Genomic DNA, 57671 nt, shown 5'->3' with positions numbered 1-57671 from the left:
ATGGCTTTAATTTACCATTGCTTATGAGTGCAATGGCTGTCGTGGGCGGTGTATTTATATATATTCAGCGTAAACATCTATTTAAGTTCCAAGCATCACTACCTCCATTAAATGCTAAAAAGACTTTTGAGCGATTTGTCTATACGATCATTAAGTGGAGTCAAGCAAAAATCAGCAGCACCGAAAATGGTTCTCTGCAACGTTACATTGTTGTGATGTTAGGGGTGGTATTACTGTGTGCTGGTTGGCCATTGTTTGAAATGAACGCTTTGGCGGGTACTGCACCGCGTACACCCATCGATTTTCATAATGCCATTGGTGCAGGTTTAATGATCATCGGTGCCATTAGTACTTTGATTTGGCATCGTTCAAGGATGGTATCGTTATTGATGATATCAATCGTAGGGTTAATGGTTTCAGTAGCATTTACACGCTTTTCAGCGCCCGATTTAGCGCTTACTCAGTTAACCGTAGAGGTAGTGACAGTTATTTTATTAATGCTGGCATTATTTTTCTTGCCGCAACGCACCCCTAAAGAGTCGAGTTCATTACGTATTTTACGTGATTTAGGGATTGCTTCAGCAGTGGGGGTGGTTATTGCCAGTATTTGTTATGCATTATTAACGCGCCCGCTTGAGTCAATTTCAGATTTCTTTATCGCCAATGCAAAAACTGGCGGAGGCGGCACCAATGTGGTAAACGTTATTTTGGTTGATTTCAGGGGCTTTGATACCCTAGGGGAAATCACGGTACTGGGTATTGCAGCGTTAGGTATTTATAAAGTATTAACTAACCTACCATTGTTTATGCCAGCCAGCGACAGTGAAGGTCGCCCTTGGGCGCGAGAACGTTATCCACTGTTATTAGCCAGTATTTCACAAAGTTTATTGCCATTAGCGTTATTAGTCTCTGCGTATATCTTCTTACGCGGTCATAACTTACCTGGTGGGGGGTTTATTGCTGGGTTAGTCACTGCAATTGCCTTTATTTTGCAATATATGGCTCATGGCTCAATTTGGATCTCTGAGCGCTTTGATGTGAACTATCGAAAGATTATTGCCTCGGGTATCGCCATTGCAATGTTAACAGGGCTAGGAAGTTGGGCATTTGGACGACCGTTTTTAACCACCTGGTTTGAATATTTTGATGTGCCATTTATCGGCAAAGTGGAATTGGCCAGTGCCATCGTATTTGATTTAGGTGTTTACATGACCGTAGTCGGCGCGACCTTAATGATACTCGCAAGCCTAGGTAAGTTAACCGCAGATACACCTAAAAAAGAGGTAAATATTTAATGGAACTGTTATACGCATCATGCGTTGGTGTATTAGTGACTTGTGGGGTGTACTTGATCCTAAGAGCACGGACTTTTCCGGTAGTATTAGGGTTAACGATGCTGTCATACGCAGTGAACTTATTTTTATTCTCTGCAGGGCGCTTAACTATTAATAAAGCCGTCGTGCTTGGTACTGGCACTGACTATGCAGATCCGCTACCGCAAGCTTTAGTTTTGACTGCTATTGTAATTGGTTTTGCAATGACTGCCTTTGTGGTGATTTTGGCCATTCGTGGTCGTGCTGATTTAGGCAATGATCATGTAGATGGTCACTTAGGTAAAGTTGAACACAAGGAGCACAAATGATCCAGCATCTAGCTTCTTGGCCAATTTTACTACCTATGCTTGCCGGCATTATTTTACTGCTACCCCCTTGTGGGAAAAGTATTCCTATTCGTCGTGTTGCCTCTGTAGTCATGGCATTATTAAGCACCTTAGTTAGTGCGCTATTATTATGGCAAGTTTTCCAGTCAGGCATTATTGTGTATGCCATCGGCGACTGGCAAGCGCCATTTGGGATCGTGTTGGTTGCTGATTTAGTGTCAGTTCTGCTGGTGTTATTAACGTCATTTTTAGGTTTGGCTGTTACTGTATACAGCTGTATGGGGGATGATGAAAAAGGGGGCTTTTTTCATCCATTAGTACACTTTTTGGTACTGGGCGTTAACGGTGCGTTTTTAACGGGGGATTTATTCAACCTGTTTGTATTTTTTGAAGTGCTGTTAATTGCTTCCTACTCATTACTAATGCATAACGGCGATAAACACAAAACACGATCAGCCATTCAATACGTGAGTTTAAACTTGATTGGTTCGAGTGTGTTTTTGATTGCACTGGGTATTTTATATGGTGTCTTAGGCACGTTGAATATTGCCGATATGGCACAAAAAGTGTCGCAGTTACAGGGCGATGACGTCTACCTTGCAAAAATTGGTGGGTTGTTACTGATGGTTGTTTTTGCGCTAAAAGGCGCATTGTTACCGCTGCACTTGTGGTTACCTAATACTTACGCGAGTGCAATGCCTGTGGTGGCGGCGTTATTCGCAATTATGACTAAAGTGGGTGTATACGCCATGCTGCGTGTCTATACCGTTATCTTTGGTGATGAAGCAGGGCAACTTGCACACATGGCACAACCTTGGTTGTGGGGCTTGGCCGTTGCAACTATTATAGTTGGCTCCATTGGTGTTGTTGCCGCGCAAGATTTACGCAAGCTTACTGCTAATTTAGTGATTGTATCGGTGGGGACGTTAGTGGCCTTAGTTGCATTACAAAACGTGAATGCCACAGCGGCGCTGTTGTATTACTTAGTGCATTCAACCTTAGTGTGCGCGGCTTTATTTTTAGTGGCCGACCTGATTGCTCATCAGCGTGGTAAGGTTGCAGATCGTTTAGCGTCAGGACGCGGCGTAGCGCAACCATATTTATTAGGCACGTGCTTTATTATTGCTGCTTTAGCTGTAGTCGGCATGCCCCCACTGTCAGGGTTTGTTGGTAAAGTATGGATTTTAAAAACCACCTTAGATAGCGAAAAAGCATTACTATTTTGGCCAGTTTACTTGCTTGCCAGCTTTGCATTATTGGTCGCATTATCTCGAGCAGGTACTACCTTATTTTGGGAACGAAAACACCAAGACAGTGAACCGACTGAAGGAGTAAAAGCACATCCATTGCAGGTCACAGCAATAATTGCTTTATTAGTTTGTTCGCCTTTGTTAGTGATCTTTGGCGGCGCAGTAAGTGAATATATGATTGCTGCTGCTACGCAATTGCATAATATTACCGGTGGTATTAATGCGGTACTTGGAGGGGGCTTATAATGCGTTTAGAATCACGTTTTCGTTGGTTAGCAACACCTTTTCGCAGTGCATTATTGTTTGTCGTATGGCTGCTACTTAATAACAGCGTATCGGTTGGTCATATAGTGTTGGCTGTGATATTCGCTATTTTAATTCCTTTAGTCAGTTTTCCATTTCGTGAACCGCAACCGCTTATTATTAAGCCCGGTTTAGCGCTAAAGCAGTTAATTATCGTGATGTACGATATTATTACCGCCAATATGCAAGTCGCATTGCTTATCTTAGGGCCAGTTAAAAAACTGCGTCCCGCATTTGTAAAAGTACCAATAGAGCTCAGTCATGCCATGCCTATCACTATTTTGGCAAGCACAGTGTCGCTTACACCGGGCACCGTAAGTGCTGAGGTATACCCGATACCTGAATCTCTCGCTGAAGGGGAGCAACCAACGCAGCGTTATTTGCTTATTCATGTATTAGATTTAGATGACGAGCAAGCGTTGATCGACACCATTAAACAACGTTACGAAGCACCACTTAAGGAGATATTTCAATGTTAGAAACAGTCTTTTTAATTGTTTTTGCCATGATTGGTTTATCGCTACTGCTGAACTTATGGCGTTTGGTGGTCGGCCCTTCGGTACCTGATCGCATTTTAGCGCTAGATACTATGTATATTAATACCATAGCGTTAATTATTTTATACGGCATGAGTATGGGCACAGGATTGTATTTTGAAGCTGCACTGTTAATCGCGATGCTTGGCTTTGTAAGTACAGTAGCGGTATGTAAGTACTTGTTACGTGGCGACATCATCGAATAAAGGGTAATAACATGATCAGTGAATGGATAGTTTCTATATTATTATTAATCGGTGGTGTATTTATATTAATAGGCTCGATAGGCCTTATCAAAATGCCGGACTTTTTTATGCGTCTGCATGGTCCTACAAAAGCAACAACCCTTGGCATGGCTGGAATGCTAATCGCCGCGATGGTATTTTTTAGTAACACGCAAGATGGCGTTAGTGTCAAAGAATTATTGATCTCAATTTTCTTATTGATCACCGCACCGATCAGCGGTTACATGCTAATAAAATCAGCAATACACCATAAACTAAAAGCTAAGGATGGCACCAAAGGTTTGGATAACATCGAAGACGATTAATTTTTTGAAGATTGAAGATTAATATCAGCCCGTTAAGTTACTTTAACGGGCTTTTTATTCACGATTTTTATTTGTACACTCAAACCTATCATCAAGCATGACGATCACAGTGGTAAAGGCGAACAAATTAAACCAATAGATATCAGTGGATTTGGCTGTAATGTGTTAAGTTTTAAACGGTAAGCTTTAAGTTGCTCTGAGCTAAATTTAATATCAGCATGATAAATTTATATTATTTGCGTTTGTAGGTTTACTGTACGAGGTTAATAAGCGAATGATTGTATTTTAGATACTAAAGGAAGCTTTTTATATGGCTAAAAAAGAGTTGATCGACCAAGATGGACAAGTCGACTTTGGTATTTTTCCAGATGGAGTAGATGACATCAATTACTTGGGTTTTGACCTGCGTAGTACTATGGGTAAATCCAGAAGTTCGCTTTTTAAAAAGTTAAGCTTTAATCAATTTCAATTTATTAGTTTGAGTTGTGAGCAGTTAATTATTGGTTTAGCGATTGTTGATTTAAAAATTGCGAGTCACTGTTTTGTATATGTATACGACCCACAAACGACAGAATTCGATGAAGTCAGTTTTATCAGCTTACTGGCTTTAAATACGTGTATTGATAGCACACCAAACACCGGGCAAGCGACTTTTCGAAAAGGGCGTAACAGCGTAACTATTAATACAACCGCTAAGCCGCAAATACGCTCGGTAGAGGTAAATTTAAAGTCCGGGCTGAAAATTAGTGCCTGTATTGATGAATCGATAAATTATAACCCGCTTGCGGTGTGTGTTCGTGCCGGTTTTACAGGCTTTCATTTTACCCAAAAAACTGCCGCATTACCCTGTACTGGAACACTTCAGTGGCGTGGTAACAAATATGTATTTGAAGAGCTTAAAGTACTGGCAAGTGTTGATTGGAGCGCGGGTTTCATGCGTCGCGAAACCTTTTGGAACTGGGGGAGTTTAGCCTGCACATTAGCCGATGGCCGCCGCTTAGGTTTAAATTTAAGTGCGGGGGTTATTGAAACAGGTTTTACCGAAAACGCCTTGTGGCTCGATGGCACGCTTTATAAAATTGATATGGTCGATTTTCAATTTGAGCGCTATGGTAATGCTAAAGCAACGAGTAAATGGCGGCTGCGTTCAAACGACGGTATCATCAATTTATACTTCGAACCCGCAGGTAAACGCCAAGATAAAACCAACTTAATTATTATCGCGACTAACTTCACTCAACACTTCGGCCGTTACTATGGTGAAATAACTCTTGCAGACGAAGTTATCACACTTAACGGCGAATGGGGATTTACCGAAGACCACTATGCGAAGTGGTAAAGAGTACTTAATACCAATCGACTTAAATATTTAACCATTCTAGCGAGCTAAATAAAGCGCTAACTGCGTTATAATTTTTTCAAGTAGAACAACTGCATGTCAAAATTTATGCCTTGTTATCACTCCATTTATCTGTGGCTATAAATGGTCAGTAACTTAACACGATTGGTATAACCTGACTATCGTTTAAAAATGAACTTAACATCTATCCCAAGATCAGCTCGTTGCCGCGTCACTAAATTCAATCGATTTGTTTAACGACTATAGTGCTTAATGCACTGCGTGATAATGTAACGACTAATGTACCAACGCCACAAGCAATCAAGACCAAACCTAGATTTTGAGCTGCACCGGCCAGTCCCAAACCATTGCCAATCAAAAGGTAATAAATAAGTCCAAATAGCGCTGCGGCACTCCCTACTTGGTGTTTGTAGTCACTTAAAGCCATACTGAGTACATTGGGGATCGCAATGGCGAAAGCCATCACGACGATCATCATTGGCGCGATAAACCAAATCGAATCTTGTATTAGGTAAACACCGACAGCACCCAACGTGAGTAAAGTCGCGGCAGCTTGCAACAGCAAATGCTGCGACACATGCTTCGCCAGCAAGCCGTTGTTAAGATAACTCCCCAGCAGTGAGCCAAGTCCCAAAAAAATCCCACTGTAACCAAATTGCTCAGGCGTGAACCCCAGCGCTGCGAAATTAAATCCGCCCAGTTGGTAATAAGAAAAAAGGGAAGTGTTGTAAAGTGTCACCAACAATTACCACTGACATTTTTTAACTAACTTAAACCAAGAACGAGTAAACTTTTTAGGGAGGATTTTCTTTGGTGGTACGATAGGGACTTCGAGCTTTTTAGCAAAGTAACGGTGTACAAAGGTTTTCATTTGATCGCTTTCTAATTGCTCGTAAGCTATTTGCAATTGTGCTATGTCTTTTCGGCTAACATAATTTCCTTTAAGTTTTTTAAAACGCATTTCCAGCCACAGTAATAAAGCTTGTTTAGCCTCATTGGGAAAGGCATGGGTTAAAGTAGATGTGGGTCCGTATAACCTTTCAAAGTTTATTGTTTGATCTTGAATCAAAAATACCATTAACAAATTTAATCCTGCAGAAATTTGCCCTGCACGTTTGTCAATAATTTGATAACGGCTTAAGGCACTACGAAAATAATGTTCAGCTTCTGGGATTTTATTCTCATCAAGTGCCAAATAGCCCAGGTTACTTTCTATCATGGCGACAACGTTAGGGAGGTTTAAACGCACCGTGAAATTATAGCTTTCGGCATATAGGTTACGCGCTTCGTCATTGTTATTTTGTGCCATAGCGACAAGTGCCATACTGTTGGTAAGCGTCAAGCGTTGACGATCATTTGCAGCGTATTTATAACCACATTGAAAACTTAGTTGCGCATCATCTAAATACTCCGCATAGCGGAGCCAAATACCTAATGCACTCATAATAGACGTTATTTTCTTTTTGAAATAAGGGGCTTGCTGCTGACTAAATATCGCATCTACAGACTGATGAAGACGGTAAAATTGGCTGGTCGGAACGGCTGCTCGGGCGTTAATAAGATGCCACCGAATAAATAACTCAGGTGAAACTTTATCGATATCGTCAAGATTTTCAAGAATAATAATAGATTGTGCTGGGTTGACCACAAGGTAGTCTTCAGCTTCGTTTAACTTATTTTCAAAAGTGCTTAGTTCAGTAGCAAAAGCTTGCTGAAAACCAAGTAACAGGAACCAAAATATAACGAAAAGCCGTAACAACTTGATCTCAATTACTTAATAATATGATTGATAATTATAGTTGTCGCAGTCAGACAAATCAAAGTTAATAATCCATATTAAGTTCTTTTAGTCATATTGTATCTAATGGTAATATTTATCTATAAAAGCGAAAATAACACAGCTCAAAAGCCCTAAATCTGTACAGGTTTAGGGCCTTCATTTATTTACTGTTAATGCAAATCAGCTTAAAAATTTACAGCTTTTTACTATTCGTCTATCGATCTCAATAAGGCATTAATTCCCACTTTTTCGCGGGTTTGTTGATCCACTTTTTTCACGATAATTGCTGCGTACAGACTGTGGCTACCATCTTTTGACGGTAATGCGCCAGGCACTACAACAGCACCAGCTGGTACGCGGCCGTAATGGATTTCGCCGGTTTCACGGTCATAGATACGCGTGCTTTGACTGATGTACACACCCATCGAAATAACGGCACCTTCTTCAACAATAACGCCTTCAACAATTTCTGAACGTGCGCCAATAAAGCAGTTGTCTTCGATGATAGTCGGATTCGCTTGTAACGGCTCTAAAACGCCACCTATGCCAACACCTCCTGATAAGTGTACGTTCTTACCAATTTGTGCACATGAGCCCACTGTTGCCCATGTATCAACCATAGTGCCATCATCAACGTAAGCACCAATGTTTACATAAGAAGGCATTAATACGACGTTTTTACCGACGAAGCTGCCTTTGCGGGCAACGGCGTTTGGTACTACGCGCATGCCACCTTGCTGAAATTGTTCCGGCGTATAGTCGCTAAATTTCAGCGGTACTTTGTCGTAAAATTGGTTTACGCCGTCGTTCATTGGTTGGTTATCGCGAATGCGAAATGATAATAAAACTGCTTTTTTAAGCCATTGGTGGACGACCCATTCACCACTGATTTTTTCAGCAACCCGGGCTGCACCACTATCAAGTAGCTCAAGTACATCGATGATGGCTTGTTTTACATCACTAGATACTGTGCTTGGGCTGATGTTATCGCGGTTATCCCAGGCGTTTTCAATGGTGGTTTTTAAATCTGACATAAGATCCTCTTATTCGGTTTCTGCGTTGAGTTTTTTACGCAATGCTTGATGAATTTTTGCTTGTTCTTCATCGGTAAGGGCTTGGTATTCGTTATTCGATACCACGAAGAAATCTTCTGCACGTTCACCTACAGTGGTGATCCGCGCGGCGTGTATATGTAATAAGTGGGCTTGAAACACTTCGGCTATTTTGGTTAATAAACCAGGGATATCTACCGCTTGAATTTCGATTAAGCTGCGATCTTTACGCGGGTGAGGGCGCAAGATGATTTTTGGCTTAATATTAAAATCTTTAAAGCGTTGTGAGCGATTCTTTTTAAAGCGAATTTTCTTTTTCGGATCGGCAAGTGCTTGATCAAGGCCGCGTTTGATTGACTGCGCTTGAGCGCTGGCAATCGGGTCACCACTGACTTCAAGTACTACAAAGCTAAACAGCACATAGCCGTCGCGAGTGGTGAGTACTTGGGCGTGTTGAATTTGCGCTTTTTTAGAGCCAATCACACTGACCAAACGGGCAAATAAAGCACCGGAGTAGGGGCTGTAGACAAATACTTGGGTACCGCCGTGCATGGCTGTATTTGATACCGCAACACTGGGTTGGCTTAAATCGTCACAGTTTAGTAAATGTTCGGTGTGCCATGATAGCTGTTGTTCACTAAAGGCAGTAAAGTAATTTGCTTTAAAGCGGCTCCAAATTAAATCAATTTGTTCTTCAATGTAACCATTGTTGATGAGGCGTTGTTTGGCTTGGTGCTTTTTATCGCGAATTTGGTCGCGCTGATCCATTGGGTTTTCAAGGCCGAGCCGTAAAGCACGCTGAGTATGTAGATACAACTCACGCAATAGGGTGTTCTTCCAATCATTCCACAAATTATCATTAGTAGCGCGAATGTCTGCCACCGTTAAGCAATATAGGTAATCAAGTTGTCGCTCGGTTTTAACTCGCGTAGCAAAGTCTTTTATCACATCTGGGTCGTTAATATCTTTACGCTGTGCAGTTACAGACATAAGTAAATGATTACTAACAAGCCAAGCAATTAATTTACCATCAGAAGTAGAAAAACGGTGTAATTTAGCAAATGCAATGGCGTCAACAGCCCCGAGTTCTGAGTGATCGCCACCACGGCCTTTGGCAATGTCATGGAAGATACCCGCTAAATACAGTAGCTCGGGCTTGTCCATGCGGGTGACTATTTCACAACAAATAGGAAACTCATTGACGTTTGTTTTATCAAAATATTGATAAATATTGTTGATCAACTTATGAGTATGTTCATCCACAGTATAAGCGTGAAATAAGTCAAACTGCATCTGGCCAAAAATATTACGCCACTGCGGTAAGTACGCAGCTAACATGCCGTGTTTGTGCATTAAAGTAAATGCACGACCCATGCCGTTAGGGTGTTTAATTAAGCGTAAAAAGGCTTCTCGACAAGCGGCATAATCTTGTAAATCTCCTAAAAGACGACGTCGCACTTGGCGAATGGTACGGATAGTACTTGGGTAAATATGGGTAATCTCAGGGTTATCAGCAATATGTTCAAATAATACAAACAGTTGTTCACGGCGAAAAAATACAGATGGATTTTTTACTTTAATTTGATGGCCAGCACGTTCAAAATTACGATCGAGTTCAACCACTGCTTGTTCGTTACTTTCCGGCAAAATGCTTTGTTCAAAATATGATAACAACATTTGATTTAGCTCACGAACACGGCTCATGATCCTAAATAAACGCTTCATCATTCGCTCAACAGAGGCTTTCCCATCGCTACCAAAACCAAGTAAATCAGCGGCCAGTGGTTGATGATCAAATAACAACCGGTTCTCTGAGCGTCCAGCGGCTAAATGCAGTGCAAAACGGATATTCCAGAGATTTTCTAAACACTCAAGTAGCTCTTGGTATTCCTCATGAGTGAGGTAGCCGTGGCTAATAAGCTCTTGTAAGGTTTCAGCCCGAAAATGCTTTTTAGCAACCCAAATGATGGTTTGTAGATCTCGCAGGCCACCGGGGTTTTCTTTGATATTAGGTTCGAGATTATATGCTGTGCCGTGACATTTTTTATGACGTAGTTGTTGCTCGTTTACTTTTGCTAAAAAGAATTCGTCAGAGTGCCATATTGGTGTGTCGAGAATATGCGCTTTGAGTTTTTCGTATTCGATATGGTTACCAAACAGCAAGCGGCTTTCGAGTAAGCTGGTGGCAAAAGTTACGTCTTCACGCTTTTGCTCAATCGCTTGCTCAATGGTACGAACACTATGACCAATCTCTAAATTGAGATCCCATAGCATAGTAACGAACTGGCCTATTTTTTCACAGATTGCCTCTGATGGTTGTTCGGTAACCAATAATAAAAAATCAATATCTGAATAGGGGTGCAGCTCACCGCGGCCATATCCACCCACGGCTATCAAGGCTAAATCAGGTTCATGGGCTAAATCATAAACATGAAACAGTTTGATCAGTAGACGGTCAATAAATTCAGCCCGGGCATTAATCAAGTTACCGACGGGTTGTTTTGAAAACTCGTTTTGTAACCACTTATAAAAATAATGAGAACAATCGCGATAATCAGTTAATTGCTCAGCATCGCTGAGCAATTTTTTAACTTTATTGGGTAATGCCACGTGGGCTGGCTCCTTAGCACACTAATTCACTCTAAGTTAGGTGAGTCAGTCTTTAATGTTCAATGATCCGGTCAATCGTATCATCTGATCGAAGCGTTAAAATTTCAACACCCTTTTCAGTGACTAATAAAGTGTGTTCCCACTGAGCAGACAGACTACGGTCTTTAGTAACCACAGTCCAGTCATCTTTTAGTAGTTTACACTGGCGTTTACCCGCGTTAACCATTGGTTCAATAGTTAAACACATACCGGCTTTTAGGGCTTCGCCAGTACCAGCGCGGCCATAATGCATAATTTGTGGCTCTTCGTGAAATTCTGCACCAATACCGTGGCCGCAATATTCACGAACGATAGAATAATTAAAGCCCTCAGCATATTTTTGTATCGCTTCACCAATATCACCTAAACGCACACCAGGTTTAACCATTTTTATTGCTAAATAAAGGCTTTCTTGCGTTACTTCAGCAAGGCGCTTTCCTTGGATGTTTGGCGTGCCAACATGAAACATTTTTGAGGTGTCGCCGTGGTAACCATCTTTGATAACCGTGATATCGATATTGACACTGTCGCCATCTTTTAATGCTTTGTCGTTAGGAATACCATGGCAAATTACATGGTTTACTGAGGTGCAAATTGATTTAGGAAAACCATGGTAGTTTAGTGGCGCAGGAATTGCCTTTTGCACATCGACAATATAATTATGACAAATTGTATTTAGTTCATCAGTGGTTACACCGGGAACTACATGTGACTCTATCATTTCCAGGACATCTGCCGCTAAGCGCCCGGCTACACGCATTTTCTCTATTTCTTCAGGGGTCTTGATCACAGCACTCATGGAGGCTCCATTGTCGAGTTTTACACATTTATCGCCGCACAAATTTTGCACGCGACGTTGAATATTTGTTTTTAATATGGTATAAAGCGCGCCGTCTTTTTACAAATAAATTCTTAATTGATTTTTTGTATTTAAGGCAAACACAATTTTATTTTAACACACACACGTATCGTCACATACACTTGGGTGCATTTCAGTTTCATTTAACTGCGGTGTTGGTGCTATGGGATATGTGGAGGCCTAACCCTAAACTAAACAGAGGAAATACAAAATGGCAAACGTTTCAATGCGCGACATGCTTCAAGCTGGTGTTCACTTCGGTCACCAAGCACGTTACTGGAATCCTAAGATGAAGCCTTTCATCTTCGGCGCACGTAACCGTGTTCATATCATCAACCTTGAGCAAACTGTTCCAATGTTCAACAACGCACTTAAGTTTTTAACTGGTGCTGCGTCAAACAAAGGTAAAGTTCTTTTCGTTGGTACTAAGCGCGCAGCAAGCGAGTCGGTTAAAGAAGCCGCTATCGCGAGCGATCAGTATTACGTAAATCACCGTTGGTTAGGTGGTATGTTGACTAACTGGAAAACAGTTCGTCAATCAATCAAGCGTCTTAAAGACCTTGAGATCCAAAGCCAAGACGGTACTTTCGAGAAGTTAACTAAGAAAGAAACGTTAATGCTTAACCGCGAAATGGAAAAGCTTGAAAAGAGCCTTGGCGGTATCAAAAACATGGGTGGTCTTCCTGACGCACTTTTCGTTATCGATGCAGACCACGAGCACATCGCTATCCGTGAAGCTAACAACCTAGGTATTCCAGTTGTTGCGATCGTTGATACTAACTCTAACCCAGACGGTGTTGATTTCATCGTACCTGGTAATGATGATGCTATCCGTGCAATTAACCTTTACACAGGCGCAGTTGCAGCAGCAATTACTGAAGGCCGTGAGAGCAATATCGTTGCTCAAGCTGAGAAAGACGACTTCGTAGAAGCTGAGTAATTAGCTGTCATCAAGTCTTCATCTAATTTTAGATGAAGACTTGCTATTCTTGTAGAGCGGGTAACCCGCTTATCTAAACCTGAATTCAGATTTGAGGATTTACTAATGGCTGTAACTACTGCCCTAGTTAAAGAATTACGCGAGCGTACCGGCGCTGGCATGATGGATTGTAAAAAAGCGTTAACTGAAACTGATGGCGACATCGAGTTAGCGATTGAAAATATGCGTAAAAGTGGCGCTGCAAAAGCGGCTAAAAAAGCAGGTAACATTGCTGCTGAAGGTACTATCATCATCAAGCAAAACGCAGGTGTTGCAGTACTAGTTGAAGTTAACTGTCAAACTGACTTCGTAGCAAAAGACGTAAGTTTCTTAGCATTTGCTAATAAAGTTGCTGATGCTGCTATTGCAGAAACGATTTCTATCGAAGACTTACAAGCTAAGTTCGAAGAAGATCGTGTTGAACTAGTAACTAAAATTGGTGAAAACATCAATGTACGTCGTCTACAGTACATCGCTGGCGAAACGCTAGTTGAGTACCGTCACGGTGAGCGTATTGGTGTTGTTGTTGCAGGTGTTGCTGATGAAGAAACACTTAAGCACATCGCAATGCACGTTGCTGCTTCAAACCCAGAGTACCTAGCACCTGAAGATGTACCTGCTGACGTTGTTGAAAAAGAAAAGCAAGTACAAATCGAAATCGCGATGAACGAAGGCAAGCCTGCTGAAATCGCTGAGAAGATGGTTGTTGGTCGCATGAAAAAATTCACTGGTGAGGTTTCTCTTACTGGTCAAGCTTTCATCATGGAACCTAAAAAATCTGTTGGTGAAATTCTTAAAGAGAAAAACGCAACAGTTACTGGCTTCGTACGTGTAGAAGTTGGTGAAGGTATCGAGAAGAAAACTGAAGATTTTGCTGCTGAAGTTGCTGCACAGATTGCTGCTGCTAAAGGTCAATAAAATCGATTTCCTTTGACGAAAAAGTGAGTTAGATGAAATTATTCTGTTATTTGCTTTTGCGTCATCGCTGAAAATTCTTTAAAATAACCGCGCTCTTTATGTGAAAATCATAAGCGCGGTTATTTTTTATCCTTTTTTTATAAAGTTGGCCCAAATACTATGACAATCAATCGTAAACCTATTTTTAGACGCGTTCTTCTCAAATTAAGCGGTGAAGCACTGATGGGAGACGAAGGCTTCGGCATCGACCCAAAAGTATTAGACCGTATGGCGCAAGAAATCAAAGAGCTTGTAGAACTCGACGTAGAAGTGGGTTTAGTTATCGGTGGCGGTAACTTTTTACGTGGCGGCTCACTTGCTGAGGCAGGTATGAATCGCGTAGTGGGCGATCATATGGGGATGCTAGCAACTGTTATGAATGGCCTTGCAATGCGTGATGCGTTGCACCGTGCATTTGTAAATTGCCGTTTAATGTCAGCTATCCCACTTAACGGTGTGTGTGATGCATACAACTGGGCTGAGGCAATTAGCTTATTAAAAACAGGGCGTGTAGTTATTTTTGCAGCCGGTACTGGTAACCCTTTCTTTACAACGGATTCGGCCGCGTGTTTACGCGGTATTGAAATTGAAGCCGATACCGTGATTAAAGCCACCAAGGTTGATGGTGTTTACAGTGATGATCCGGTGAAAAACCCTGACGCGACACTTTACCGTCACTTGAGCTACAATGAAATCATTGAAAAAGAATTAAAAGTAATGGATCTTGCGGCATTCACTCTTGCGCGTGATCACAAGATGCCATTGAGCGTATTTAACATGAACAAATCAGGCGCTTTAAAGCGTGTAATTATGGGCGAAGAAGAAGGCACTCTTATCTCTTCACAAGCTTCAGATGAAGTTATTAACTAGATTAGGATTGAACCGTGATAAACGATATTCAAAAAGATGCTGCAGAACGTATGCAGAAAAGTGTAACGGCACTTAGCAGTCAACTATCTAAAATCCGTACTGGCCGTGCTCATCCGGCAATATTAGATGGCATTATGGTGCCATATTACGGTGCACCAACGCCATTGAACCAAGTTGCCAATGTAACGATTGAAGATTCACGTACATTAGCACTTAGTGTATTTGATAAATCGCTTGCGCAAGCGGTAGAGAAAGCAATCATGGCATCTGACTTAGGCTTAAACCCAATGTCTGCGGGTTCTGTGATCCGTGTACCGCTTCCTCCGCTAACTGAAGAACGTCGTAAAAACTTAATTAAAATCGTTCGTGGTGAAGTTGAAAGTGGCCGCGTTGCAATCCGTAACATTCGTCGTGATGCTAACGGTGACGTTAAAAACTTATTGAAAGATAAAGATATTTCTGAAGATGAAGCACGTCAATCTGATGATGCAATTCAAAAGCTTACGGACAAATTCATTAAAGAAATGGACACTCAATTAGCGGCGAAAGAAGCCGAGCTGATGGAAATCTAAGCAGCTAAATAACCCAAATGCGGGTTAGTAAATTTATTAGTTTTGAAACGCCGTCTGGGGTATACTAGGCGGCGTTTTTTTATGGAATACTCAATATTTATGGTTCTTGACGCTGATAAAATTTCCCAGCAATGTTTACCCAAGCATGTCGCTATAATTATGGATGGCAATGGTCGTTGGGCACAAGCAAAGAATAGGCCGCGCGTGTACGGTCATAAAAAAGGCGTGGATGCGGTTCGTCACTCTGTGCAGTTTTGCACAAAATTAGGTGTAGAGTCACTGACTCTGTTCGCTTTTAGTAGTGAAAACTGGCATCGGCCTGAAGATGAGGTCAGTACCCTGATGGAGCTGTTTTTGTTTGTGTTGAGCAAGGAAGTTAAAAAGCTACACAAAAATAATGTTAAGTTAACTATTATTGGTGACTTATCTCGTTTTTCAGATACTTTGCGTAGCAAGGTTGATGCAGCACATGAATTAACGGCTAATAATACAGGGTTACAACTGAATGTAGCGGCAAATTATGGTGGTCGATGGGATATAACAAATGCTGCAAAGCAATTAGCTAAGCAGATTGCAGCAGGGACGTTAAACCCTGATGAGATTACAGAGCACGATTTAGCCACCCATATGAGCATGCACGATCAGGCTGAACCTGACTTGTTGATCCGTACAGGTGGCGATTTACGCATAAGCAATTTTTTATTGTGGCAAGCTGCTTATGCTGAACTTTATTTTACCGATACGCTTTGGCCTGATTTCAATGAAGCAGCTTTTGCTGATGCTATCGCTTGTTACGTTGCCAGAGAGCGACGGTTTGGTTGTACTGGCGAACAAATAAAACAATTACTCGCTGAAACCTAATTAAAAAGGGTAACACTTTGCTAAAACAACGAATTTTAACCTCTTTAGTGCTAGCGCCTTTAGCACTGGTGTTGGTTTTTTATACACCTCTTACATTGTTTAGTTACATTGCTGGCGCGATTGTTTTATTAGGCGCGTGGGAATGGTCGGCATTTATGGGGTTATGCGATAAAGTTAAACGTTTTTCGTTTGTGGCGTTTATTGGCTTACTACTGGTACTGCTTAATTGGCATTGGCCAATTGATGGACTGTGGGTTAACGGCCAGTTAGTGGGTGACGCAAATTATATATTCACCCTGTCATTTTCGTGGTGGATAGTAGCCACCTATCTAGTGTGGCGCTATCCAGCAATGGCGAAAGCATGGAACGAAGGAGTGGTTATGCGGGCTATTGCCGGCATTCTCACCTTAGTACCGCTGTGGCTTGCACTTAATACACTGCGCAGTGCTAACTATGAGCAATCAACACACTTTGGTTCGATGCTTATTTTAGTGGTACTGGGGATCGTATGGAGTGCTGATATTGGTGCGTACTTTACTGGCAAAAACTTTGGCAAGCATAAGTTAATGCCAAAAGTGAGCCCAAATAAAACCATTGAAGGTTTAGCTGGTGGCTTAGTTGCAGCGGTGGTTTTTGTTTTAGCGTTTTGTCATTTTACCAACGTAAACATGTCTGTTTGGCCAATTTACGCGATTATGACTGTATTCATCGCGTTATTTTCAGCTATTGGCGACTTACTCGAAAGTATGTTTAAACGCGAAGCTGGTCTTAAAGATAGTGGCTCTTGTTTGCCTGGCCATGGGGGGATTTTAGACCGCCTTGACAGCCTTACCGCTGCGGCCCCCATTTTTGTGTTGTGCTATGCATGGACACTTAGTTTATGAGTTGTAGACAACAACTTGTCATTCTTGGCGCAACAGGTTCTATTGGTTTAAGTACCTTAGATGTTGTTGCGCGTAACCAAGAACAGTTTGCTGTATTTGCACTTGCGGCAGGTCATAATAGTAAATTGATGGCGCAATTGTGTCTTGCTCATCAACCACGCTTTGCAGTGATGGCTGATGACAGCGCAGCGGCTAAGTTAAGCCAACACTTATCGGGTAGTGGCTGCAAAACAGTGATCCGCAGTGGCATTGCTGCCATGGGGGAGCTGGCCGCTCACCCAGACGTTGACGCGGTAATGTCGGCGATTGTTGGTGCAGCAGGGCTCATACCTACACTCAGTGCGGTAGAAGCAGGTAAAAAAGTATTACTGGCGAATAAAGAATCTTTAGTCATGTCAGGTCAGTTGTTTATTGATAAAGTAAAACAGCATAAAGCCACTTTACTACCGATTGACAGTGAACATAATGCCATATTCCAGTGCCTGCCAAGTGCACTGCAAGGCTCTAAAACCAATGCACAGTTACATGAGCATGGGGTAAGTAAAATTTTACTTACCGGTTCTGGTGGGCCTTTTTTAACCTGTGATATTGCCTCTTTAAAGGGCGTTACTGTAGCACAAGCCGTGGCGCATCCAAATTGGTCGATGGGGCAAAAAATTTCGGTTGACTCAGCCACTATGATGAATAAAGGCCTTGAGTTTATTGAGGCTAAATGGCTATTTAACTGCCAGGCAAACGATATTGAAGTGGTCATTCACCCGCAAAGTATTATTCATTCAATGGTGCAATACCAAGATGGCTCGGTGCTAGCGCAAATGGGGAATCCAGATATGCGTACACCGATTGCTCATGCTTTAGCATACCCACAGCGTATTGATGCCGGTGTTACACCGCTTGATTTCTCCGCCCTTGCTGATTTTACTTTTACGAAACCAGATTTTGCTCGCTATCCAAATTTACAATTAGCTATTACTGCGTGTAATGCTGGACAAGGTGCTACGACGACAGTTAATGCTGCCAATGAAATTGCTGTGCAGGCATTTTTACAAGGGCAGATAGGCTTTACTGATATATACCGCATTAATGCACAAACATTAGATACAACAGTGGATGTAAACGTACATACGCTGGATGAAATTCTTGAATGTGATCGTTTAGCTCGACTTCAAGCGACGCAACTCATTGCAAAGGTAGTACGCTAATATGTTCGATTTTCTGTGGAATTTAGGGTCTTTTATTTTAGCGCTGGGTATTTTAGTGACAGTGCATGAATATGGCCATTTTTGGGTTGCCCGCAAAGCGGGTGTCAAAGTGTTAAGGTTCTCTATTGGCTTTGGTAAACCGCTAATAAAATGGCACGATAAACACGACACTGAATATGTCATTGCAGCGATCCCTTTGGGTGGTTACGTGAAAATGCTTGATGAGCGCGTTGATGACGTGCCAGCTGAGCAACGCCATTTATCATTTAATGCCAAGTCAGTACAAGCGCGTATCGCGATTGTTGCTGCAGGGCCTATGGCAAACTTTATATTTGCTATCTTTGCTTTAGCTGCCATGTACATGGTTGGGGTTCAATCGGTGAAGCCGGTGGTCGGTTCGATCAAAGAAGGTAGCCGAGCTGAACAAGCTGGTATTATGTCGAGTCAGCAGATTGTCAAAATTGGCGATGATAATATCGCTACCTGGCAAGATGCTACGTTTGCATTAATGGCAAGTTTAGGTGATAAAAGCGTAGCAGTCACCGTGCGTGACGAGCAATTTCAAGAACAGGTTAAAACGCTTGATATTGATGGTTGGAAACTGGATCAACAAGATGTGCCGCCATTAGCTTCATTGGGCATTGTGCCGTTTCGTCCGCAGGCGACTTTAACCGTTGCTACAATTTCGCCAAACTCCGCTGCAGCAGACGCTAACTTACAAGCCGGTGATGAAATTATCGCAGTAAATGGTGAAACAATAACCAGTTGGATGCAGTTAGTTAATGTTATTCAGCAATCCGCTAACAAATCATTACAATTTAGTGTAAAAAGACAAGATAGTATCGAGTTGCTAAATGTTACGCCGAAAGGGCAACGTAATAATGATGGCGTGTTACAAGGCTTTTTAGGTGTAGCACCGATGGTTGAAAAATGGCCAGATGGTTACATTGAAACTAGACATTATGGCCCACTCGATAGTATGGTGCTGGGCGTAACTGAAACATGGCGCTTGATCAGCCTAAGCTTTGATATGATTGGTAACTTAATTACTGGTCAAGTATCAGTGAAAAATTTAAGTGGTCCAGTTGGTATTGCGGTAGGGGCGGGAACTAGCGTAAGCTATGGCTTAGTGGCATTTTTAAGCTTTTTAGCATTGATAAGTGTAAACTTGGGTGTATTTAATTTATTGCCGTTACCAGTGCTTGATGGTGGGCATTTAATGTATTACATAATTGAACTTTTTCGTAAAAAGCCGGTCTCTGAAAAGACACAAGAATTTGGTTTTAAAGTGGGTGCCTTGCTACTCATTTTTCTTACATGTTTCGCTTTGTTCAATGATGTATCGCGATTGTAAGCAATTGCGACAGTCTCGAATTAAAACACGATTGTAAAACACCGCTAAAGTATAATTTTAAGGTGTTGAGCGGTAATACCGTTGTAAAGGATAAAGATAATAAAATGGCTATAAAAAAACATTTGGCAGTAACAAGTTTATTAGGTGCTAGCTTTGCAGCCCTAGGCCAAAACTCCTTTATTGTTGACGATTTAAAAGTTGAAGGTTTGCAGCGCGTAGCGTTGGGAGCGGCATTAACACATATTCCTATTAACGTGGGTGATAGTGTTGATGACTATACAATTTCAAAAACGATTAAGTCTTTGTATAACTCTGGTCACTTCGACAATATCAAGGCACTACGTGATGGCAATAATGTTATTTTTAGAGTAACTGAGCGCCCAACAATTAGTGTTATTGAGTTTGATGGTAATAAAGACATTAAAGACGAGCAACTTACTCAGTCGCTTGATCAGCAAGATATTCGCCAAGGTGAACCACTGGATAAAACGGTGGTTGATAACATCGAGAAAGGCTTAATAGAGTTTTTCCACAGTATTGGTAAATACAACGCTAAAATTGATGTCAGTATCACTAAGTTACCGCGTAACCGCGTTAAGCTAAAACTTGAGTTTGATGAAGGCGACGCCGCATCTATTCGTCAGATCAACTTAGTTGGTAACGAATTATTTAGTGATGAAGACTTGTTGGCACTTGTTGAGTCACAACAAGATTTACCTTGGTGGCAGTTTATGGGCAGCGATCGCTACCAGAAACAAACCATCGAAGGCGACCTTGAGAAAATTCGTAGTTATTATCTAGACCGTGGTTACTTACGTTTTAATATTGACTCAACCCAAGTATCAGTGAGCCCAGAGCGTGAGTCTGTGTATGTAACAGCTAACATCACCGAAGGCGTTAAATACAAAGTGAAAGGCTTTGATTTCATCGGTGATTTACTTGGTCGCGAAGAGCTAATTAAAAGTGTTATACCACTTCGTGCTGGTGAACTTTATAACGGTTCAGTGGTTACTTCGTCTGAAGAGTTTATTAAAAGCTATTTAGCGCGTTTTGGTTATGCCAATGCGGAAGTACGTACAATCCCTGAAATTGATGACGAAACCAAAGAAGTGCAGTTAACGCTATCAGTAAAACCTGGGCAGCGTGTATATGTGCGTCGTATTATTGTTGGTGGCAACCAAAATACCGCAGATGAAGTATTACGTCGTGAAATGACCCAGCTTGAAGGTGCATGGTTATCAAATCAAAACCTTGAACGCTCAAAATTGCAAATTCAACGTCTACCATATATGGAAAAAGTTGATTTTAATGTTGTGCCAGTACCGGGCATTGATGACCAAGTTGATGTCGATTTTACCGTTAAAGAGCAATCAGCTGGTAGCTTTAACGCAGGCCTTGCTTATGGTTCTTACTTAGGTCTGCAATTTAATATCGGTGTGACTGAATCTAACTTCTTAGGCACGGGTAACCAAATTGGTTTTAATATCAATACCTCTCGCGGTTCAGAACGTGTTAGCGTATCGTATACTGACCCTTACTTTACCCCAGATGGTGTATCGCAAGGCAGTAGCATTTTTTACAGTAATTATGATGCAAGTAAGTTTAGCCTTATCGATTACAAATCGAAGAGTTATGGTATTGGTACAAATATAGGCTTTCCGATTGATGCGGTAAACCGTATCAACTTTGGCGTTAAGTGGATCCAAGAAGAGTTATCTGAGATTGCTGAATATGAGCAAACTCGTGTTATGCGTGAGACCTTCCTAGACGTGAATAACCCAGATAAAGGATTTGATTTTACTAAGTACGAACTCAGCGTTGGCTGGTCTCGTGTGACAGTAAACCGTGGTTTATTCCCAACGGCTGGTTCGCGTCAAACATTAAACTTAACTGGTACTACGCCAAACTCTGATTTAACTTACTTTAAGTTAAATTATGACTCGCGTTTTTATTGGCCAATCAGTGATAACCATCGGTGGGTATTCTCAACGCGTGCTGCATTTGGCTATGGTAATGGTTATGGCGATAAGAATGGTTACGACCAAACACTGCCATTTCAAGAGTATTTCCGTATAACCGAAATGGAATTACGAGGTTTTGACCGTAATACTATTTTGCCGCGTGCAATATCGCGTACACCACAACAAATTCCTGGCACACCATCGAAAGATGGCGGCGTTACAGGCAATATAGGCGGCTCGCCAGAGTTTGATGTGTTAACAACGCGAGGACGTATTGGTGGTAATGCTAAAGCGGTTGCAGGCATGGAGTTAATTGTGCCAACCCCATTTTTGGATGAAGAGAATACCAGCTCTGTACGTACCAGTTTCTTTGTTGATGCTGCAAATGTATGGGATACTGAATTTAACGTTGATCGTTATAAAAATTTAGGGCCGAATGAACGCGCTAAGCTTGAGGATTATTCAGATCCGCTGCGCTTTAGGGTATCAACCGGTTTATCATTGCAGTGGATCTCACCTATGGGTCCTATGCTGATCAGTTTTGCGTATCCATTGCAACAAGAAGAAGATGACGATACGAAGACCATCAGCTTTAATATTAGTAATACATTCTAAAGGAGTTTTTTGTGAAAAAATCATTTAAATCATCGGCAATTGCCATTTTAGCAACACTTATGATGGGTACTTCTGCAAGTGCTTTTGCACATAAAGTAGGCATTGTAGATATGCAAGAAATCTATAAGCAAATCCCACAAATGGCAAAAGTTGAGCAAACACTACAAGCTGAATTTGCTGAGCGTCGTCAAGAACTTGAAAAGCTCCAGGGCGATATCCGTTTTGAAGCAGAAAAATTCAAGCGTGAAAGCACTACAATGAGCCAAGCGCAAAAAGACGCGTTGCGTGAAAAAGTGGAAGGCATGCAAAAAAACCTTGCTGAAAAAGGTCGTCCTTTAGAGCAAGAAATTAAAACTCGTCAAAACCAAGAGCTAGCTAAAGTTCAAGGTATTATCATCAAAGCAATCGAAGAGATTGCCAAAGATGGAAAGTACGATGAAGTTAAAGTTAAAGATACAACTATCTACTTTAACCCTAAAACGGTAGTTGATTTATCAAGTAAAGTTGTTGATCAAGTAAGTAAGCAATAGAATTGATATATGCATAATTATACGCTTTCGCAGATTGCGGAACTTCTAGGCGCCGAGCTTGATGGTGACGGCGCTTTGGAAATCTCAAAAATTGCTACACTTGCAAATGCCCAATCTGGGCATATCGCATTTTTAGCGAATAAGAAATATCGCTCACAACTTAGTGATACTCAAGCGGGGGCAGTGATCCTATCTGCCGCAGACGTAGAGTACTATCAAGGGAATAAGCTCATTGTTGCAAACCCTTATGTTTGCTATGCAAAACTAGCCCAGTTACTCGATACTACGCCACGCTCAGCATCACAAAGTATTCACCCAAGTGCGGTGATCCATCCTGATGCCACAGTTGCAAGCACAGCTGCTATTGCAGCTAATGTGGTGATTGAAGCCGGAGCGGTGATTGCTGATAACGCGCAAATAGGTGCTAATTGCTTTATTGGTGAAAACACAAAAATAGGCAATAGCACAAAATTATGGGCGAACGTCAGTGTCTATCATGATGTAGAAATTGGCAGTGATTGCTTATTTCAATCAAGTAGCGTAATCGGCAGTGATGGCTTTGGTTATGCAAATGATAAAGGCCAATGGATAAAAATTCCTCAGCTTGGTCGTGTTATCATTGGTGACAAGGTTGAGATTGGCGCTGGTAGTACGATTGATCGTGGTGCAATTGATGACACGATTATTCACAGCAATGTGATTATTGATAACCAATGTCAAATTGCCCATAATGTTGAAATTGGCTCAGGCACTGCTGTTGCAGGATGTACTGTGTTAGCTGGCAGTGTTACTATCGGTAAAAATTGCCAAATCGGCGGTATGTCAGCAATTAACGGTCACATGTCTGTGTGCGATGGTGTTATAATAACGGGCATGAGTATGGTGACTAAGTCGATCACAGAGCCAGGTGTATATTCATCAGGCATACCACATACGACAAATAAAGAATGGCGAAAGTCTATTGCTCACTTGCGAAACCTTTCAGACATGAAAAACCGTCTTAAGGCGCTGGAAGCATTAAATAAGTCATGAACGTTGAACACAAATAAGGATGCTATTTTGGCAAACGAATTAAATAGCCTTGATATACAAGAAATTTTAAATTTACTTCCACATCGTTACCCGATGCTACTGGTTGACCGTGTACTTGATTTCACCCCTGGTGAATCGTTGCATGCGATAAAGAACGTAACCTTTAATGAACCTATTTTTACAGGTCACTTTCCAAACCAGCCAATTTTTCCTGGTGTATTAATTTTAGAAGCTATGGCACAGGCAACCGGTTTATTGGGTTTTAAAACTGTCGAAAATCGCAGTGACAATGAGCTATATTTATTTGCAGCGATAGATAATGCGCGCTTTAAACAACCAGTAACGCCTGGTGACACCATGCACTTACACGTTCAATTTTTAAAAGAGCGTCGTAATATTTGGAAGTTTGCAGCAGAAGCAAAAGTTGATGGTAAAATAGTATGTAGTGCCGAAATCATGTGTGCGAGAAGAGAGCTTTAATTGTGATCCATCCTACAGCGATAATCGAACCAGGTGCAAAGTTAGGTAATAATGTATCGGTTGGCCCGTATAGCTACATTGGCAACGATGTGGTTATTGGTGACAACAGCATTATCGAATCTCATGTTGTGGTCAAAGGCCCATCAACAATAGGTTCAGGCAATCATATATTTCAATTTGCGTCTGTAGGTGAAGCCTGCCAAGACAAAAAGTATAATAATGAGCCAACAACACTGATCATTGGCGATAACAATGTTATTCGTGAATGTGCCACCATCCATCGGGGTACTACCCAAGACCAAGGTGTGACTAAGATTGGTAGCAATAACTTGTTTATGGCTTACACTCACGTAGCGCATGATGCGGTGATTGGCGACAACGTTATTTTTGCTAATAATGCATCTGTTGCAGGCCATGTACATATTGGTGACTGGGTTATCTTAGCGGGCAATTCAGGAATTCATCAGTTTTGCAAAGTGGGTGCACATGCGTTTGTTGGTATGTATTCTGGCGTGAATAAAGACGTCCCACCATTTGTAACAACTATAGGCACACCAGCAGGCCCAGTTGCAATTAATACTGAAGGTATGAAACGTCGTGGTTTTGAAAGCGATGAAGTAATGGCAACACGCCGTGCTTATAAAACATTATACCGTAAGAGCTTAGGTGTTGAAGAGGCACTTGCAGCGCTTGCAGATGATGCCGCTAAGTACCCAGCAGTACAGTTAATGGTTGATTTTGTGAAAAATTCTGAACGCGGTATTATTCGTTAATTCGTTTATGCTGTGTATAAAAGCCACCAGTTATTAAGTTAATATGGTGGCTTTTTTGTATTCACTGTTTTGTATTTACTTTAATTCAGTTGCAGCTCAGTTGATACCTTTATCACTCTAAGGGAGCGTTGAATTTTGATTAAAAGCGTGTGATCAAGTTAACGTAATCATCGTGCTCTGTTAATAATTGTTGATGCGTTGCGATGGCTTTTACTTGTCCTTGCTCTAGCCAAATCACTTTATCCATATTGGCAAGTAAGGCAGGATCATGAGTTATGCTGATCACAGTACAATGCTGCATGCTGGTTAATATCGCATCCATAACCTGATGTTTAGATTGATTATCGAGTCCCTCAGTCGGCTCATCAAGTACTAAAATAGCTGGCGCACGAAGTAGTGCTTGCGCTAACGCTAACCGCCTTGATTGCCCCCGCGATAAGCTTCTACCACCTGTACCTAAACGAGTATTTAAGCCTTGTTTTAAATCATCCAACCAACCAGCAAGCTGCGCTTGTTGGCAAGCCGCAAGCATTTGCGTCTTGCTTGCTGTTGGGGCGGCATAACGCAAATTATCAGCAATGGTGCCATCAAAAATATGATGTTGCTGCGCGACTATATTAATCAGTTCGCAGCGATTTTGCTGACTAAGGGTATTAATTTCAATGGTTTTGTCTGTCGAGGTTAGGTTTATTGCTCCACCTTGCTGTGGCCATAAACCACTGAGTAAATTAACCAGGGTACTTTTCCCGCTGCCACTTTGGCCGACAATGGCCACTTTTTGCAGTGCTGAGATTGTTAGGTTGATATCATTTAACGCATAGGTATCCGGATGATAACAATAGCTTAGATGTTTTAACTCAAGCCCTAAAGGTTGTACTGCCACTAGCTCTTCAGTACAGTGAGTAATAGGGCGCAGTTGATCTTCTAAATCAAAAATACGTTTTGCAGCGCTCAATGCTACGGGTAATTGAATAAAAGCATTGGGGAGTGTTAGCACGGTTTCAAAACTAGCAAGTACAAACAAACTGAGCATGGCTAATTCAACATTCACCATAGTGGCGTTATAAACCAGTGGCGCAACTATCACAATCGCGCCCAGCATGCTTAATTGCACTATAAGCAGTGATAAACCACTACTGGTTGCTTCTGCATTGTGGCGTGTAAATAACTGCTGATTATAGCGCTCACTGGCTGTACGACACTGTTCAACTTGTTGCTCAGTGGCTTGATATATAGCCAGCTCTCTGAGTCCGCTTAAAGTGTCAGATAGCTCTGCGCGCAACGTTGCTGAATATTTTGTCTCGAGTTCAGCGGTTTGTTGTAGTTGCTTACTCAACATTAAAGGTAATAGAACGCCGACTAAAAGTAGCGTGATAAAGCACAGCAGTGCGACATCGGCGTTATATGCGCTCATAAATATCAGCACAATTGGCACGCTTATAAGCGCAATAATCATCGGTAGTAATACGTTTAAATAAAACTTATCGAGCGCTTCAACATCATTTTGCATACGGTTAAATAGATCCGCGCTGCGGCTCATCGCTAAATCAACATTACTCAGCTGGCTTAGTGTGTTAAAAACACTGACACGAATTTCACTTAACAGTAAAAAAGTGGCGTTGTGAGTTAGTAGTCGCTCGCCGTAACGAGACGCTGTTCTTACGATTGCTAAAAACCTAATTGTGCCCGCAGGCGTGAAGTAGTTCAGCTGTACGCCTGCTAAACCTGCTGCTGCCATTGAGGCTAAAAACCAACCAGAAATAGCCAGTAGGGCAACGTTAGCCAGTACGGTCAGTGTCGCCAAAAAAGCACCTAATAGCATAGCGCCTAGATGCGGCTTACATAATTTAAGCAAGCGCATAAAGTCAGTCATTTTGTGTGCTCCTTGCATTTACTAAATCAAACAGTACGCCATGCTGATTGAGCAAACCTTTAAAATCGCCTTGTTCAATTACGCTGCCATCTTTCATTACCAGTACCTGCTTAGCCTGCTCGATAGTATTTAAACGATGAGCGATCACTACAACCAGGTGGTCTTTCGCGTATTGATTAATTGCTGTTTGCACTAATTGCTCAGTTTGGCTATCAAGGTGCGCGGTGGGTTCATCAAGCACTAAAATAGGTGCTTGTTTTAAAAATGCCCGTGCTAAAGCGATGCGCTGTTTTTGCCCGCCAGAAAGCCCTTCTCCTTGCTCACCAATATGGGTATCAAAGCCCTGAGGTAATGCATTGATAAACTCAAGTGCACCAGCTTGCTTGGCTGCGGCTTCTAATTGCGCGGTTGTAGCATCTGGTTTTGCGAGCACTAAATTGGCCTTAATAGTGTTGAACAATAATGTTGGCTGTTGTGGGATCCAAGCAATATGTTGCTGCCATTGGCTAATATCCGATTGGCTTAGCTGCTGCTGATCAACCTTGATTGTTGTGACAACCTGTGGATGAAACCCTAACAAACAATCCAGTAAGGTGCTTTTACCAGCACCACTTTGACCAATAATTGCATACAAACCGGTGCCAGAAAAAGTGAGATTAATATTTTTAACGCCTTCATTACTGTCTGGATAATAAAAGTTTAAGTTATCGATCTGCAGTTGTTCGATACGCTCAAGGCTTAATTGGGAAAGCCCAGCGCGGGAGCTGTTATTGTCACCAGCAATGGGTTCATTCAATATTTTGAGCATATCTGCCGCTGCACTTATGCCTTCTAACTTGGCATGGTAATGACTGCCTAATTGACGCAACGGTAAATAAAATTCCGGGGCAAGTAATAACACCACAAAACCAGTCGCAAAGTCTAAGGTGCCAAAAAATAGCCGGAAACCGATGATCACAGCCACCAATGCCACGCTGATGGTGGCTAAAAACTCCAGCGCAAAGGACGACAAAAATGCAATTTTTAATACGCTTAAAGTTGCATGGCGAAAATCATCAGAAATTTTGGCTATCTGTTTTAATTCACGTTTTGTCGCATTAAATAACTTAAGTTGTGTAAGCCCTTGTACGCGATCAAAAAAGTAATTACCCAATACGGCCAGTTGCTGCCAACGTTGTTGGTTAAGTTGTTCAGCTTTGTGACCCACTAAAATCATAAAAAATGGAATTAGTGGTGCGGTAAATAAAAAGATCAAGCCCGCTTTCCAGTCGGTTGGGAAAATCACCATCAAGATAGCTAAAGGAATTAATGCGCTGTAAGCCACACTCGGTAAATAGTTAGCGTAATAATCGTGCAGTGCTTCTACACCGTTGTGTAAGGTATTTAAGGTTGCGCCATGGCCGTGTTGCTCAATATAGCTAGGCCCAAGCAATGTTAGCTTTTTAAGTAACGTGTGACGCATCGCTGTTTTGATTTTAAGCGCAGCCTTGGCGCTGATCCGTTGCGAAAATCCAAGCAACACAGCACGGGCTAAAATCAGTGCAGCTAATGACCAAAGTGACGGGGTTATGGTGGCTAAGTCTGCTTGTTGAAACATCACTAAATGGATCGAACTCGCTACTAAATAGGCGCTGGTAATCATTAGTAGTGCGTTAAATGTTCCTAATGCAATACTAATCTTTAGAAGGCTACCGGCGTGATTGGAGTGCGTTTTTAAAAACGCGCGCAGTGTAGTTTGCTGCACGCGTTTTGGTTGGGGGTTAGTCGTCATTTTGGCGATTAAGCCTATCGTGTAATTCTTGTTCGTCGTCAGCGATACTGTCTTTGTTTTGAGTAAATTCATACCACATTACGTTGATCACACCTAACGTACATGCTAATAAAACACCGAGTATCCAAGCAAAATACCACATAGGTTATACCTCCTTAGTAACTGTCATGGCTGTTATTTTCGATTTCTTCAACTGTCACTTTTCGCCACATCTGCACATAACACCATGTGGTGTATAGTAAAATAAGTGGAACAAAAATACTCACAGCAACAAACATGACATTTAATGTTCTATGACTGGAAACCGCATCCCATATTGTCAAACTAATATCAGGGTGATTACTTGATGGTAAAACAAATGGGAATAATGATATTCCAGCCGTCATGATCACACCGGCAAGCATTAAACTCGTTGCCATTAAGGCCAGTGCAGGTTTATTAATTTTTGAAAAGAACCACGCTGTTGCGGCCATTGTAAAGGCCCCCACAGGGAATAGCATAGTTAAAGGAGTTTGTTGGTAGTTGTTTAGCCATGCACCTGCTGCGGTGGTTACAGTCTTATCCATAGGGTTCGCAAAGCCTTGCTTATCACCCATCGATAGTATTTGGTAACCATCAAGATTAGCAACCCAAATACCAGCTAGAGCAAATAACACAACGAATACTAGCAACGCATAACGACCATATTGAGCCGCTCGACGTGCAATATCAGTGTCAGTGCGTAACTGTAGCCAAATTCCCCCATGGGCAAGTAGCATAGTGAGGCTAATTATACCCGATAGTAGTGCGAAGGGATTAAGTAGCGAAAAGAATGAACCTTGGTAGCTTGTTCTAAGGTATTCATCAATACTAAATGGTACACCTAAAAATAGATTGCCAAAGGCTACGCCAAATACGAGTGCAGGAATGGCGCTTCCAGCAAATAAGGCCCAATCCCAATTATTACGCCAACGCGGCGAGTCAATTTTGCTGCGATAGTCAAAGCCTAAAGGTCTAAAAAATAAAGCAAATAATATCAACATCATAGCAAAATAAAAACCAGAGAATGCAGCAGCATAAACCATAGGCCACGCTGCGAACAAGGCACCACCTGCGGTGATGAACCATACTTGATTACCATCCCAGTGTGCGCCAACAGTATTGATCACCACACGGCGTTCGCTGTCGGTTTTACCAACCAGTTTGATAAGCATAGCCACGCCCATGTCCATACCGTCGGTGATTGCAAAAGCTATCAATAGGATACCAATGATAAGCCACCAAAGTAACTTTAACGTTTCATAATCGAAAATCATGAGTTTACTCCTTGTTCGTCAGTTATTTGGCTATTACTTGTAGAGTCCTCTAAATGTTCAAAGTGATATTTACCTGTATGTAATGAACTTGGCCCACGTTTAACAAAGCGCAGCATTAGCCAGCCCTCTACACTTGCAAGGCCGGTATAAAATACGATAAAGCCCGTTAAGCTTATTAAAATATCATTGACAGTCAGTGATGAGGTCGCTAAAAAGGTTGGCAGTATTTCAGAGATTGCCCATGGTTGACGACCATACTCTGCGACTATCCAGCCAAACTCGATTGCAATCCAAGGTAGGGGAATACTCCACACCGCAGCCCACAATAACCAACGTTTTTGCTCAATCACGCGATGTGCGTTGTAATAAAAAGATAATACAAATACGGCTAGCATAATCACGCCACAGCCAACCATGATCCTAAATGACCAAAACATCGGGCCTACTTTTGGGAACGAATCTTTAACGGCTTGCTGAATTTGTGCTTCACTTGCATCAACTACATTAGGGGTATAACGCTTTAATAATAAGCCATAGCCTAAATCAGCTTTGAGGGTGTCAAACTTGGCAATATTCTCAGCTGAGTCATCACCACTGCGCAGTTTTTCAAGGTATTTATAAGCAATCATACCATTACGAATACGTACTTCGTGTTGCTTTTCTAAATCTATAATTCCTGTTACTTGTTCGTCTAAAGAGCGTGTTGCAATTATACCCATTACATAAGGGATCTTAACGGCTGCGTGAGTAACTTGCTTATCAGAATCAGGAATACCTACTAACGTAAACGCGGCGGGTGCTTCCTCGGTGTGCCATTCTGCTTCAATGGATGCAAGTTTTACTTTTTGTACTTCACCGACTTCATAGCCTGATTCGTCCCCGAGTAAAATAACACATAATATTGATGCTAAACCAAAACCGCTGGCGACTGAAAAAGAGCGTTTTGCAAAGGCAAGATCACGACCTTTTAAGATATACCAACTGCTGATCCCTAATACGAACATGGATGCGGCGACATAGCCTGCAGAAACGGTATGAATAAACTTAACTTGTGCGACAGGATTAAAGACAAGCTCGGTAAAACTAGTCATTTCCATACGCATGGTTTGATAGTTAAACTCAGCACCAATAGGATTTTGCATCCAAGCGTTAGCTACCAAAATCCATAAAGCTGACATGCTGGTGCCAAATGCCATGATGAAAGTAACTGCTAAGTGTTGGCGTTTACTGAGTCGTTCCCATCCTAAAAAAAAGACACCTACAAAGGTTGACTCTAAAAAGAACGCCATTAAGCCTTCTATAGCAAGGGGGGCACCAAATACATCGCCGACATAATGAGAATAATAAGACCAATTAGTACCAAATTCAAACTCCATAGTCAGACCTGTGGCTACACCAATGGCGAAGTTAATACCAAATAATTTACCCCAAAACTTGGTCATATCACGGTAGATTTCTCGGCCAGTCATTACATAAACCGATTCCATGATCACCAAAATCCAGGTCATACCTAGAGTCAGTGGTACAAATAAAAAGTGAAACAGGGCGGTGACAGCAAACTGTAATCGCGATAGATCCACGAAGGTTTCATCTATCATTTTTTATAGCTCCTTGTATGTGCGGACGAGTCACAAAACAAATAAAGTAAGCAAAAAGTCGCTTAATGAACTTTCAGTAATTATTGAAAGTTTGTGCAGTATTAACTTTAGCTTAATTTTTGTCAATCACAACATGGATAAATATTACTCCATTATGATCAATGTGATGCTTTTTAATCAGCTCTAGTTAGTGAAACACAGAGCTTAACTATTTACCAATATGTTTGAAAAACAGGCAAACATTTCTAGTTGTATCAGTAAAGGTACATTCGTGCAGGTTTCTCTAATTTATTCAAGCTGTGTCATTTAATCGTGTAGTAAAACAAGCTAGACTACAGCCTATAACTACCTTGTTGACTTGTGAATAAAAAACAGCCATGAATAAAGATAAACAGCCACTGCGTATAGCGATTGTAGTTGGAGAGCTCTCCGGTGATATTTTAGGCGAAGGCCTAATTAAAGCGTTGAAACAGCGCTACCCTGATGCCATTTTTGAAGGTATCGCAGGGCCAAAAATGCAGGCGCAAGGCTGTAATAGTTTATTCGATATGGAAGATCTTGCCGTAATGGGCTTAGTGGAAGTGCTAGGCCGATTACCGCTGTTATTAAAAATTCGCAAGCAACTAGTTCAACATTTTATTGATAACCCACCAGATGTTTATATAGGCATTGATGCCCCTGATTTTAATTTACGGGTTGAAAAACCGCTTAAAGACGCGGGAATTAAAACCATTCAATACGTGAGCCCCTCAGTATGGGCATGGCGAGAAAAACGTATTCATAAAATCAGCGCTGCAACCAATATGGTGTTGGCTTTATTACCGTTTGAAAAAGCATTTTACGACAAACATAATGTGCCATGTACTTTTGTTGGTCATACACTGGCTGATGATATTGCTCTTGAGCATGACGACAGCACAGCGCGTCATCAATTAGGTTTAAGCCTTGATGATAAAGTATTGGCATTATTGCCAGGTAGTCGAGGCTCAGAAGTAGGGTTGCTTAGTGAAACTTACCTTAAAACAGCGGCCGAGTTACAAGCTAAAAATCCTGATTTAAAAATAGTGGTGCCGCTTGTTAATGAGCAACGCAAAGCACAATTTTCAGCTATTTTGGCAGCTACAGCGCCACAACTAAATATTCAGTTGTTGGATGGACAATCGAACCTTGCTATGCAAGCTGCAGATGTTATTTTAATTGCGTCAGGAACCGCGACCCTTGAAGGGATGCTTTATAAAAAACCTATGGTGGTTGGCTATAAAATAAAAGCCCTTAGTTATTGGATTTTTAAAAGTTTATTCACTTTTAATATTAAATACTTTTCGTTACCAAACTTATTAGCTGACGAAGAGCTAGTGCCTGAATTTATGCAGCATGATTGCAGCGTTGAAAACCTAACGAACGCCCTTGAGCCGATGTTAAAGAGTGATAATCGCGAGTTAAAAGCGCGTTTTTTAGCCATTCACCAACAAATACGCTTAAATGCTAGTGAGCAAGCAGCCACTGCTGTTGCGGAGATTATAGATGCAAATTGAACGACCCAACCTCAGCTTTATCGCAGGCGTTGACGAAGTTGGTCGTGGGCCATTAGTTGGCGATGTAGTGACCGCTGCGGTGATCCTCGATCCAGCTAAACCAATAGCAGGCCTTGCCGATTCAAAAAAATTGACTGATAAAAAACGCCAAGCACTGGCAATTGAGATCAAAGAAAAAGCGCTGTGTTGGTCAATTGGCCGATGCAGCCCCACAGAAATTGACGAGTTAAATATTTTACACGCGACTATGCTGGCAATGACGCGTGCGGTTGAAGGCTTAACTACCACCCCTGAGTTTGTATTTGTCGATGGCAATCGTCTACCTGCGCTCAGTATGCCGGCACAAGCCGTAATAAAAGGCGACACTCTAGTGGCAGAAATTTCAGCAGCATCCATTATTGCTAAAGTTGCCCGTGATGATGAAATGATTGAGCTTGATAAACGCTATCCGGAATATGGTTTTGCAGGTCATAAAGGCTACCCAACCAAGGCACATTTTGCTGCTCTTGAACAATACGGTGCCATTAATGAACATCGTAAAAGCTTTAAACCAGTACAACGTGTACTAGCAATGCAGGAGAAGTAATGGCAGCTCCAGATTTTGTGCATTTACGGGTTCATTCAGACTTTTCAATGGTCGATGGTTTAGCGAAAACCAAACCGATTGTCGCCAAAGCGCAGGAATTACAACTACCGGCATTGGCCATTACCGACCAAATGAACTTATGTGGTTTAGTGCGCTTTTATGACACCGCTCATAATGCGGGTATTAAACCAATTGTTGGAGCTGATTTTTGGTTACACAGCCCAGAGTTTCCAGAAGGGCCTTGTCGGTTAGTTATTTTAGCCAAAGATAATGTTGGTTATAAAAATCTTACCCTTTTAATCTCAAAAGCATATCAACGTGGGCATTTATTTCATCGCCCTGTTATTGAACGAGATTGGTTAGTTGAGCACAAAGAAGGGCTTATTTTACTCTCTGGTGCCAAAGATGGCGATTTAGGTAAAGCGCTATTAAAAGGCAACCCAGCGACAGTTGAGTCGGTGGTTAGTTTTTATAAACAGCATTTTAGTGATAACTACTATATTGAGTTGATACGTACTAAGCGTACACAAGAAGAAGACTATTTACACTTAGCGGTTGAGCTTGCAACCGTTGAGCAACTGCCAGTGGTGGCTACCAACGAAGTGGTATTTTTGAAGCCTGAAAACTTCGAGGCCCACGAAATACGCGTAGCAATATTTGACGGCTATACGCTTGATGATAAACGCCGACCAAAGCGCTTCTCTGAAGAGCAGTACTTAAAAACCCCAGCACAAATGGCTGAGCTGTTTAGTGATATCCCAGAAGCGCTGCAAAACAGTGTGGAAATCGCCAAACGCTGTAATGTGACGGTGCAGCTTGGTACGTATTTCTTACCAGATTATCCAACCGGCTCATTAAAAATTGAAGACTTCTTGGTGAAAGTATCCCGAGACGGTCTTGAAGAGCGTCTACAGTTTTTATTCCCTGATGAAGCAGACCGTGCTGTAAAACGCGTTGAATACGACGAGCGTTTGCAAATCGAGCTCGATGTAATTAACCAAATGGGTTTCCCTGGTTACTTCTTGATCGTAATGGAGTTCATCCAGTGGAGTAAAGATAACAATATTCCAGTTGGGCCTGGGCGTGGTTCAGGCGCGGGTTCGTTAGTGGCGTACGCGCTGAAAATTACCGATCTTGATCCGCTTGAATTTGATTTACTGTTCGAGCGCTTCTTGAACCCTGAACGTGTATCAATGCCGGATTTCGACGTCGATTTCTGTATGGATAGACGCGATGAAGTAATCGATCACGTATCGGCTCTGTATGGACGAGACGCGGTATCACAGATCATTACTTTTGGTACTATGGCAGCAAAAGCGGTAATTCGCGATGTTGGCCGAGTACTTGGCCACCCGTACGGATTTGTTGACCGTATATCAAAACTGATCCCGGGCGATCCCGGCATGACGTTGGCAAAAGCGTTTGATGTTGAGCCACGCCTGCAAGAAGCTTACGATGGTGATACAGAAGTAAAAGATTTAATCGATATGTGTCGCATCCTTGAAGGCTGTACACGTAACGCTGGTAAACATGCCGGTGGTGTGGTTATTTCACCGACTACAATTACTGATTTTGCCGCCCTGTATTGTGACGATGAAGGTAAGTTTCCGGTTACTCAGTTTGACAAAAATGACGTAGAGACCGCCGGATTAGTAAAGTTTGACTTCTTAGGTCTACGAACCCTGACCATTTTGCAATGGGCAGTTGATATGACTAATGAGCGCTTAACCCGAGAGGGCAAAGAGTCAATCGATATCAACACCATTGCATTGAATGATAAAAAGAGTATAGAGCTGCTATTAAGAGCAGAAACTACCGCGGTATTCCAACTTGAATCCCGGGGTATGAAAGACTTAGTAAGGCGCTTAAAGCCCGATTGCTTTGAAGATATGATAGCCTTGGTAGCCTTGTTTCGTCCCGGGCCATTACAGTCAGGCATGGTAGATAACTTTATCGACCGAAAACTTGGTCGCGAAGAAATTTCTTATCCAGATGCACAATACCAACACGAAAGCTTAAAGCCTATTTTGGAGCCGACTTACGGCATTATCTTGTATCAAGAACAAGTAATGCAAATTGCTCAGGTACTGGCTGGTTACACCCTAGGTGGCGCCGATATGTTACGTCGTGCAATGGGTAAGAAAAAGCCAGAAGAGATGGCAAAACAGCGTTCAACATTTGAAGATGGTGCGCGAAATAACGGTATTGACGGCGAACTGGCGATTAAGATCTTCGACTTGGTAGAGAAGTTCGCAGGCTACGGTTTCAATAAATCGCACTCCGCAGCCTATGCGTTAGTATCGTACCAAACACTTTGGATGAAAACCCATTATCCTGCTGAATTTATGGCGGCGGTGATGTCGGCTGATATGGATAACACCGAAAAAATTGTTACTCTAGTAGATGAATGTGAGAACATGAAACTCACTTTATTACCGCCCGATGTAAATGCCGGTGCCTATAAGTTTACAGTAAATCTCAAGGGTGAAATTGTTTATGGTATCGGTGCTATTAAAGGGGTGGGTGAAGCGCCTGTAGATGCAATTTTAGAAGCGCGAAGTAACGGTGGGCCATTTAACGACCTATTCGATTTTTGTGCGCGGGTAGATTTAAAACGTATCAATAAACGCGTAACCGAAAAACTTATTTACGCCGGTGCGCTTGATCAACTCGGTCCCGAGAAAACGCAACCAGCTCGTGCTACCTTGCTGGCTAGTTTGAAAGATGCCATGCGTGCGGCAGATCAACATAATAAAGCAGAGTCGTTAGGGCAAACTGATTTATTTGGTTTATTAGCGACAGAGCCTGATGAAGTCGAGCAGGCATTTATAAAAGCCACGCCACTGACTGATAACCAATGGCTTGATGGGGAAAAAGAAACCTTAGGTTTATATTTAACCGGGCACCCCATAAATCAGTATCGCAAAGAACTGAAATATTACACCAGTGGTAAATTAGTGGATTTACAGCCAACTAATCGTGATGTGCAATCAACTGCTGCAGGCCTTGTTATAGCTGCACGTACGCTAGTAAATAAAAAGGGAAATCGCTGGGGCCTTGTAACTTTAGATGACAAGAGTGCCCGTATTGATGTACGCTTATTCCCAGAACAGTTTGAAATGTACCAAGATATGCTGCAAATCAACAATATCTTGGTAATATCTGGACAGGTCAGCTTTGATAACTTCTCCGGTGGTATTACAATGACTGCCAGAGACATATGCACCATCGCGCAAGCGCGAGAAAAACGTATTAAAGCGATTAAAATGACGCTGAATATGGTGCAAATCGAAGCCAACTTCTTCGATAATTTACAAAAAGTACTTGAACCTTATAAGTTCGGTACTTGTCCGATTAAGGTTTACTACCAGCGTCCAGATGCGCTGGCACAGTTAACCCTCGGGACAGAATGGTGTGTTACGCCTAGTGATGACTTAATTCATAAGTTATCGTTAATGGCGGCACAAGATGTAGAACTAGAATTTAACTAATTAGGTAGTTTAGAGCATGAGCCTCAATTATCTTGATTTTGAGCTTCCAATCGCAGAGTTAGAAGCAAAAATTGAAGAGTTACAAAATATAAGCCGCGCTGGCGATTTAGACCTTGAATTAGAAGAGGAAGTCAGTCGATTAAAAGAGAAAAGCGCTAAAATGAAAGAGGAAATATTCTCTAAATTAGGTGCTTGGCAGGTTTCTCAGTTAGCCCGTCATCCGTTGCGTCCTTATACTCGAGATTATATCGAGCGTATTTTCACGGAATTTGACGAGTTTGCTGGCGATCGTACTTTTGCTAATGATCCGGCAATTTTAGGTGGTATTGCACGTTTTGAGGGCCAACCAGTGATGGTTATTGGCCAACAAAAAGGCCGCGATACCGCTGAAAAAATTAAACGCAACTTTGGTATGCCAAAGCCTGAAGGTTACCGTAAAGCATTACGCTTAATGGAAATGGCAGAGCGTTTTAAAATGCCAATTATGACCTTTATCGACACCCCAGGTGCATACCCAGGTGTTGGCGCTGAAGAGCGAGGCCAATCTGAAGCAATCGCACGTAACCTTAAAGTGATGGCAGCATTAAAAGTGCCAACAATTTGTACGGTTATTGGTGAAGGCGGCTCAGGTGGTGCTCTAGCCATTGGTGTAGGTGATCGCGTTAACATGTTGCAGTACAGCACTTACTCGGTGATTTCACCAGAAGGTTGTGCATCAATTTTGTGGAAGAGCGCTGATAAAGCCCCTCTTGCTGCAGAAGCGATGGGTGTAACCGCTGAGCGTGTTAAAGAGCTTGATTTGATCAACAGCTTAGTTGAAGAGCCATTAGGTGGCGCACACCGCAACTACGAAGGCATGGCGCGTAACCTGAAAAATCAACTTAAGCGTGACTTAGCTGATTTACAGGCACTATCATTGGATGAGATGCTTGAACAACGCTATAAACGTTTAATGTCATTCGGTTATTGTTAATAACCAATTGATGAAAAAAGCCGCTTTTGCGGCTTTTTTGTTTTAGAATGCTAGGAGCTAGGAGCTAAGAGCACCACTAAATTTAAGTTGATGGTTACTCATGCAAACAACATCGTTATACCAACAAGTAAAAAATGCCATTACGCCTTATACCAATGAGTACAAAACCGCATTTACGGTAGCGCTTTCTGGTGGTGTGGATTCGGTGGTATTACTGCATATAATGAATGCGCTAAAAGCTGAAATACCGCAACTGCAATTAAGCGCAGTTTATGTTAATCATGGTTTAAGTCAGTATGGCGACGATTGGCAGCATTTTTGCGAAAAACTATGTGCAATAGTAAAAGTTTCTTTTTACTCGGCTCAGGTAAAAATCACCAATAAATCACGCACGAGTCTAGAAGAGCTCGCCCGCGATGCTCGGTATCAGGCACTTGATCAGCATAGCCCAAGCGGCAGTATTATTTTGCTAGGGCAGCACTTAAATGATCAACTAGAAACGTTCTTACTGAGACTAAAACGCGGCTCAGGATTACAAGGCTTAGCATCTATGCGGCAAATTCGCACCTTGAGTTCTGGGCGAGAATGTTTACGGCCACTGCTGAACACCACACGACACAGTATTGAACAATTTGCTAGCCAGTTTAAGCTTGAGCATATTACCGATGATTCAAATACAGATGAGCGCTTTGATCGCAATTTTATTCGTCAGCAAATAGTGCCTCTATTAAGTGAACGATTTATCGGCTTTGAGAAAAGCGCAGCACGCAGTGTTAACCTTCTTCAACAGCAGCAAGATGTACTTGATGAATACACTCAGTTAGATTTAAGCCAATGCCAAAACACCCAACAGGGGTTAAGCTGCTTACAGCTAGCAAATTTTAGCGCTGCGCGCCAAGCAAATGTTCTGCGGTGTTGGCTTGGGCAATTTACGACGCTTATGCCATCACAACAACAAACTCAGCAAATACTTACACAAGGTTTAACAGCAAAAGCTGATGCGCAGCTACTTATTCAGTTAACCGGAGGGCAAGTACGCCGGCATCAAAACTTTTTATATTTTGTACGTGAAACAAGCGTACCTGACAGCCAATCACTAACAGCTCAAAAACAGTTACTTTCAGATGGTCGCACTCTCATACAATTATCAGGTGTAGGGGTCAGAAAACCATTGCCTGATGAACACGTTTCTGTTCAGTTTAATTGCCCTCAGGCGCGTATTAAACCGCTTAAAAAACCGGGTCACAACAGTATTAAACATTGGTTTAAAGATGCCAAAGTAGCGCCATGGTTACGTGCTAATGTGCCATTAATTTTTTATAATGAGCAATTAGTTTATGTCGTAGGGCATTTTATAAGTGCAGAACACGCCAATGAAAAAGGTATATTTTGGGAGATAAAAACATGACAACGTCACAGCCACACGTTGGTTTATCACTCGTCAATAAAGCGCCATTAGGGCTTATAGTTACAGCCGTTGTAGCGGGCATTGCCACGGTAATGTTTGAGCTGGCGTTATTAACGTTAGCGTATTCGGTTGCAGGTGGTTTGGTGTGTGCGATTATTTTAATTGCGTACTGGTTAGGTAAAGGCGGACTATTTTTTATTGTGGGGGTGAGTATGCCATTATTAATGGTCATTGTTGTACCACTTACCAGCATGGCTGCATTGTTATACCTAATTAGTGGTTTCTTTTTTGGTTTTTGCTTAGCACTATTAGGCTATAAGTTATTAGCTAAGTCAAAAAATTAGTATGGGTATCAAAGTAAGCCTAGCGGGGGGAACTAGGCTTACTTTTAATTAATACGCTTTAGCGCAATTACGCCCTGATGCTTTGGCCTTGTATAGGCCTTTATCGGCGCGGGCAAAAATCTCATTTTCACAATCTTTGCTATTTGCCAGGGTAAATCCAATGCTGGTGGTGACTTCATATTGTTTCATTAAACTTGATTGCGCCACTAACTGCATCACTCGCTGAGCAATCACTTTATTTGTGGTAAATTCAGGATCATCAATTAATACCGCAAATTCATCGCCACCAAAGCGAAATACAGAATCAGTACCGCGAATACTTCTGCATAAAACGTTGGCAAACTCCTGCAGTACGTCATCACCAATTTTATGGCCGTAGCTATCATTAACTTGTTTAAAATTATCTAAATCTAACAGCATTAAACTAAATGGGCGGTGATGGCGACGAAAACGCTCTAATTTCTGAGCCAACATAGCATCAAACTGACTGCGATTATTAAGCCCTGTTAAAGTGTCTTTAGTTGCTAGCTTTAGCACACGACTGTACATTAATGCATTACGTAATGGGTAAGCTAATACGCTGTGTAGGTCAACTAACTTTTGTTTGATACTGCCTGAAAGCGGATATTGGCAAAAATAGATAAGCTGTCCTAAATGTTCATTATTTATGTCTAAATTAAATGAATATGGCGGCTTACTGTTATCACTATCAGCTATTTGTGCCACTCCAAGAGACGACTGAAACTGCAAGCCTGAAAAATTAATAAGCTGCTTTGCGTGTTCAGCATAAATTGTTAGCAGCTCTTCTATGCTCAATGTTGTTTGTAGTTTCTCAAGCAAGCTATGAATAGCTGCAGGTTTGTTATTACGGTAATGCTCTGCCGAAAACGGCAGAAATTCGCCTCGTGCAGAGATGCGTTGCGTCAAAATATGGACATTTTCCATGATTTTCTCCCCCTAGGAGTTTGTTATTACTTTCTTAAGCGATTTTTATGCCACTATTCCAAACTGGCTGAAAAACAGATGGTTGCTATAGTTAACTCTTAAACAGCTAAAATTTTGACGGTATGGCAACAATATAAATAGGGGGTTTATTTGCAAAGTGTATTGGCTCAAATATTTGGCTTATTACTGGCTGCAGTGGTGCTGGTATGGTTATTTAAGCGCATTGGCTTACCGCCGATCCTTGCCTATCTTGCTACTGGCTTATTAGCGGGTAGTCATGGCATTGGCTGGATGACGCAAAGTCATGAAATACATGTTGTAGCTGAACTTGGTATTGTCTTTTTATTGTTTAGTTTAGGGTTGGAGTTTTCTGTTGGTCGCTTAATGGCGATGCGTAATATTGTATTTGGTTTAGGTACTCTGCAGGTAATAGTCACAAGTATTATGTTTATGTTGATTTTATTGCTGATGGATTTGTCAGTGCTGAGTAGTTTTACTATTGCGACATTAATGGCACTGTCGTCAACAGCAGTGGTGGTTAAATTACTTAAAGAGACCGGCGAACTTAAACAGCGACGTGGTCAGCTTGCCATCGGTATGTTGTTATTTCAAGATATTGCAGTTGTTCCTTTACTAATTACATTACCACTACTTGCGCAAAGTAGTGGTTCAGAAGGCATAGCATGGGCACTGACTTTTTCGTTAACTAAAGGCGCATTTGTTTGCTTATTACTGTGGGCTATTGGTAAATGGGTGTTACCCAAAGTATTTAGTGAAGTGGCGTTAATGCGCACAGAAGAGTTATTTGTTTTAACCACGTTATTGGTTGCTTTATTTGCAGCCGGACTAACTTATTTATTTGGTTTATCAATGGCATTAGGGGCTTTTTTAGCTGGCATGATGCTGGGAGAAAGCCAGTATCGGCACCAACTAGAGGCCGATATTCGGCCATTTCGCGATATTTTGATGGGCCTATTCTTCGTCACTGTCGGCATGCAGCTCGATATTTTATATGTGTTTGGCGTGTGGTATTGGATAGTGGCTGCACTTGCGTTAATGTTAGTATTAAAAATAGGCGTTATTACTTTTTTAGCGCAATTAATGGGCGAGCGAAAACAAGATGCTGTAGCTGCCGGTATTATGTTGTGGCAAATGGGCGAATTTGGTTTTGTATTAATTGCGCTCGCCACTAAGCATCAGTTATTAGCGTTAGATCACGCCTCATTTTTAATTGCTATTGCTGTAATGTCGATGGGTTTAACCCCTTATTTAATCGGGTGTACGCCTTGGTTATTAAAGCAACTAGGGTTATTAAAAAACCCCAACGATGAATGGCAGCAACAGCCTAACAGTAGCACCTTGTATCATAATCATGTGGTGATCTGTGGTTTCTCTCGGGTTGGACAAACGATTGCACGATTTTTAAAACCAGAAGCAATAGAGTACGTTGCCGTCGAAAGTAATCCAATTCTAGTGCAAGAAGCCAAAGCAGCTGGAGAGCCCGTTATTTTTGGTCATGTAAAACAAAAAGATATTTTAAAATCAGCAGGCGTTGAACGAGCGCGACTTGTGATCATTACATTTACTGATTTTGAACATGTGCAAATCGTGATCGATGCGATTAAGCAAATAGCCCCTGACGTGAAAATACTGGTACGAATGCGCGATGATAGTTATCTCGAAGCACTCAAAGAGCTTGGCGTGACTGAGGTGGTGCCAGAAACACTCGAAGCGAGTTTAATGTTAGTGTCGCACGTGTTATCTATGTCGGGTGTGCCTATGTCACGTATTGTTAGGCGAGTAAGCAAAGAGCGGCGTAATCGCTATCAATTTTTATATGGTTTTTTTGCCGGTGACAACTTTGATAGTGAAGAAAACAACGCTGAGCGACTTGAGTATTTACACGTAATAGCACTGCCTGAACATGCCTTTGCGGTGGCTAAAAATATCGGCGAACTAGAGCTTGAAAAGCGCCGTGTATCAGTACGGGCATTACGCCGCCAAGACCGTGAAATTGATAGCCCGTCGCTGCACACTATTTTGCTCACCGGTGATATTCTAGTGCTACAAGGTAAACCTCGTCGGGTAGAGCGAGTAGAGCGTTACTTGCTTGATGGCTGTGAGTAAGATGTTCTAATCTGACCCTAATCTAACTCTAAAAATTCGCGTATTTGTGGTAACTTCTCAATACCATCTTTATAACCTATATCGATTAGGTGCTGGGTGTAGCGTTTTTCAAACAATAAGTAACTGGTTAAACTCGATTGTGAACGTTTTTTAACCCCAATCATGCGTAGCAACACTTTAATAGCCAGTGGCATATCATCGTAATACTGGGTGGCAATGGCATTAAAGTTTTCTGATGGATTGATCACAAAGCTGTGTATTTGTTTTAGCTCTTGGTGTTTGTCACGCGCTGGCAACAGCCCTAAGGTACGGTTGATACGCTCTAAGCGCTCTAAATCGGACTGCAAGGTGTCGGTAAATACACTATCGAGTAAGTGACCTGCAATAGACGACAGCCCTGGGAAGTGAGGTAAATAGCCTGGTGGATGAGCTTCTTTGGGTTGATCAACACCAATAATAAATATTTTCTCAGCCCCCAAATGTACACTCGGGCTCAGAGGTGACAGCTGGTGAATAGAGCCATCACCAAAGTAATGGTTATGCACATTCACACTTGGAAACACCATCGGAATAGCACTGGATGCCATTAAGTGCTCAACGTTAATACGCGTTGCTTGGCCTTCACGTTTAGCGCGCTGCCAAGGCGATTGCGTATTGGATTGAAAAAATGCCACCGAATCCCCAGTAGTGTAACTCGATGCAGTGATTGACAAAGCATCTAAATAATTACGATGTAAATTACGCTCAATGCGAGATAAATCCAAAATATTATTCAGCAACACACGTAAAGGTTGATTGTTCAATAAACTCGCTGGTGGGTGATTTATATGTTCAGATTGAAAGCTGGTCAGCATATTACGGGTTAAATGACCAAATACACTGATAAAATCACTTTTATAAACCATTGAAGTTGAAAAGTTTTTCCAAACAGATTCCAGTTTACGTACTGCCAAATGGGTGCATGAAGCATAACTTGCTAGCGCAGCTGAATTGATCGCACCGGCAGATGTGCCATTAATAATAGTAAATGGCAGTGGGGCAGTGCGTGGCATACTGTGCGCAAGTGCCTTAAGAACCCCAACTTGGTAAGCCGCACGCGCACCACCACCAGTCAGTAACAGAGCAACTTTAGGTTTGTATTTATCGATTTTATTGATTTTCATAGTTGAGTTTCATCGTTGTAATTAAGCGGTTAAGCGTCTTTACTTTATTTATTAACTGTAAGTCTTTAAGCTAGAAGAATCAAAGGATACCTTAGCTACGTTAATAATTATTCATGTAGGCTATGAATTAAATCCATTTAAGGTACTCTTACTTTTATCGCATTTTAATATTTATGGAGTTCGTATGTCAGATCAACCTTCAGCGTCAGATGTTCAAAAACGTCCACCGAATAATAACCTTTTATTTGCAGGCATCATTTTAATTATTCTTATTATTGCTGCGGCGTTTGTGTTGTTGAACTCAACTGATAAGTCGCAAACAGCAATCGAAGTTGAGCAACCCATAGCAGAGCGACCTATGATGGAGCTAAAACCAGAGAACGATCCGGTTGTTAATGCCCCATCTGTTAATCCTGAGAAGCCCGCCGATTTAACCGTGCCAACACCTCGCCCAGTAGAGCCTGAGCCGCAAGTAAAACCATTACCTACCCTTGATGAAAGCGATCCTGTCGTTGTAGCCAAGTTAGATGAATACTTAACCGATGCAGCTATGAGTTTGGTTATAAACGACGATGTTATTCGTCGTGGCGTGGTATTTATAGATAACCTTGCCAAAGGCAAAATTGCGCAAAAACATACTCCAGTGGAGCGCCCAGAAGAAAGCTTTAGTGTGATTGAGGGCGAAATACTGACTGTTGATCCAAATAGTTACGAGCGTTATACCCCATACGTTAAAATATTTACCAGTATGAGTGCAGCACAAATCGTGCGTTTATATGATGAATATAAACCACTAATTAATGATGCGTATGCAGAAATTGGCTATCAAGGTGATGTATTTAATCAAACACTTGAAGAAGCGATAGACCTATTATTGGATACTCCAGAGCCAAAAGGAGATATGCCTTTATTACGTGACTCTGTTACTTATCAATATGCTTACTCAGAATGGGAACGTCTACCAGCGGCACAAAAACAACTGCTACGTATGGGCCCTGAAAACATGAAAAAAATAAAAGCTGTACTACGTAACGTAAAAAAAGAGTTAGATAATCAATAATCTTACTTAAATCGTTTAAAAAACAGTGTGATTGTATGTTTAACATGCAATCGCACTTTCTTTTTGTGTTTATCCTTGAATAACACAGCAAAAGTAGAGATAATCCTTCCCGCGCCAACCAAGGCCCTCAATGGTAGTCTTATTGGTCCTCTCGCAACACTAGCAGGCGAACCTGGTCAGGCCCGGAAGGGAGCAGCCACAGTTTGTGACGTGTGTGCCGAGATGTGGCTGGTAAGACTGCCACCCAAATTCCTCATTTGGTGTTGTTTGAAGTATAAGTTTTATTTATAGTAGTCAAAAGTATACTAATCTGTACTAATTCTTATCTTTTTAAAGTTAAAAACTAAATCTCAGCTCATTAGATCAATATCACTTCTTGTACTAATCTACTAAAACTCCTCAGCACAAATTGGTTTAGTTACCGTGTTAGTCAAAGTTCTTGCGCAAGTTAAAACAGATAATTCAGGTTTATTGATTGAAGTACCTGTATTGCTTAGCGAATATGGTGTATTTGATCCCTTACTTGATTACGTTATAAGTCAGTCGCACATTAAAAGTTTGCCATGGATGAATCGCATTACGTTTGCTTGCCAACTGTTGCTCGAGTACATGGAAGCCAACACAGGATTATTTTCAGACGCCAGCAAGTTATTTCAATCATTTGTAATGCGTTTGTCACTGGGTACCATTAGCCCAGAAGGGAATGACCCATCGGGTTTATACTGGCTACCTCGCTCTACAGCAAACGTAAATCAACTTTTATCTGCGCTAAATGGCTTAACAGATTCGCTCGCCAATAACAGAAATACAACCAGCTTAAACCCATTTGAACAAGCCAGCTCTCATCAAGAACGCCTTAACTATGCTGCATGGTACAAACGCAATCAGTACAACTTTTTAGGCCATATCAAAAGCAACCCTTTACCCAGTGTGCTTAATACCGTGCGCAAGGTACGTGGTAAAAAGGATGTGCTTAAGGTTGACGGTGATGCTATTTCATTTCCAGAAAAGCTCTTTAAGCCCTTTTTTGTTCAAGGTTTAGGCAAAGCCAGAGATAAGCGCGTTGCACTGCGTGATCAGCTTATTGTGCTGCTGATGCATGGCACCGGTGTACGAGAAAGTGATGCTTTGCACCTTTGGGTGGATGACGTGTTTTACGACCCAGAAAACCCAAGTGGTGTGATAGTACGCTTGTATCACCCCGAAGATGGCAGAGCACCAAATAATTGGACTGGCCGCAAACGACAAAAAACACGCGCAGCGTATTTGGCCGAGAATTTTAACTTAATTCCTCGTAACCGCATGACGGGTACCGCCCGAATCGGCTGGAAAACCAAAGTGGTTGATGATGACGAAAATTACATTCAACTGCATTGGTTTCCTGCTTTTTACGGTGAGCTGTTTGCCAAGTTGTGGCAGCAATACTTACTGTATTTATTGCCGTTACCGAGAATGCACCCCTATGCATTTGTGTCGTTTTCACAAACACACGAAGGCCAATCACTCACCCTAAACGCGTTTAACCAAAGTTATAAAGCGGCCATGGCTCGAATAAACCTAGTGGTGTCAAAACCAGAAGGGCGAACCCCACATGCTCATCGTCATGCTTATGGCAGACGTATGTCGAGCGCGGGTATTGATCCACGACTGATCAAAAAGGCGCTCCACCATGCTTCGTTGTTATCACAAGCCGTTTATACCCAGCCCAGTATTAGAGATGTTACTTTGGCATGTGAAAGAGCATCAAAAAATCTTGATGGCCAACACTATGCTGAGTTTAAAGAAGACGTCAGCGTGAGCTGGCAAAACGTGATGGAATCGGGCTTTGAAGATATTGATCCTGATGGACTATTTAGCGGTCAGTACCCTAAATTAAGGAGATATAAACCATGAAAACACAGGATTATGAGTTCAATTGGTTTATCAAGAAAAACGGCTCAGGCTGGGAAACATGGCGGGAGTTGGCCTCATCTTGGCTTGAACAAAAGCAATACGGCATTGACCATTCACGCGCCGCCATCGCACGCTTTTTAGATGAATACTTGGTACCGCGATTTATTATCGACCCCATTGAGCTATTTACACTGGCAGATCAAGACTACAACAAGTTTCTTATACCGCTTGAGCTGAATGAAGGCTACCGTGTTAGGCAAAACAACGATGTATGCCGCTTTATTGATTGGATAATTGATACCTACTACTCAGAACCAGATGACAATGGCGATCCTGTGCCGCTACTTCAAAACCCCTTTGATAAAGAGCAAAATCCAGTAAGACGGCAGGAAACGGTCTATAACGCCTTACCCTACGCCTATATTAAACAGCTGCGCAGCATATTATGCCCCGCGCCTCGGGGTCACTTTAAACAATGGCAGTGGGCCATCGACTACAGTGAGATTTTCTTCACCAATGCTCGCTTTTTAAAAGACTGGATTTTGGTTGATGAGTCGGTGATAGACAAAGCAGACCCCGATTGTGTTTGGCAGAAACACACGCTAGATAAACAGCGGCAAATAAGAATAGATGGTGCACTTAGAATCCTAGAAGAGGGTGACAGCATTTACTTAATTTGGTCACCTGTTCGTGCCATGGCTTTGTATCTTAAATTGCAGCTACCTTTACGAACCTTTCAAGTACGAATGCTGGACTCGGGTGAGGCTGATACATGGCGTTACAGCAATGGCGAGTGGCAAATGAATGAGCAACATCATTTTGCTGAAGGCAGCGATAAGCGCCCATGGCAAAAAGGGGTATTCCACCGCATTATTACGCCAGATATTGGTGATGTGATGACGGGTATGTACATAAACACCAATAAAACCGCTGATAGAAACAAAGATGAAATAACTCGGGGATACATGATCCCGTGGCAACACGAAGAGGTGTTGTATTGGTTAGAAAAGCTAAGAAACTGGCAAGAAAAGTACAACCCAATCAACAAGCCTACGTCAATTTATGACTTGGATTACAAGCACTTTGGTAGCACTAAAACCAAAATTCAGCGCAGTGAAATTGGTGATATTTGCTTTTTGTTTCGCAATGCTGCTGCGTATCGTAAGCGCGAACGTTGTATGCCAATTACTGACGGTTATGTTAACGCACTTTGGGTGGCTTTGCTTGCTCAACTCGAGCACGATGTAGCGAAAAAAGAGCATACTTTAAGAGATGGTGCCAAAGTGCATTTTGTTGACCCTAAAAATGCCAGAAGGCCGCTATTTCCTTTGCATGCATTACGCGTTTCTTTGATCACTTGCTACGCCATTGAGGGGGAAATACCCACACCGATATTGTCAAAGCTGTTGGTTGGCCACAGTCGTTTGATCATGACTTTGCACTACACCAAGCTCACGCCTGTGATGATGGCCAAGAAAATGCGCGAGGCCGAAGGCAAAATAATCGACAAAGAAGACGATAGTCTACAGTCATTCCTAGCCAATAAATCCATTGAAGAAATCGGCTTGCAAGCCGCGTTTAAAGACATTGAATCGCTACAAACTGCATTGAGAGTGCGCAACCCAGCTGGATGGCAAGAAAAGTCGATAGGCATTTGTTTAGCAGGAGGCAACACCTCGCCCTTGGTTGAACATGCCTCTATTGCTGGGTGCTGGAATGGCGGCGATAAACTAAAAAAAGCGAATCGAAACCAAGCCGATCTTCACGCGCCAGTACCCCATGGCATTGAAAACTGTATTCGCTGCCGCTGGTTTATTACCAGCATCCGCTATATTCAATCGCTTACGGCTCATTTTAATAACCTAAGTTATCACGCCACAGAAGCGGCCAAAATTGCTGCGGAGCTTGAGGGCGAGCAAGCGAGTTTGTTGGATGAAGAATACTTTTGCGAAGTAAACAGCACTCCATTTAGCAAGCGCGACCAGCTAAACAGTATAGACAGGCGTATTGAGCGACACAAAACCGAAGCCGATGAATACTGCAAAGACTTAGTAGCGTGTTTTCAGGTGATCCGTAAGGTACTAAGTATCGAGCAAAATCGGGAAGAACACGACCGCAAAGACAAAGTGATTGCGCTTGGCTCGGCAGAAGACATATCACCATTCTTTAGCTTTTTAGACACGAAATCTGAGTTTAGGCAGCTGATCCAAATCTGCGATGACGCAGAAGTATTTGCAGACTTAAAAGATGACTTAAAGAAAACCACGGCCATTAATCACAGATCAAACATACTAAACACTATGCTGATGCGCATGGGCTACCAACCAATCTTGATGCAGCTTGACGACGAAGCACAGCTTAAGCTTGGCAATGTGATGGTCAATGCCATGCTAAATGCCACGAAAGAACCAGATAAAAGTAAAGCCATGACAATGCTTTCAACTTACCTTGATACTGAAGCTTACTTAAAAGACGCAGGCCTGCTCGAGCAAGGTGTACAAGCGATTGAAAGTAATACAGGCATTAGCATCAGAACATTGGCAAACATGGCAACAGCCACTTTAGGAGTAAAGAAAAATGGCTAATCCAGTCGACCCAACCCTAGTGCTGCAAGAGCTATGCGCAAGCGCCACCACAAGAACTGCCAATGCTTTAACGGTATTGAATGCTGTGCTTGAGCAACAAAGTAAAATAACGCCTCTCGACTTTTCCATGGCAACGATCGGGCGGTTGTCAAAAGAGCAAGGCGGCCCATCAACACAAACCATCCGTAATCGCACAGGAAAGCATTTTCAGCAATTAATTGAGGCTTGGGCAGCTTATGCAGGCACAACGTGTAAAAAGCCGCTCTCAGTACGCCAAAAACAGTTATTGAACAGCAATGACCAACATATTTTGGATGCCATCGACGACCCAGTGATTAGAGCCGTAGTAGGGTCATTAATTGCTGAACGTAACAAATACCGTGACCAGCTCAATACATTAAAAGCCAACTCTGACTTGTTTATAGACAGAACTAAAGGCGATAAAACCAACACCACACTTGAAAACAAACAACTGGTACCGCTGGAAGTTGAAGCCATTAAAGCGGCAATTTCTGATGAACTTTTCAATAAACAAGGCTGGGAAGTTATGCCTACTGGCCAAGTCAAAGATGCTGATGGAAATGAAATCTATAAGCGTGGGTATGTTCACGGGGTGAGGAAGCTGTTGCGATGAAGTTTTAAATCAACTTGAAAGTTTAGTATTCTGGCAAGCAAGAGAAATTACTTTTAATAAGTGACTATTTTAGAGTCGAAGATGGTAAGTATGAACCAATATTATAAACACCAAATACAAGAGTTTTACCGGTCTTTTCTAGAGCGTTCATTTGATCAAAAAGACATTGCGAATTTCTATGTGATGTCTAGAGACTATGCGAGGAAAAACAGTGTGATTCGTGAAATAGGTGACTTTTTAGCTCATCCAGATAAAAAAGATCGTGGTATTGTTTTAAGGAGTATCACTGATGTGATGCCACTTTTTGAGGCTGAAGTAGAGGATTATAGGGCAGGAATTGAGAGAAGCTTTGAAGAGAGGCCAAGGTTCAAAAGTCTGGAAAGCGATATCATTATTGAGGATATTAAACTTATTTTCGACCAAGCTAATATCAGGTCGGGCTCTATAGATAAAAATGATGGTAACTTCCGAGATTTTCTTTTTTGTACAATATTTTTATTAAGCACTTTCGCAATACAATATAAAGATCAGAGGCTTAATCTAGAAGCTATATACTCCCATAGCCTCACATTACAAGTTAGCTGCGAAAGTGTGAAGTTTGACAGAAACTTTGTACTGTTGCCTATCTTATTTCTCCCTAATGTATGGATAAACTGCCCTTCGACTATTGTACCTAAGCACCACTTAAAAAGGCATATAGCCAGGAGGTTTAAGCAGGGCTTTTTAGCGGCTGTGCCTTATGAATTAGATAAACTTCATAGAGAGAAGCTCATTAGTAGCTCAAGTTTTACTAAAGGAGAAATCTGGCCATTACCAGATTACTAGTGGTTCAACTAACGGCCTTGATAGTTTTTGTTTGAGCAAATATCTCCGCTCCATATTCAATGATCACTTCTTGCTCTTTGTCTGAAGCATCAAAATAGATAATTTTGTCTCTTGAAACAACACCTTTAACAACTATACCTTGAATCTTATCTTTATATACTTCGTGGGCAAACTTTTTAGCTATTTGTCGATCTATGGTCCAAGACTGTGCAAAGTTTTTACTTGCAAACTCATTTGGTGATAAACCACGATATATCGTTACTTCTTCTTCAAGCATTTCAATATCTGACGTAGTCGGTACGTCTTCGCGTTTAATTCTGACGGGGGGGGCCCCCCACTCAGCTTGCTTGCTTTTGAACAGTTCAAATACGCCTCCGGAATAAAACCTTTTTAAATTGTTAAAAAGCTCAAAAGCCCAATTACACAGTTCTGATTCTATGGAGTTAGATGCGTACTTTTGCTGCCAAAAATCTCTAAAAGCGAATTTTGGCTCTGTTTTTGACTCGCAATCAAAGCTATCTAAAACGTCTGCGAAAACTCTGTAATCATCACCAAACTTTTTATGTAAGCTTTTAAAGTATTCATCAGAGTCAATTCTCATTTTTTCAAGAAGGTTTTTTGATTTGTCGCTAATCATATCGTTTGCCTTAACCAATTATAATAAGGTGATCGCAAGATGGGCATGGCGTTTCATCAACAGAGTAAGGAACATCTGTACTTGAGCGTTGCCAAATATTCGTACAGTAGCCACATCTAAACCATCTCTTTTCGTATTGTTTTGGTGCGGGATTTAGATCAATAATATCCCTAAAAGCACGTGTTGGTTTTCTTTTATAACGAGGATTTTGCTGAAAACCGTAAACTGAGTCATATAACGGCTCGCTCTCTTCTGCCAATAGCTCCTGTTCCTCCCACTTACGTTGTTCTTGTTCCTTTTTAGCGAGTTGTACTCTTTGATTTTTACTACGATAAAACTCTGTAAACCTTTGTGTTTGCTGAGGGTGGTAATGCCAATGCTTGATGCTTAGCTTCACAAGTAATTCAGATTCAACTTGCTCTCTGTAACCATTTACTTTGCCTTCAACATACTTTCTAAAATCCTCCACGTCGACAACTACAATGGCGGACTTTTGATTGTATGTAGAGCTAAATTGGTAAGAAGAGCTCTCTAGCGTTAAAACAAGGGTGATGTCGAAGTCATTAGTGTGTAGGATCGCAATTTCGTTTTGCGCGCTTTCAATAGCTGGGTTTAATGTTATTTGAGATTGATATTCGTATACCTTCTCTTCAGTGAGCAACACACCTTCATCGGATTTATCACTGTTTGGAAAACCAACATATCGAGGAAGGTGAATGCTAGAATTGGTAGCAAGTATATTACGGCACAACCAAAAAATAGCGCGTTTATAACTTATCTCACATGGCTTATCTTCGGAGTTTACTTTCGGTGCATGTTTGAAGTGATCGCGTCTTATGTTCGTTTTATACTTGTGCGCGGAAAGAGGCATATCGCAGCTGATGCAAAAACAATTGCATTCTAAACCGCTTTCTACTTCATCGACAAATGCGAGCGAGCCATTTTTATCTTTAGCAAATGGTATCAATATTTCCACTGTTATTCCTTTTTCACAAGCAGATAGCAAAGCTAAGTATGTTATACCTAGTTAATTCATTTGTTAATATCTTGATTGATAACTTTATAAACTGTGTTTCTTGAAACGTTTACTGTGCTTGCTATTTGGCTGACCGGTGTAGCTTTTGCGCGTAGCGATAAAATGCTTTGTTTGGTGTTGTCTGATATTGGTTTTCTGCCTTTGTATTTACCCGCTTTTTTAGCGGCTTCGATGCCTTCGAGTTGGCGCTCTTTTCTAATATTGAGTTCAAACTCTGCGAACACGGCGAGCATATCTAGAAAAGCTTTTCCTGAAGCAGAGTCGGTTGAGATGGGTTGCTCTAGCGCTTGTAGCTGAATCTCATTGGATTTTAGGTGGTACACTAAGGTTTGTAAGTCGAGTACGGAACGAGCGATACGGTCGACTCGAGTCACGATTAAGGTATCACCGGCACGAAGGTAGTCAAGTAGGGCTTGAAACCCATCACGTTTGGTATTCGATGCTGATGCCATGTCGGTAAACACCCTGTCACAACCAGTTTCCTCAAGTTTGGCTACTTGTAGATCTAAAGACTGATCTGTGGTCGAAACTCGCGCATATCCAATCTTACTCATGGCAATTGTTCATTTAGCATCTAGACTAAATAAACATAGTGCGTACTAACGCTTTAAACCACCCTAAATGAACACTTTTAGCCTGTTTTGGTGATGTTCAATTAGGGTATACGCTATTTGAACTTGTGCTTTACCGTCGTTTTAGGAAATGCCACCATAATGGACTTGCAAAACCCCGACCTGATTTTAGTTTAACGCCTATCGGAGCATTCATGCTCCTACTTTGCGGTTGAAAGCATTGCGGGTAGTGATGTGGTGTTGACGGATATTGAAAGCGGTGGGCGGTTTAATTTTGCAAAGCCAAAACTTGAACAACTGGTTTCAAACGGTCAGCTTAGAACCATTGCGCGGCGTGAGCTACCAACCAAGCTAACCTTTAAACCACTCAGTACCGTTAAAAAGCCTAAAGCAGAAACTGCGGAAGATGTTGCATCAAAAAAAGAAATGCAGCGACGTTATAGGTATGTGCAAGGCGCAATTGAACAAAGCGTTCCAGCCTATACCGAGAAATGGTTAACCCCGTATATTGCGCAAAAGGCGGCGGAGATAAACGACAGTGGCCCACCGTCATGGCGCACGCTAGCCTATTGGAACAAAGCCTTTGTGGAAAGCGGCTGGGATAAACACGCACTGATGCCCAAACATAAGGCCAAAGGCAACCGAACCAAGCAACTGCCTCAAGAAGTCCATGATCTCATTGATGAAGTGATAAACGAATACCTGCGCACGCATACCGTGATGAGGTACCAGAAGGTGTATGACCAGTTTCTTGAACAGCTTGATACGCTTAATGCAGAAAGACGTGAGGCTGATTTAGTTGAGCTAAAGCCATGCAGCTATAGGTGGATAGTGAATAGGTTGCAGAATATGGAAAATAAAGTAAAGTCTTAATTTATTTAGATATGTGTTTTTAAATAGCTCTTAAAAGAGTGTACTTAGGCTGATGGGGGAGGTAGGCCAAGGTTCGATTCCTTGGGCGTTTGTTGGCTCCGTAGCCCTTATTTTTGTGCTTATTCGATATGCAAGTATCCAAATGGTCCTATCAACCACGGCAGGCAAATTTAAGGAGGTGTCTATGGCAAAAACATTAAAAGCTCGTGCTCGTATTCTTTTTAGTTCAATGTTCGAAACAACTTGGGCTACTGGGGTCGGCTACGCTGCTGGTCACCTATCGACCTAAGTGCATTTAGCATTTATAAAACTGTGGATGCAAAAACTGTAGGCTTACGCTCCTTCGTCATTTATCGTAGTCTACAATTCCTCGCCGTTTATTCCGGCATTAACAATTACTTGAGTTCGGAGATATATGAGCATTTCAATGTTGGAAATAAGTAAAACGGCAATGTATGAAGGAGAGTTTAAGGATCGTCGAATAGAATTTTCAGAATCGTGTAAATGGCTATCCGAAGAGCTGGGTTTTCCGTATAAAAGTACTCGAATGGGAGACTATGAACGTTTGCTAAAAACTTTTGTTAACCCTGGAGCTAAAGTACCAACGGAACAGGACTTAATTGATGATTTTTATCATTTTATGCAAGCTGCGACCGAGGCATGTCAGATTATCCGTTTATGGAACACTTTTAAAGATGGTAAGCACGATGGTTTAAAAGATCGTATCAAGCATGTTATGTCAGGTAAGAGCTTGCGGGCCGAAGCAATCAAGAAGAATGCAAAGGGGGAAAATGATGACCCTGCACGAGACTTCGCGTTTGAACTGAATATTGCCTCTAGGTTTCTCAAGGGGGGATATGAAGTTGATTTAACAGATGACTGTGATGTTGTTGTCAATATAGGTAAGGATAAGTTGTACGTAGAGTGTAAACGTATCAAGTCCATAAAGAAATTAGCCTCTCGTATTAAAAAAGCATCAAGTCAGATTGATACACGCATTGGTGCGAATCGAAAAAACAAGTATGGTTTGATAGCATTGGACGTGACTGATGTACTTTTGCCTGAAGGTACAGTAGCCGCAACTAGTAATGTGCATTTATATGATATGGAAATACAAAGAGCAATTACGGATTTCGCTAAAGAGCAGGAATATGTATCCACCAAAAATGCAGGTCGCAATGTAGCTGGCATTTTATTTGAATATAACTCTAGTGCATTTTTTCCTCATGAAGAGAAGGAGCCTTCGTTAGGCTTTGGGCGTTCTGCTTGTATGTATAGGCATGCCAGCCAAAATAAAAAGTCATTGGCTTTAGTCTCTGGCTTTACTGGAAAAATTGCTAACCAAAATCTGTAGAGTTGTAATTTAAAGGGCGCAAAATAGCTGGTTAGTACAAGCCTGAAAGGTAAACTAACACTGAATACTGAACGCCCTCACTACTAATATTTTACTACCGTATATTATTGTTTTACATTACTATTATGAATTTAGTACACTTTCCACTATAAATTTATAAGTTACTTCAAACAACATTGGGTGACATAAAATTCCCTTTTAAATTATCTAAAAATCACCAATACTATGTTTTCACAATGCGCTTTTTGGTGAATTCTCATCAAAATTGTAATGGCATCATTTTTTAATCAAATAGACGTGCTTTTTCATCATACTTTTGGCGTGAAGCGAACATTGATAAAGTTTAAAATATTTTACTTAAGGGGCTCACTACGCAATTTGCTCCTTGCTGTAAAACATGCGTATATATTTGTGTTGTTTTGACATCAGAATGGCCAAGCTGAGCTTGAACTGTTCTGATATCGGCGCCACTTTGCAATAGATGCGTTGCAAATGAATGACGCAAGGTATGCGGTGTTATTATTTCTGTTAATCCCGATTTTTGAACTGCTTTCTTTACTTCTTTTCTTATGCACGAGTGATGAAAATGATGTCGTCTTATTTCACCACTTTGAGGATCTGTACTTAATATATGAGAGGGAAATAAATACTGCCACGCAAGTGATTTTGCGGCGCAAGGATATTTTTTTGTTAAAGCATATGGCATCCATACGCCAGCATAATCGGTATTCTTTAAATCAAGCTTTAAATAGTCATCAACGTTTAAAATTTGAGTTCTCAGCATAGGAATTAGCTCGGTGGCCAACGTAACAATACGGTGTTTATTGCCTTTGCCATTCCATACTTGAATACATTTATAATCAAAATCAATATCTTTCACTCTTAATTGCACAGCTTCCATTACTCTTAAACCACTTCCATACATAAGGGCAGCAATTAAATAATAGCGTTTATTTAAATGAGCCATTAATATTTTGACTTCTTCTGGGGTCATCACGACAGGCAGTTTTGCTTGTTTTTTACTGCGAGCAAAATTTAAGTTTAACGACAGCTCATTTTTTATTATGTGCTTATATAAAAATGACAATGAATTGAGAGCCGTTGCTTGCGTACGCGGTGCAACGTTTTGCTTTAATACTAAGTGTTCTAGATAGCGTTCGACTTCATTGTCTCCCATTGAGGCCGGGTGGCGCTTATCATGAAAATGGACATAAGATGCAATCCATCTCAGGTAGGTGTCCACGGTACGTAATGAATACTGACGTACCAACATATAATCAGCGATATAATTTAAAAATGGGGAGCGCATTTTCTTTTTTCTGAATATCTTTAGCAACAATAAAAAATTATAGTTGGCAATACATTACGTTATTTGTTAAAAATAGATTTATTAATACATGAGCGTGGCGTCGGCAGAAAGATGCGCGATGAGCGCACTATAAAATTGTTATATTTCATGGAGGATTTAGATGGATTTCCCAGAGTTAGAAACATCTCGTTTAATGCTTACCAAGCTATCATTGGATGATAGCCCTGCATTATTAAATATTTTTTCAGATAAAAATGTTATCAAATTTTATGATATAGACGTTTATGATTCTGAAGATCAATCGTTAAAATTAATTGAATTCTTCAATTCTCGTTTCACTGAGGCCGTTGGTATTCGGTGGGCTATTCGTATAAAAGACACTGGTAAGTTAATTGGCACCTGCGGCTTTAATTCATGGAACCAAAAGATGAAGAATGCTGGTATTGGTTACGAGCTATCTTCTAAGTATTGGGGGTTCGGCTATGCCACAGAAGCTTTATACAAAATCATTGATTCAGCCTTTTTAAATCAATTACCATTTGGTGAGCTTCATAGAATCCAAGGTGATACTATGCTTGGCAATGGTGCCTCAGAGTCTGTGCTGAAAAAGCTTGGCTTCAAAGAAGAAGGTATCCGTCGTGCAAGTGGTTACTGGAAAAATGAATTCCACGATTTGAAATGTTATGGTTTATTAAAGCCTGAGTTCAATGAAATA

The 57671-nt window shown here is 41.5% G+C and carries 51 protein-coding genes and 1 other RNA gene (1 of these 52 running past the window's edge); 36 read left to right on the top strand and 16 right to left on the bottom strand.

Annotated features, from left to right (window positions below; genetic code table 11):
* The 7 genes from J7338_RS15255 to J7338_RS15225 form a co-directional block, all read left to right on the top strand.
* On the top strand, positions 1 to 1295 hold the 3' portion of the coding sequence (locus J7338_RS15255; RefSeq protein ID WP_210797851.1) for a monovalent cation/H+ antiporter subunit A. Its footprint begins 1498 nt before the window's first position; 1295 of the gene's 2793 nt are visible here — the last part of the coding sequence; its start codon lies beyond the left edge, outside the window; its stop codon occupies positions 1293 to 1295.
* On the top strand, positions 1295 to 1642 hold the full coding sequence (locus J7338_RS15250; RefSeq protein WP_210797850.1) for a Na+/H+ antiporter subunit C: 348 nt from the start codon (positions 1295 to 1297) through the stop codon (positions 1640 to 1642). The genes J7338_RS15255 and J7338_RS15250 overlap by 1 nt, the downstream gene beginning before the upstream one ends.
* Positions 1639 to 3156, top strand: coding sequence for a monovalent cation/H+ antiporter subunit D (locus tag J7338_RS15245; RefSeq protein WP_210797849.1), 1518 nt, complete (start codon positions 1639 to 1641; stop codon positions 3154 to 3156). The genes J7338_RS15250 and J7338_RS15245 overlap by 4 nt, the downstream gene beginning before the upstream one ends.
* The gene (locus tag J7338_RS15240) at positions 3156 to 3692 is read left to right on the top strand and encodes a Na+/H+ antiporter subunit E (RefSeq protein ID WP_210797848.1); all 537 of its coding nucleotides are present in this window, start codon (positions 3156 to 3158) and stop codon (positions 3690 to 3692) included. The genes J7338_RS15245 and J7338_RS15240 overlap by 1 nt, the downstream gene beginning before the upstream one ends.
* Positions 3686 to 3955: a K+/H+ antiporter subunit F gene (locus J7338_RS15235; RefSeq protein ID WP_016707651.1), complete on the top strand. Its 270-nt coding sequence runs from the start codon at positions 3686 to 3688 to the stop codon at positions 3953 to 3955. The genes J7338_RS15240 and J7338_RS15235 overlap by 7 nt, the downstream gene beginning before the upstream one ends.
* 11 nt (positions 3956 to 3966) lie before the next feature.
* Positions 3967 to 4299 carry a Na+/H+ antiporter subunit G gene (locus J7338_RS15230; RefSeq protein ID WP_210797847.1) on the top strand — a complete coding sequence of 111 codons (333 nt, stop codon included), beginning with the start codon at positions 3967 to 3969 and terminating at the stop codon, positions 4297 to 4299.
* A gap of 310 nt (positions 4300 to 4609) precedes the next feature.
* Entirely contained in the window at positions 4610 to 5638 is a 1029-nt protein-coding gene (locus J7338_RS15225) for a DUF2804 domain-containing protein (RefSeq protein WP_210797846.1), read from the top strand.
* 241 nt (positions 5639 to 5879) lie between these two features.
* Here the strand turns inward: J7338_RS15225 and J7338_RS15220 are convergent, their stop codons facing one another.
* From J7338_RS15220 to map, 5 genes are all read right to left on the bottom strand, one after another.
* Positions 5880 to 6398 carry an MFS transporter gene (locus J7338_RS15220; protein WP_210797845.1) on the bottom strand — a complete coding sequence of 173 codons (519 nt, stop codon included), beginning with the start codon at positions 6396 to 6398 and terminating at the stop codon, positions 5880 to 5882.
* A 6-nt stretch (positions 6399 to 6404) separates the two neighbouring features.
* On the bottom strand, positions 6405 to 7418 hold the full coding sequence (locus tag J7338_RS15215; protein ID WP_228733005.1) for a tetratricopeptide repeat protein: 1014 nt from the start codon (positions 7416 to 7418) through the stop codon (positions 6405 to 6407).
* A 227-nt stretch (positions 7419 to 7645) separates the two neighbouring features.
* Entirely contained in the window at positions 7646 to 8473 is an 828-nt protein-coding gene (dapD, locus tag J7338_RS15210; protein ID WP_210797844.1) for a 2,3,4,5-tetrahydropyridine-2,6-dicarboxylate N-succinyltransferase, read from the bottom strand.
* Positions 8474 to 8482: 9 nt separating this feature from the next.
* Positions 8483 to 11101, bottom strand: coding sequence for a [protein-PII] uridylyltransferase (gene glnD / locus J7338_RS15205; protein WP_210797843.1), 2619 nt, complete (start codon positions 11099 to 11101; stop codon positions 8483 to 8485).
* Between the two features lie 52 nt (positions 11102 to 11153).
* A complete protein-coding gene (gene map / locus J7338_RS15200) occupies positions 11154 to 11939 on the bottom strand; it encodes a type I methionyl aminopeptidase (RefSeq protein ID WP_210797842.1) in 786 nt (261 codons plus the stop codon).
* Positions 11940 to 12210: 271 nt separating this feature from the next.
* On the opposite strand from map, the gene rpsB reads away from it, so the two are divergent.
* From rpsB to lpxA, 13 genes are all read left to right on the top strand, one after another.
* On the top strand, positions 12211 to 12939 hold the full coding sequence (gene rpsB, locus J7338_RS15195; RefSeq protein ID WP_145240470.1) for a 30S ribosomal protein S2: 729 nt from the start codon (positions 12211 to 12213) through the stop codon (positions 12937 to 12939).
* Positions 12940 to 13044: 105 nt separating this feature from the next.
* Positions 13045 to 13896, top strand: coding sequence for a translation elongation factor Ts (gene tsf / locus J7338_RS15190; protein ID WP_210797841.1), 852 nt, complete (start codon positions 13045 to 13047; stop codon positions 13894 to 13896).
* A 159-nt stretch (positions 13897 to 14055) separates the two neighbouring features.
* Entirely contained in the window at positions 14056 to 14805 is a 750-nt protein-coding gene (pyrH, locus tag J7338_RS15185; protein ID WP_210797840.1) for a UMP kinase, read from the top strand.
* Positions 14806 to 14855: 50 nt separating this feature from the next.
* A complete protein-coding gene (frr, locus tag J7338_RS15180) occupies positions 14856 to 15377 on the top strand; it encodes a ribosome recycling factor (RefSeq protein ID WP_215909106.1) in 522 nt (173 codons plus the stop codon).
* Between the two features lie 81 nt (positions 15378 to 15458).
* Positions 15459 to 16238, top strand: a complete 780-nt coding sequence (locus J7338_RS15175) for an isoprenyl transferase (RefSeq protein ID WP_210797839.1) — start codon at positions 15459 to 15461, stop codon at positions 16236 to 16238.
* A gap of 17 nt (positions 16239 to 16255) precedes the next feature.
* Entirely contained in the window at positions 16256 to 17122 is an 867-nt protein-coding gene (locus tag J7338_RS15170; protein WP_210797838.1) for a phosphatidate cytidylyltransferase, read from the top strand.
* A complete protein-coding gene (ispC, locus tag J7338_RS15165) occupies positions 17119 to 18324 on the top strand; it encodes a 1-deoxy-D-xylulose-5-phosphate reductoisomerase (RefSeq protein ID WP_210797837.1) in 1206 nt (401 codons plus the stop codon). The genes J7338_RS15170 and ispC overlap by 4 nt, the downstream gene beginning before the upstream one ends.
* A gap of 1 nt (position 18325) precedes the next feature.
* On the top strand, positions 18326 to 19678 hold the full coding sequence (gene rseP, locus J7338_RS15160; RefSeq protein ID WP_210797836.1) for a sigma E protease regulator RseP: 1353 nt from the start codon (positions 18326 to 18328) through the stop codon (positions 19676 to 19678).
* Positions 19679 to 19782: 104 nt separating this feature from the next.
* Entirely contained in the window at positions 19783 to 22254 is a 2472-nt protein-coding gene (bamA, locus tag J7338_RS15155) for an outer membrane protein assembly factor BamA (RefSeq protein ID WP_210797835.1), read from the top strand.
* 11 nt (positions 22255 to 22265) lie between these two features.
* Positions 22266 to 22784, top strand: coding sequence for an OmpH/Skp family outer membrane protein (locus J7338_RS15150; RefSeq protein ID WP_210797834.1), 519 nt, complete (start codon positions 22266 to 22268; stop codon positions 22782 to 22784).
* A gap of 9 nt (positions 22785 to 22793) precedes the next feature.
* On the top strand, positions 22794 to 23816 hold the full coding sequence (lpxD, locus tag J7338_RS15145; protein ID WP_210797833.1) for a UDP-3-O-(3-hydroxymyristoyl)glucosamine N-acyltransferase: 1023 nt from the start codon (positions 22794 to 22796) through the stop codon (positions 23814 to 23816).
* A gap of 27 nt (positions 23817 to 23843) precedes the next feature.
* Complete coding sequence (fabZ, locus tag J7338_RS15140; protein ID WP_210797832.1) at positions 23844 to 24296, top strand: 3-hydroxyacyl-ACP dehydratase FabZ; 453 nt, start codon at positions 23844 to 23846, stop codon at positions 24294 to 24296.
* A gap of 2 nt (positions 24297 to 24298) precedes the next feature.
* Positions 24299 to 25069: an acyl-ACP--UDP-N-acetylglucosamine O-acyltransferase gene (gene lpxA, locus J7338_RS15135; protein ID WP_210797831.1), complete on the top strand. Its 771-nt coding sequence runs from the start codon at positions 24299 to 24301 to the stop codon at positions 25067 to 25069.
* Positions 25070 to 25208: 139 nt separating this feature from the next.
* Here the strand turns inward: lpxA and cydC are convergent, their stop codons facing one another.
* From cydC to J7338_RS15110, 5 genes are read right to left on the bottom strand one after another with little or no spacing between them, the layout of a single operon-like run.
* On the bottom strand, positions 25209 to 26942 hold the full coding sequence (cydC, locus tag J7338_RS15130; protein WP_210797830.1) for a thiol reductant ABC exporter subunit CydC: 1734 nt from the start codon (positions 26940 to 26942) through the stop codon (positions 25209 to 25211).
* On the bottom strand, positions 26935 to 28713 hold the full coding sequence (cydD, locus tag J7338_RS15125) for a thiol reductant ABC exporter subunit CydD (RefSeq protein ID WP_210797829.1): 1779 nt from the start codon (positions 28711 to 28713) through the stop codon (positions 26935 to 26937). Before cydD ends, cydC begins: the two co-directional genes overlap by 8 nt.
* Positions 28703 to 28855, bottom strand: a complete 153-nt coding sequence (gene cydX / locus J7338_RS15120) for a cytochrome bd-I oxidase subunit CydX (protein WP_210797828.1) — start codon at positions 28853 to 28855, stop codon at positions 28703 to 28705. Before cydX ends, cydD begins: the two co-directional genes overlap by 11 nt.
* Positions 28856 to 28868: 13 nt before the next feature.
* Positions 28869 to 30008 carry a cytochrome d ubiquinol oxidase subunit II gene (gene cydB, locus J7338_RS15115; RefSeq protein WP_215909103.1) on the bottom strand — a complete coding sequence of 380 codons (1140 nt, stop codon included), beginning with the start codon at positions 30006 to 30008 and terminating at the stop codon, positions 28869 to 28871.
* The gene (locus J7338_RS15110) at positions 30005 to 31606 is read right to left on the bottom strand and encodes a cytochrome ubiquinol oxidase subunit I (protein ID WP_210797827.1); all 1602 of its coding nucleotides are present in this window, start codon (positions 31604 to 31606) and stop codon (positions 30005 to 30007) included. Before J7338_RS15110 ends, cydB begins: the two co-directional genes overlap by 4 nt.
* A gap of 377 nt (positions 31607 to 31983) precedes the next feature.
* Between J7338_RS15110 and lpxB the strand changes: the two genes are divergently transcribed.
* The 6 genes from lpxB (at position 31984) to J7338_RS15080 (ending at position 39943) form a co-directional block, all read left to right on the top strand.
* Positions 31984 to 33141: a lipid-A-disaccharide synthase gene (lpxB, locus tag J7338_RS15105; protein WP_210797826.1), complete on the top strand. Its 1158-nt coding sequence runs from the start codon at positions 31984 to 31986 to the stop codon at positions 33139 to 33141.
* The gene (rnhB, locus tag J7338_RS15100; protein WP_210797825.1) at positions 33131 to 33727 is read left to right on the top strand and encodes a ribonuclease HII; all 597 of its coding nucleotides are present in this window, start codon (positions 33131 to 33133) and stop codon (positions 33725 to 33727) included. The genes lpxB and rnhB overlap by 11 nt, the downstream gene beginning before the upstream one ends.
* The gene (gene dnaE / locus J7338_RS15095; RefSeq protein ID WP_210797824.1) at positions 33727 to 37218 is read left to right on the top strand and encodes a DNA polymerase III subunit alpha; all 3492 of its coding nucleotides are present in this window, start codon (positions 33727 to 33729) and stop codon (positions 37216 to 37218) included. The genes rnhB and dnaE overlap by 1 nt, the downstream gene beginning before the upstream one ends.
* Before the next feature lie 16 nt (positions 37219 to 37234).
* On the top strand, positions 37235 to 38191 hold the full coding sequence (accA, locus tag J7338_RS15090; protein ID WP_210797823.1) for an acetyl-CoA carboxylase carboxyl transferase subunit alpha: 957 nt from the start codon (positions 37235 to 37237) through the stop codon (positions 38189 to 38191).
* Positions 38192 to 38291: 100 nt separating this feature from the next.
* Entirely contained in the window at positions 38292 to 39599 is a 1308-nt protein-coding gene (gene tilS / locus J7338_RS15085; RefSeq protein ID WP_210797822.1) for a tRNA lysidine(34) synthetase TilS, read from the top strand.
* Complete coding sequence (locus J7338_RS15080; RefSeq protein WP_210797821.1) at positions 39596 to 39943, top strand: hypothetical protein; 348 nt, start codon at positions 39596 to 39598, stop codon at positions 39941 to 39943. Before tilS ends, J7338_RS15080 begins: the two co-directional genes overlap by 4 nt.
* 48 nt (positions 39944 to 39991) lie before the next feature.
* Here the strand turns inward: J7338_RS15080 and J7338_RS15075 are convergent, their stop codons facing one another.
* Complete coding sequence (locus tag J7338_RS15075; RefSeq protein WP_210797820.1) at positions 39992 to 40888, bottom strand: GGDEF domain-containing protein; 897 nt, start codon at positions 40886 to 40888, stop codon at positions 39992 to 39994.
* Positions 40889 to 41038: 150 nt separating this feature from the next.
* Between J7338_RS15075 and J7338_RS15070 the strand changes: the two genes are divergently transcribed.
* Complete coding sequence (locus J7338_RS15070; RefSeq protein WP_210797819.1) at positions 41039 to 43015, top strand: monovalent cation:proton antiporter family protein; 1977 nt, start codon at positions 41039 to 41041, stop codon at positions 43013 to 43015.
* A gap of 17 nt (positions 43016 to 43032) precedes the next feature.
* Here the strand turns inward: J7338_RS15070 and J7338_RS15065 are convergent, their stop codons facing one another.
* Entirely contained in the window at positions 43033 to 44178 is a 1146-nt protein-coding gene (locus J7338_RS15065; protein WP_210797818.1) for a patatin-like phospholipase family protein, read from the bottom strand.
* A gap of 184 nt (positions 44179 to 44362) precedes the next feature.
* Between J7338_RS15065 and J7338_RS15060 the strand changes: the two genes are divergently transcribed.
* From J7338_RS15060 to J7338_RS15035, 6 genes are all read left to right on the top strand, one after another.
* Positions 44363 to 45238: a DUF3014 domain-containing protein gene (locus J7338_RS15060; RefSeq protein WP_210797817.1), complete on the top strand. Its 876-nt coding sequence runs from the start codon at positions 44363 to 44365 to the stop codon at positions 45236 to 45238.
* Between the two features lie 140 nt (positions 45239 to 45378).
* An RNA gene (gene ffs, locus J7338_RS15055) (signal recognition particle sRNA small type) lies at positions 45379 to 45475 on the top strand.
* A 186-nt stretch (positions 45476 to 45661) separates the two neighbouring features.
* Positions 45662 to 47131, top strand: a complete 1470-nt coding sequence (gene gmtY / locus J7338_RS15050; protein ID WP_182758330.1) for a gamma-mobile-trio recombinase GmtY — start codon at positions 45662 to 45664, stop codon at positions 47129 to 47131.
* Complete coding sequence (gene gmtZ / locus J7338_RS15045; RefSeq protein WP_210797816.1) at positions 47128 to 49716, top strand: gamma-mobile-trio integrase GmtZ; 2589 nt, start codon at positions 47128 to 47130, stop codon at positions 49714 to 49716. Before gmtY ends, gmtZ begins: the two co-directional genes overlap by 4 nt.
* On the top strand, positions 49709 to 50350 hold the full coding sequence (gmtX, locus tag J7338_RS15040) for a gamma-mobile-trio protein GmtX (protein WP_064667570.1): 642 nt from the start codon (positions 49709 to 49711) through the stop codon (positions 50348 to 50350). Before gmtZ ends, gmtX begins: the two co-directional genes overlap by 8 nt.
* A 90-nt stretch (positions 50351 to 50440) precedes the next feature.
* Complete coding sequence (locus J7338_RS15035) at positions 50441 to 51175, top strand: hypothetical protein (RefSeq protein ID WP_182758327.1); 735 nt, start codon at positions 50441 to 50443, stop codon at positions 51173 to 51175.
* Positions 51176 to 51179: 4 nt separating this feature from the next.
* Here J7338_RS15035 and J7338_RS15030 read toward each other — a convergent pair whose 3' ends face one another.
* From J7338_RS15030 to J7338_RS15020, 3 genes are read right to left on the bottom strand one after another with little or no spacing between them, the layout of a single operon-like run.
* A complete protein-coding gene (locus tag J7338_RS15030) occupies positions 51180 to 51812 on the bottom strand; it encodes a hypothetical protein (protein ID WP_210797815.1) in 633 nt (210 codons plus the stop codon).
* Positions 51813 to 51822: 10 nt separating this feature from the next.
* Entirely contained in the window at positions 51823 to 52788 is a 966-nt protein-coding gene (locus J7338_RS15025) for a hypothetical protein (RefSeq protein WP_182758325.1), read from the bottom strand.
* 56 nt (positions 52789 to 52844) lie between these two features.
* Positions 52845 to 53402, bottom strand: a complete 558-nt coding sequence (locus J7338_RS15020; protein WP_064667566.1) for a recombinase family protein — start codon at positions 53400 to 53402, stop codon at positions 52845 to 52847.
* Positions 53403 to 53654: 252 nt separating this feature from the next.
* Between J7338_RS15020 and J7338_RS15015 the strand changes: the two genes are divergently transcribed.
* Entirely contained in the window at positions 53655 to 54293 is a 639-nt protein-coding gene (locus J7338_RS15015) for a hypothetical protein (RefSeq protein WP_210797814.1), read from the top strand.
* 415 nt (positions 54294 to 54708) lie between these two features.
* The gene (locus tag J7338_RS15010; RefSeq protein ID WP_210797813.1) at positions 54709 to 55647 is read left to right on the top strand and encodes a hypothetical protein; all 939 of its coding nucleotides are present in this window, start codon (positions 54709 to 54711) and stop codon (positions 55645 to 55647) included.
* Between the two features lie 343 nt (positions 55648 to 55990).
* Here the strand turns inward: J7338_RS15010 and J7338_RS15005 are convergent, their stop codons facing one another.
* Positions 55991 to 56956, bottom strand: coding sequence for an integron integrase (locus J7338_RS15005; protein WP_210797868.1), 966 nt, complete (start codon positions 56954 to 56956; stop codon positions 55991 to 55993).
* 160 nt (positions 56957 to 57116) lie between these two features.
* Here J7338_RS15005 and J7338_RS15000 point away from each other — a divergent pair.
* The coding region (locus tag J7338_RS15000; protein ID WP_210797812.1) for a GNAT family N-acetyltransferase at positions 57117 to 57671 on the top strand (555 nt) is incomplete at its 3' end.

Origin of the sequence: Pseudoalteromonas ostreae (assembly GCF_018069805.1) — a bacterium.
GTDB lineage: Bacteria > Pseudomonadota > Gammaproteobacteria > Enterobacterales > Alteromonadaceae > Pseudoalteromonas > Pseudoalteromonas ostreae.
The sequence above is the reverse complement of the archived record's forward strand: the minus strand, read 5'-3'. Positions and strand labels throughout refer to the sequence as shown.

Coding starts and splice junctions, on each gene's coding strand:
- bamA (WP_210797835.1), top strand. CDS start 19,783: ATGGCTATAAAAAAACATTTGGCAGTAACAAGTTTATTAGGTGCTAGC.
- map (WP_210797842.1), bottom strand. CDS start 11,939: ATGAGTGCTGTGATCAAGACCCCTGAAGAAATAGAGAAAATGCGTGTA.
- J7338_RS15240 (WP_210797848.1), top strand. CDS start 3,156: ATGCGTTTAGAATCACGTTTTCGTTGGTTAGCAACACCTTTTCGCAGT.
- J7338_RS15020 (WP_064667566.1), bottom strand. CDS start 53,402: ATGAGTAAGATTGGATATGCGCGAGTTTCGACCACAGATCAGTCTTTA.
- J7338_RS15035 (WP_182758327.1), top strand. CDS start 50,441: ATGAACCAATATTATAAACACCAAATACAAGAGTTTTACCGGTCTTTT.
- rpsB (WP_145240470.1), top strand. CDS start 12,211: ATGGCAAACGTTTCAATGCGCGACATGCTTCAAGCTGGTGTTCACTTC.
- cydX (WP_210797828.1), bottom strand. CDS start 28,855: ATGTGGTATTTTGCTTGGATACTCGGTGTTTTATTAGCATGTACGTTA.
- gmtX (WP_064667570.1), top strand. CDS start 49,709: ATGGCTAATCCAGTCGACCCAACCCTAGTGCTGCAAGAGCTATGCGCA.
- ispC (WP_210797837.1), top strand. CDS start 17,119: ATGAGTTGTAGACAACAACTTGTCATTCTTGGCGCAACAGGTTCTATT.
- frr (WP_215909106.1), top strand. CDS start 14,856: ATGCAGAAAAGTGTAACGGCACTTAGCAGTCAACTATCTAAAATCCGT.
- J7338_RS15230 (WP_210797847.1), top strand. CDS start 3,967: ATGATCAGTGAATGGATAGTTTCTATATTATTATTAATCGGTGGTGTA.
- tilS (WP_210797822.1), top strand. CDS start 38,292: ATGCAAACAACATCGTTATACCAACAAGTAAAAAATGCCATTACGCCT.
- rseP (WP_210797836.1), top strand. CDS start 18,326: ATGTTCGATTTTCTGTGGAATTTAGGGTCTTTTATTTTAGCGCTGGGT.
- dnaE (WP_210797824.1), top strand. CDS start 33,727: ATGGCAGCTCCAGATTTTGTGCATTTACGGGTTCATTCAGACTTTTCA.
- J7338_RS15225 (WP_210797846.1), top strand. CDS start 4,610: ATGGCTAAAAAAGAGTTGATCGACCAAGATGGACAAGTCGACTTTGGT.
- cydD (WP_210797829.1), bottom strand. CDS start 28,713: ATGACGACTAACCCCCAACCAAAACGCGTGCAGCAAACTACACTGCGC.
- cydC (WP_210797830.1), bottom strand. CDS start 26,942: ATGACTGACTTTATGCGCTTGCTTAAATTATGTAAGCCGCATCTAGGC.
- J7338_RS15010 (WP_210797813.1), top strand. CDS start 54,709: ATGAGCATTTCAATGTTGGAAATAAGTAAAACGGCAATGTATGAAGGA.
- J7338_RS15245 (WP_210797849.1), top strand. CDS start 1,639: ATGATCCAGCATCTAGCTTCTTGGCCAATTTTACTACCTATGCTTGCC.
- cydB (WP_215909103.1), bottom strand. CDS start 30,008: ATGATTTTCGATTATGAAACGTTAAAGTTACTTTGGTGGCTTATCATT.
- J7338_RS15110 (WP_210797827.1), bottom strand. CDS start 31,606: ATGATAGATGAAACCTTCGTGGATCTATCGCGATTACAGTTTGCTGTC.
- lpxD (WP_210797833.1), top strand. CDS start 22,794: ATGCATAATTATACGCTTTCGCAGATTGCGGAACTTCTAGGCGCCGAG.
- J7338_RS15030 (WP_210797815.1), bottom strand. CDS start 51,812: ATGATTAGCGACAAATCAAAAAACCTTCTTGAAAAAATGAGAATTGAC.
- J7338_RS15175 (WP_210797839.1), top strand. CDS start 15,459: ATGGAATACTCAATATTTATGGTTCTTGACGCTGATAAAATTTCCCAG.
- tsf (WP_210797841.1), top strand. CDS start 13,045: ATGGCTGTAACTACTGCCCTAGTTAAAGAATTACGCGAGCGTACCGGC.
- dapD (WP_210797844.1), bottom strand. CDS start 8,473: ATGTCAGATTTAAAAACCACCATTGAAAACGCCTGGGATAACCGCGAT.
- accA (WP_210797823.1), top strand. CDS start 37,235: ATGAGCCTCAATTATCTTGATTTTGAGCTTCCAATCGCAGAGTTAGAA.
- rnhB (WP_210797825.1), top strand. CDS start 33,131: ATGCAAATTGAACGACCCAACCTCAGCTTTATCGCAGGCGTTGACGAA.
- gmtZ (WP_210797816.1), top strand. CDS start 47,128: ATGAAAACACAGGATTATGAGTTCAATTGGTTTATCAAGAAAAACGGC.
- J7338_RS15250 (WP_210797850.1), top strand. CDS start 1,295: ATGGAACTGTTATACGCATCATGCGTTGGTGTATTAGTGACTTGTGGG.
- J7338_RS15060 (WP_210797817.1), top strand. CDS start 44,363: ATGTCAGATCAACCTTCAGCGTCAGATGTTCAAAAACGTCCACCGAAT.
- pyrH (WP_210797840.1), top strand. CDS start 14,056: ATGACAATCAATCGTAAACCTATTTTTAGACGCGTTCTTCTCAAATTA.
- J7338_RS15065 (WP_210797818.1), bottom strand. CDS start 44,178: ATGAAAATCAATAAAATCGATAAATACAAACCTAAAGTTGCTCTGTTA.
- J7338_RS15235 (WP_016707651.1), top strand. CDS start 3,686: ATGTTAGAAACAGTCTTTTTAATTGTTTTTGCCATGATTGGTTTATCG.
- J7338_RS15005 (WP_210797868.1), bottom strand. CDS start 56,956: ATGCGCTCCCCATTTTTAAATTATATCGCTGATTATATGTTGGTACGT.
- J7338_RS15075 (WP_210797820.1), bottom strand. CDS start 40,888: ATGGAAAATGTCCATATTTTGACGCAACGCATCTCTGCACGAGGCGAA.
- J7338_RS15080 (WP_210797821.1), top strand. CDS start 39,596: ATGACAACGTCACAGCCACACGTTGGTTTATCACTCGTCAATAAAGCG.
- lpxB (WP_210797826.1), top strand. CDS start 31,984: ATGAATAAAGATAAACAGCCACTGCGTATAGCGATTGTAGTTGGAGAG.